Below are 49,896 nucleotides of genomic sequence, written 5' to 3' on the forward strand. Positions count from 1 at the left end.
ACGGCAGCAACGAGGGCGACGAGCAGGGGCCAGACGAGGAAGGCATCTGGGACGGCGAGGTCGTCGAGGAGGCACCCACCGAGCGCACGACAAGTTGGCCGGCGGCCGCTGCTCCCGGATCGGGGGCCCGCCGATGAGCGCCTTCGGAGAGATTCGCCGGGCCGCCTGGGATACGGAGACAACGGGCCCGGACCCGCTGAACGACCGGATCGTCACTGCCGCGTTCATCGTCCGCGGTGGCGGCCGCCCGGACCGCGACTTCAGTTGGATGATCAACCCGGGCGTGCCCATTCCCGCCACGGCGACCGCGGTACACCACATCGATGACACCCAGGCTCAGGCGGACGGCCAGGACCCGCGGGTCGCACTGGAAGAGATCGCCACAAACCTGACCCGCTGCATCGAGTGGGGCTGGCCGATCACAGCATTCAATCACAGCTTCGACTGGTCGATCTTGCACCACGACTTGCTACGCAACGGGCTACCGACGGTCGAGGAGCGTGTGGCTGGCCGGCCGCTGACGCTGGTGGATCCCCACGTGATCGACAAGCAAGTCGACCGGTACGTGAAGGGTTCGGGCCGGCGAAAGTTGAAGCCAACCGCCGAGCGGTACGGCGTCGTCCTGGAGGACTGGCACACGGCGGAGGCCGATGCGCTGGCCGCGCTGCGGATCGCCGAGGTCCAGTTCGAGCGGTATCCGCGCCTTAACGACTACGGGCCAGCTCAGCTGTTCGCCGCCCAGCAGGCGTGGCGGGCTGAGCAGGCCGCGGACCTGCAGTCCTACTTCCGCTCGGCGCCGCCGGAGCGCGGCGGAGACCCCAACAAGGTGATCGACGGCTCGTGGCCGCTGATCCCGGCCCCGCGTGGAGGCGAGCAGTCATGAGATTCCCGATCGTTTCCCGCCGCCGTTACGACGCCGAGCTCGCGGCCGTGAAAGCGGAGACGAACCGACAGCGTGAGCGCGCTGAGAAGGCCGAACAGGACGCCCGCACCGAGCTGGCTGCCCGGCGCACGATCACTCAGCAGCACGCCGACCTCGCCGCAGCGAACCGGCGCCTCGCGGGCCGCAACCGGGCGCTCGCCGAGCGTCTGGAGGCTGCTCAGGTCGGGGCTGGATTCGACGCCGTCCAGGCCAAGCGGACCGCCGAGCGGATCGCCCGGCTCCAGCGTGCTGTGGCCCGGGCCCGTGCGGATGCTGCTGCGGCACCGTTCGCCGACAGGGCTGCGCTGCTCGCCGAGTTGGAGCGCTCGCAGCGTGCCCACCAGTCGCTCGACGAGCAGTGCCGGACCCTGCAGAACGCGAACGAGGCTGCGGACCGTGAGCTGCTGGCTATGCGGCCGTCCGAGGGGAGCGCCTCGTGACCAGTCCCTTCCGTGTCCTGCGGCAGATCGTCGCTCCGACCGGCCGGCACCGCCCGGCCGCGGTGGCCTCGTGTGTGCGCGTGCCGCTGGAGGACCTCCTCGGCTCGTGGGAGCAGGCGGTTCCTGCGCCGGTGCACGGTGCGGTCGTGACCCAGGCGTGGAACGACTGCGTGCCGTGCGGCAAGGCGACGGCCGGGGTGGTGCACAAGGACGGCTGGACGTGCAGCGAGTGCCTGACGGTGACGGTCCCGGGAGGCGCGTCGTGATCGGGGTCGTCGTTGGTGGCCTGCTGGGGTTCGCGTTCGTGGCCGCGGTGTGGCAGGTGCGCCGGGCTCTGAGCCGCCCGGGGCCGGACGTTGCGTCGGAGTGGGATCTGGCTGAGGCCACAGCCGCCGAACGGCCGGGCCAGCCGCCAGTGATCAATTCCGAGCCCGGCATCAATCTCGCGCTCCAGGACGAGTGCGAACTCCTCTGGTCGATGCCCGCTTACGGCACCGCGGCCGATCCGACCACCACAACCACCGAGGGGGACTGACGCATGCTGGTGATGTTGTCCGGCGCGAACTCGCTGTCCTTGAACTCGGGCCAGGTGAGCGGCGGCTCGATGGCGAACTCGCCGCGGACGTGGGTGGTGTACCCGAGCTACAACCCGTCGCTCGTCCTCCGCGTCTCCGAGACATCCGTGGACACCGACAAGGGACCACTGCTTCGGCGCACGGCCACCGCGCTCGTCATGCGGGAGATCGACGAGTACCGCGAGCGCGGCCTCGTCGAGCAGGTCCAGCGCTGCATTGACCTCTTCCCCGGCCACGCCTTCACCGGCCGACTGGAGTGCGAGGGCGAGGAGAACACCGACATCTGGCGAGTCGTCGTCCGCGACGGCCGTGCCCTGCGAATCGAACCGCGCATCGTCTGGCCGGGCGAGGAGGGCACCGATGCCTGAACTCACTGACGCACAACTCGACCAACTCATCATTGCCCTGGGCCTCACCGAGCGTCCCCGCCGCCCGGGCCGAAGGCCCACCGCACCGTGCGGCACCCCCGCGGCCTACAAGAGGCACATCCGCAACCACGAGCCCATCGACGACGCCTGCCGCGCCGCGAACGCCAAGCACAGCAGCGAGTACTACGCAGCCGCACCGAAGGCGGACCTGCCGCCCATCGCGCACGGCACGCCGCAGGGCGCTCGGCAGCACTGGTACCGCAAGGTGCCGATCTGCGGGCCGTGCCGAGACGCGTACAACGCGCGCAGGAACGGTGGTGTCAAGTGACCACACCTGCCAAGCCCCGTTCGAACTACCACCGCGGCCGCGATCTCGAACACCGCGTCCGTACCCACCTCCGCGAAGAGGGCTACGAAGTACTCCGCACCGCGGGCTCGAAGTCGAAGGTCGACCTGGTGGCCATCAAGCCCGGACAGATCCTCCTCGTCCAGTGCAAGCGCTCCGGAGCCCTGCCCCCGGCAGAGTGGAACGCGCTCTGGGACCTCGCGCAGATGGTGGGCGCAGTGCCCGTACTCGCCGAGCAGTTGACGCGCGGCCGGAAGTACTGGCGGCTCACGGCCCGGAAGGACCAACCCGGCAGGCCGCAGCCCATGGCGGAAGTGCTCCTCGGCGAACTCGCCCGCGAGGCGGTGCTGTCGTGAGCCACTACATCGGATCCGTCCCCGAGGCCGAGCGTCCCGCCGACTGGCGGGCGGGAGCGGCCTGCCGAAAGGAAGACCCAGATCAATTCTTCCCGACCGGCAGCACCGGCCCCTTCGCGCTGATCATCGAGCAGGCCAAGGCGGTCTGCCGGCGCTGCCCGGTCGTCGACGAGTGCCTGCAGTGGGCACTGGAGACCGGGCAAGAGTCGGGCGTGTGGGGAGGACTGAGCGAGGAAGAACGCCGCTCCCTGAAGCGCCGTGGACGTCGCACGCGGGACCTGACGGCCGAGGCAACGCAGACGCCGCCGAAGAAGTCTGGGAAGGCTCGCACGTTCGCCTGTTGGGCGACGCTGAAAATGCCGACGATCAGGGCACTCACGATGCCGACCAGCGTTAGCCCGAATGGAGCGCGGTCGTCGGCAAGGTGTCGCACGCATCGGCAAGGTGTCGCGCCGATGGGCAGGCGTGCGACCGTCCGGGCGTTCCGGAAGCCGTCGAGCGGGGCGGTAGTCGTCAGCGGGCAAGGTGGAGCCGGAATCGGCGCGTGGCCATCAGCCGGCCGGAGCAGGCGCCAGGAGCTGGCCGTGCGTCAGGACGGTGATCTGGGACCACAGGTCGGCGGCTGGACTGCCGAGCAAGTTTTGGCCGGCGACCGTCGCGGCGACCAGGGCCTCGATGGCGTAGGCCAGGGTGTCCGGCCGTTCGCGCGTGGGCAGCGCGTCCGCGTCGAACGCCACGACGGCCTGGACACCGATGGTCCACAGGTGGTGCGCGGACTGGCGGCCCCGGCGCAGCCACGAGCGCACGGTGCCCTCCGACACGGCGAGTTCGGCGGCGATCGGCCGGTGTCCCCGGCCGCGTGCAGCGCCGAGGAGCGCGCGGCCGATGACGCGGGCGGTGTACGCACGCCGCGGCAGCAGAGCGGCATCGAGGACCACGTGCGTGGCTCGGCAGTCCGTGCACCGCGCGCGGTCCGGCCGGATCGCCAGCTCGACGCCGTCGGCGTCGCGGACCTTCCGCAGCCTGGCCCGGCCCCATGGCCGCAGCGGACCGCCGCACCCCGGACACCGCAGCAGACGCCGGGCAAGCGCCCGGCGGGCCACAACCACGTCGAAGACCTCGATCACGTCCCATCCCGTCAGACTCCGGCCTGGCCTGCCACTCGGAAAGGGGCAGCTCGTGTTGCACCCTGGCCCGCCAACAGCGCCAGCAGCAAGGAAGTCCGCTCGTTCGAGGGAACCGACACCGGGCCGACGAGCGGAGACACCGCACCAGCCGTCCACCAGGGGCTCAGTTCCCCGTATCCAACTCATCGGCGAGGTGCCGCCCCAAATACACCGCGAGATCACCGTGGACCGTCGGCATCCTCAACGCCGGTTCCTGCCCGCGATATCGGCATCTTCAAAGACGCCCAACAGTTCGCCTCCGTGTACGCCGACTACTCCACGGCCACGGACGACGGCCCCGTGCAGTGGCACGGCGGTGCCTCCCTCAGCGTGCAGGGCCGCTCGTATACCTACCGGCAGGTGGCCTTCGCAGCGACCCGCGGGCACCTTCCCGATGGCCGCGTCCTCACCGAGTGCGATGTCCCTCTGTGCGTGCACTTGGAGCACCTCAGCGACGAAGCCGAGCGGGACGAACGCGCGCTGGAGAACCTGGCCGCCGCTGAAGGGACGCAGGCTCCTTCGGAGCCGCTGGTAGCCAACCTGGAGCCTGCTCCGAGCGCTATCCCAGCGGTCGGCGGCTGCGGTACCCCGTCGGGGGCCCGAGAGCACGAGGCGTGCGACGAGGAACTGTGCGACGCCTGCTGGACGGCCATCGCCGCGGCGGTCGGACAGCTCAGCGGAACGGCGGCCGCATCATGACCTTCCCGATGAAGGACGCCTTCCCCGAGTGTGGGCAGTGGATCGGCGTTGAGCAGCGCTACTGCCACGCCACCGGCGGCGTCCGTGAGTACCTCAGTGGCCTGCGCTGCCCGGCTCACACACCGAACGCGCTGCGTGGCCTGCCAGAGGTTCCGCCCGGGCCGGGCATGCCGGCCGGGGCCTGGACGACTCCGAGCCCGCTCAACGAGTCCCGCGTCGCTGACGCTCGGGCGATCAGTAGCGGCAAGAGGCGGTCGAGTCCGCAGGCGTACCGGGCTGCGCAGGCCGCCGTCGGCCAGCGGCCCGCGGACCCGCAGCCGGGGATCCGGCTCGATCCGGGTCAGCGGGACGCGCACGGCCGGGCGTGGATCCGGATCCCGACCGCTGACTACCTGTGCCCGGCTTGCGGCGAGACCGAATCCGCGTCCGGCGACCAGGTCGCCCACTTCGCCACTCACATCGAGACCGAGCACGCCGCGCGCTGCACGGCCAACGCTTAAGGAGCACCGCGATATGAAGCCGACCCGCCGCCCCTTCACGCCGTTCAAAGGCGGCGAGCGTATCGCCGCCCGGGAGAAGGCGGTCGAACAGTACGGCGCTGGCCACACCATCCGCTGCGTCGCCGCGCTGATCGACCGCTCGTGGACCACCACCCGGGACCTCCTGGCGGAAGCCGACGTCACCTTCCGGCCCCGCGGCACCCAGTGCACGGCCAACCACTGACCACCCAGGCGCCCCGGCCGCGCGAATCGGCCGGGGCACCCACCACCCTCAACAGGAGAATCCCTTGAACCTCTTCCGTAAGACCACCACCGCCCCGGTGCCATCGGCCTCCGGCAAAGGCCCCGCGATCAGCTTCGACAAGGTGCCGTCCGGCCTCGTCAACCTGACGAAGACCGCCGCGGTCAGCCTGGAGAAGAAGGGCCTGACCGGGCAACGCTCGGCGGTGTACCTGGTCGTCGACCGCTCGTACTCCATGGCGCCGTTCTACCGCGATGGCAGCGTGCAACTGCTCGCCGAGCAGGCCCTGGGCCTGTCCGCCAACTTGGACGACGACGGCCGCGTCCCGCTGCTGATGTTCGACTCGAGGCCGTACGACTTCACCGAGGTCAGCCTTGACTCGTACGCCGGGATCGTCGGCCAGTGGCACGCCCTCAACGGTGGCGAGGACACCATGGCCGGCACCCGCTACGCGCCCGCGATCGACGCCGTGGTCCAGCACTACCAGCGGTCCCAGGCCAGGGACCCCGCCTTCGTGATCTTCCAGACCGACGGTGACCCGCAGGACCGGCCCATCGTCGAGCAGCGCCTGAAGGAGGTCTCGAACCTGCCGCTGTTCTGGTCGTTCGTGGGCTTCGGCCACAACATCAACTTCCTGAAACGGCTCGACAACCTCCGCGGCCGCACCGTCGACAACGCCAGCTTCTTCCACGCCGCCAACCCGCGCAGCCTGAGCGACACCGACCTGTACGACGGGCTCACCCACGAATACGGCAGCTGGCTCGCCGATGCCACGGCCGCAGGCGTGATCAGGTGAGGCGCGCGCTCGCCACGCTGGGCGTGGCCCTCACCTCCCTCGCGCTCGCGCTCACCGCCTGCAGCGGCGCCCACCCGACGCACGGCCACGTCGTCGGCAAGACATACGAGGCCGCGCGCACCGAATGGAGCACCGTCACCAAGACGAAGCTCGCCTGCAGCACCACCAGCCGCGGCAGCCGCAAGGCCACGCAGGCGAAGCGCGCGTGCAGCCGCGTTCCGGTCAGCACCCGCCGCGTCGCCCACCACGTCCCGGCCTGCTGGGCCCTGCATATCGACACCGGCGACTACGTGTGCGTGACCGCGACCAAGTGGCACCGCGCACGCATCGGCGCCCGCTACTGACCCACCGACCGGCCGCGCAACCTCCCCCAGCGCGGCCACCCCGGGCGCCGAGCTCGCGACTTCCCCGCACCCGCGGGCTCGGCGCCCTCTCTCAGCACAGGAGAACCACATGGGCACCACCAGAAACCCGGTCCTCGAAGGCGAAGACCGCCGCATCGTCGCCCGCGAATTTGCCCAGCTGTACCGCGCCGGATCCAGCATCCGCGGCATCGCCCGCCAAACCGGGCGCTCCTACGGCTGCGTTCACCAGCTCCTCGAGGAGGCCGGCGTCCAGTTCCGGCCCCGTGGCGCCACCCGCCCCTACTGATCGCTCCTTGGAGGAATCGGATGTCGAAACCGCCCGCCCCCTACCTGAAGGGCGCCAAGCGACGGAAGGCCGCCCAGAAGGCGCGCGCGCTGTACGAGACCGGCCTGACGATCCACGCCGTCGCCCTCAAGCTCGGCCGCTCGTACGGGTGCGCCCGGCAGCTTCTCATCGAGGCCGACGCGCCCCTGCACCCACCGGGCAACCGCCCGCACGCCACCAGCTGAGCAGAGCGCCTCATCCCTCGGAGCCGGCCAGGGCGGCAACAACCACTGCCGCGGCCGCTCCGGTCCACCGACCGCCAGGAGCAAATGTGAACGACGAGCGACTGACTCAACTCGTCCGCGATGCCTTCCACTTCGCCGTCGACGCTGACGCCGAAAGCGTCGCAACGATCCTCGGCGAGATCGGCACCAGCGGAGACCCCTTCGACATGTACAAAGCATGCTGCGGCTTCGCGGAAATCGGCCGCGCCGCCCTCACCAAGCTCTACGGCGACCGCGCACCCGACCGCAGCCGCGGCGACATGTTCTACATCGAAGAACTCCAGGGCTCCCTAACCGACGACCCGCCGAAGGCCTTCGCCGCCCGTTTCCTCATCGCCTACTGCAACGACGACAAGGACACCGCACCCGCCCTCTTCCGCGCCGCACTGGAGGCCGGCGGTGTGCAGTACGTCGACTCCGTATGCGCGCTGGTCGCCGACGTCGCAGGAATCGCCCGGCTCGCCCTGGACCAGGGGCAGAGTCAATGACCTGCAACCTGCCCCGCTCCAAGCACGAGCTGTACAGCACCTGGCGCACCATGATCCGCCGCTGCCACAACCCCGCCGCCCACAACTACCCCCGCTACGGCGGCCGCGGCATACACGTCTGCCCCGCCTGGCGCGACTCCTTCGACCAGTTCCTTGCCGAAATCCCGCCCCGCCCATCGCCCGAGTACTCCCTCGAACGCGTCGACAACAACCGCGGATACGAGCCCGGCAACGTCCGCTGGGCCACCCCACGCGAGCAGGCCCGCAACACCCGTACCAACCACTACCTCACCGCCCTCGGCCAAACGCGCCTCCTCGAAGAGTGGGTGGAGATCACCGGCATCCCGAAGTCCACCCTCTTCAACCGGATTCGCCGCGGATGGGACGACGAGGCCGTCATCACCACACCCGTGCGACCCAAGGCGCCGGACAACAGCGTCGTCCCGGCCGGCGCGAACCAGCTGGCCGCGGAGCACGGCCTCACCCCGGAGACCGTCGCCGCCCGCATCCGCCGCGGCTGGGACCTCACCCGAGCCATCACCCAACCCGCCGCCCGGAGGCAGCCATGACGCCCGCCACCGCCACTACGCATCGCGCGCCGGTGAGGTACTTCCACGGCGGCATCCCCGACCTCAAACCCGGCAACCTCGTCCTCCCGCCTGACATCACAGGCACCAGCCGCACGCTGGCCGAGTACTCCGAGCAGCTCGCCGACAGCGACCACGTTCGCCGTGACCGCGTGTACATCACCACCGGCCGTGACGTCGCCAAGGTGTACGCCGCCTTCTACCCGGACGGCGCCCTGTACGAGGTCGAACCGGACGGGGAGACCGTGCCGGACCCGGACTGCTCCGTGCCGGGCGTCTCGTTCGAGTGCCCGGCCGCGCGCGTCCTCCGCGTCATCGACCCCGTCGTCCTGCTCCGCGCCCGCCCGGTCAACGCCTGGGTGCGGCAGTTGAACCGGTCCACCGACGCCGCCGGCCAGCTGGACAAGGCCCGCACCTAACCGGGCCGATCTTGCCGAAACGGTCACGCAACAACACAAAACCCCACACCACGAAGGCGCGGGGCTCTAGGACCAGAGGAGGAGAAGTGTCAGGACTGGGGCGCCTCTGCCTGCCGCTTGGCCTCCAGCGCCTCGGCGTCCGGCACGGGCACGAGCGCGGCCACGCGCCGGCCGTGGTTCGTGACGTACATGACGCGGCCGCGCACGGACACGTCGTGGAGGACGTCCGGCAGCGTTTCTCGCAGCTTCCGGATACCGATCTCGTTGTTTGCGTTCTCTGGCACGCGCACAGAGTAGCTGAGGTACACCTGAGTACCTTTGTGTACACAAATCCGGTAGGGTTTGAGACGTCAGAGCACAACGACAAGCCGCCCTGAAACGGGCCTATTTCGCCATGCCCTGACCCGTACGACCGAAAGAAGCGCCGATGCCCTGGGCACGATTCGACGACCGGTTCCCCTCGAACCGGAAGGTCCGCCTCATCACCGACGGAGCGTTCCGTCTCTACGTCTCCGCGATCTGCTGGTCAGCGGAAAACCTCACTGACGGCGTCGTGAAGACGACAGAACTGCGACTCGTAGCGGACGTGAGGGCGTCACGAACGCGAGCGAAAGAGCTCGTCGAAGCTGGCCTTTTCGAAGTCATCGAAGGTGTCGGCTGGAAGATCCACGACTACCACGACTACAACCCCACCGCCGAGCAGGTACGCGAGGAGCGCAGGGCCAAAACCGCACGTCAGCAGAGGTGGCGGCAGAAGCAGAAGGGTGGCGCGCCGGAGCCCGAGCCGCCGAGGAACAAGCCCGATGTAGACGCATCTACAGACGCGTCTCAAGACGCGTCGCGAGACGGCAGTGGAGACGCTGCCCCCCGCGCGCGCGTCCCCGTCCCGACCCGACCCGTAGATAGGGCTGAGGTAGGTGGGAAAGGTGCGGGTAGTGAGGCGCCCGACCTCGACCACCTCGCACCCACGCCGATCGAGGTCGACGGCTTCACCGTCACGGACACGATGCGCCGCTGGGCCCACGCCACCTTCCCGGGCTTCGACATCGAGCACTCCACCGCCCAGTTCATCTCCCACTACCGCTCCACCGGCGCCCGCCGAAAGTCCTGGCCGGACGCCTGGCAGAAGTGGATCCGCGAGGACGTGAAGAAGGCCTCCGAACGCGGCAAGCCCACCCAGGGCGCCATCCTCCTGCCCCTCCCCGGCGGCAACACCGACCGTCAACAACAGGCCACCGACGCCATGTTCGACCGCGCCATGGCCCGCGCCCGCGCCCGCGCCCGCATGCAGAACCGGGAGACCTCATGACCCCCGAAGAGACCGTCATGCTCACCCGCTACGTCCGCGCCACCTGCCCCCAACAGCGCATGGACGAGTACACCGCCGACGCCTGGTACGACTTCCTCGCCCCGTACAGCCTCAGCGAGACCCAGGCCGCCGTAGCCGCGCACGTCAGGAAAGGCAACGCGTTCATCTCCATCGGCGAAATCGTCGCCGAGATCCGCCGAGCCCGAAACGACCGCCTCGCCCGGCACACCGAAGCCGAGCCGCCGTACGGCGACTTCGGCGACGTCTCCTACAAGGCCGCCCTCCTCGACGAACGCAAAGCCATCGCCGACGGCCGCGCCGACCCCATCGCCGTCCCAGCCCTGCCGCGGGGCCAAGAGCCCGCCATGTACGAGGGCCGCGGCCGGGCTCTTCTACGCTCGGTCGGGCGCGAGACGCTCAGCCGACGGCCGGAGTTCACCGCCGCCTGCCCGCACTGCCTCGCTACGCCTGGCCGGCCGTGCCTCGACGGCCGCGGCCAGCACCGCCGCGACGCCCACCCCAGCCGCATCGAGGCCTCCAGCGCCATGGCCGCCGGGGAACCGCCCATCGACCGGCACGCCATCGAGCAGGAGGCAGAACGGCGCCGCTCCGCCGCCCGCGCCCAGCTCGACCGGCTCACCGACGAAGACCGCGCCCGGCTCTCGGAGTTCCAGCGGCACCTCCGCACCAGCGACGCCGAGACCGATGAGCCGGAGGCCACCGCGTCATGACCGAGCCCATCACCGCCCGCGTGCTCCGCGAGCTCACGGCGATCCGCAGGCAGATGAAAGTCTCCGCTCAGGAGCTGGCCGACCGGATGACGGCCGCCGGGTATCCGATCAAGCGATCCGTGATCGCGAACCTGGAGACCGGCCGCCGAGAAGAGGTCTCCGTCGGCCACCTCGCCATCGCCGCCCAGGTCCTCGGCGTCGACGCCGCAACGATCCTCCGGCACGCCGCCCCGTGCCCTCGATGCCACAACGAGCCGCCCGCCGGCTTCGCGTGCCAGACCTGCGGGACTGCGAAGTGACCTACACCGACCGCCCCGAGTGGGCAATCCCGTGCCCCTGGTGCCACGCCCCCGCCGGCCAACGCTGCACCGGCCACCGCGGCCGCCGCCTCCAAATCCCCAGCCACGACGCACGCATCCAGGCCTGGACCACCGCACAGGCCGAACACGACCAGCAGACCGGAGAACCCGAATGACCTTCGCCGCCGCCACCGCCGCGTACACCGCCTGGCTCGTCAACACGCTCACCAACGCCGTCGCCCAGGAACACGCCGCCGCCTACCAGGCCCGGCTCGCAACCGCGGCAACCATGCCCGTCACCGTCGTCCGCCACCGCTGCCCCCACTGCGGCCGCAGCCGCGCCAAGGAAGCCGCGGCGAAAGCACACGTAGCCCGCTGCTGGCAGAACCCCGCCGTCCGCGCCTGCAAGACCTGCGGGCACTTCGAGCCCTACGTGCCCGCCCGTGGCTGCTGGGGTGACCCGTACTGCAACTGCCCCGAGGTCCCCGAAGGGTGCGCGGTCGGCGCATGGCCTGACGGCGTGCCGTTCCCGGTCATCGACTGCCCGAGCTGGGAGGCCACCTCGTGACCCCGCTGGAACGCCTCATGCAGGAGGCCATCCCCACGAGGCCCGACCCCGCCCCCAAGGCCGACCGGCAAACCCGCCTCCCCGGCTGGTGGACCCCGGAGGAGCAGGCCCGCCACTGGGCCGAACTCGGCGAAGCCATCGACGGCTGGGTCTGGGACGACGACCAACGAGCCGCAGAACGGCGGCACCTCCGCCTCATCGAGGAGGCAGACGACGAGACCAACGCGGCCTGAACGCGAACTGACTCCCGAGTAAGAAACCTCACCGAACCACCCCGCAACGGAGCAACCACATGGCACACCACACCGAAACGGACAACACGCAAAGCCCACCCGGCCCGCACCGCCACAACGGGCCCTCACAGCCCCCGAACCCCCACGGCAGCCCCGAGCCCCCAGCCACACCCGCAACGGCCGCCAGCGGGCCGCACAGCCCGCGCAGCTGGGCATCCACGGCCGCACCCTCTCCCGTCGCCGAACTGCGCGCGGCCGTAGGGAAGCTGCGGAAGCACGTCAAGCACGCCACCGACAGCCCCTGGGTCACCAGCACCGTCTGGTCCCCGCACGCCACCGCCACCAGCGCCGTCTACTCGCACGCCCACCCGGCCGACACCGTCGAATCCGAAGTCGTCGCCTCCGGCCGGATCCGCTCCGGCTACGGCGGGATCCGCGAGCCGTGGAACGCCGAGTACATCGCCCTCATGCAGCCCACCATCGGCGCCGCTCTGGCTAACTGGCTGCACTTGGAGGCCGATGTCATCGAGGCCCGCCAGATCGAAGACGGGACCAGCGACTTCGCCGTCGACCTCGGCGGTGACCACGCGCTGGCCATCGCCCGGCTGATCAACGGCGAGGAGGCGACGCGGTGAGCGCCCGCGATGACATCCACCGCCTCTTCGAGAGCGGCCGAACCTCGTACCGCCTCGACGAATACCTCGACGCCCACCGCGCCGAGCGCGACGCCGAGATCATGCGGTGGCTGGGCAAGAAGGCCCGCGAGTACCGCGCCACCGGCAGGAAGGCGGACCGGGAGCGGGCGGACCTCATCACCATGCTGGCGTCGAAGATCTCCCGCGGCGCAGTCCGCCCGGACAACACACGACTGCCCGCCGGGGTTGAGCCGGAGTTCTTCGAGCCCGGCCGCACCTACGCCAGCGGCACGATGAAGTTCCGCTGCGAAGCCATCAGCGCCAGCCCAGGCACCGGTGGCCGCCGCGCGCTCGGCTGGAAGTACGCCCAGGTCTATGCCGCACACCACTGGTACGCCACCGCGCTCGACCCGGATGACTGGGCTCACGGCGGCTGGACCGAGGACACCGAAGCCGGGCAGCCCCCCGCGTTGCAGCACTACGACAAGGTGCCGGACCCGGCGGACGGATGCCACTGGTGCGCGTGCGGCAACCGCTGGCCGTGCAAGGACGCCCCGGCGGTGACCTCGTGACCAGCACGATGGAGTGGATCCGCCGCACCTACGACGTCCCGGCCCGTCACGGCATGCGCATCGAGTACGACGGCCAGCCCGCCACCATCACCGGCGCTGGCGGCGGATACCTGCGCTTCCGCATCGACGGCGAGAAGCACCGCACCGTCGGCCACCCCTGCTACCGGATCGTCTACCCGCCGGTTCCGGAGCCTGCCCGGCCGCGCGGCTGGTGCAAGCACTGCGGCAAGGACCGGGCCATGAAGGATGGCGTCATGGGCCCGCACAAGTGGCGTGGCCGCACCTGGTCCGAGCCGTGCCCTGGGACGGGCGAGCCGCCGTGGAAGCCGGTCCGCAACCAGACCCACCCCGGCGAGCAGCGACCGGAGGCGTCCCGTGGCTGAGTTCACGTCCGAGACCGTCACCCGCACCGTGCACCGCTGGATCGTCCCCGCCGCAGAACCCTGGGGGGCAGCGTCCGCGGAGATCAACAAAGCCTGGGCTGTCGCAGCAGCCCAGTACCGGGCGGCCTACGGCATCGGCGACAGCGCGTCGATCGCGGGTGACGCGCTCCGGTTCCACGTCCGCGACGAGGCCATCGTCATCGAATTCACTACCGAGGAGCGCACCGCATGACCGAGCAGATCGAGGACGAGTTCTGGGCGCAGGAACGGGCCCGCGCGGTGGCCGAGCGTGGCCGGCAAGCCGACCCGTCCGCATGCGGCACCTGCAAGGCCCGCGTCGAGGCCGGCGGGCAGGTCGAGCATGACGAATGCGCGCAACGCGCCACCCTGCTGCCCGCGCCGGACGCCCCCAGCTGGGAGCTGATCACCGGCATGAGCGAGGAGGAAGTCTGGGCGCTCCCCGCCCGGTTCCACGTCCCGGTGTTCATGGAGTCGTCCACCCCGAAGGCGTGGGTGTGCGCGGTCTGTTGGGGCGACGGCTGGTCCACGATCTGGCCGTGCAAGACCGCACTCGACCAAGGTCTCCGGGTGTTCACGGCTGACGACTACGCCGAGACCGCGGCGAAGAGGCAGGCGGCTGAGCTGGCCGAGCTGCGATCGCGCGCAGTCAGGTACCGCACGGCGTGGCAACGGGCCCGGACACGGGCTCTGTCCGCCGGTGGTGCCGCCGATCGGTACGCGGCCCGAGCCCGCGAAGGCCAGGTCGCCCTTCAGGACATGCTCGCCGCGCTGCTGGGCGCGCAGATCGAGCGGAACGAAGTTCAGGCCCGCATCACCGAGCTGGAGACCGAGCTGGTGGCCGCGAAGAACCGCTACACAGCTGGCCTGCGCCGGGCCGACGAGCAGGTGAACGCCATGTCTGAGGAGCTGAAGCGGTACGCGGAGGGCAAGGAACGCCCGGTCCTCTGGTCTGTCTACAACGAGATGCACAAGCGCGCCGACACCGCCGAGTCCCGCGTCACCGAGTTGGAGGCTGAGCGGAAGAAGTACGTCGGCAAGGAGCCGACGGTCGCCGAGGAGGCTCTCGAAGCCCTCGCCGAGGACGACCCGGGCAAGCTGCGCGCCGAACTGGTCCAGGTGGCCGCGGTCGCGGTCGCGTGGATCGAGGCGATCGACCGCCGCACCGGCGTGGAGCAGCCGGCCGCAGAACCCGCCGACGACTTCACCGAGGCGCGCGCCGCGTTCTTCCACATCGGCCACACCCCGTCCCTGCAGGGCCTGCGCGCCGAGCTGCACATCGAGGGACAGCCGCCGCTCGTCGGCCGGTATGCCGGGGCCGAGATGGGCCGCCTGCCGAACCACGACGACGTGCTGTCCATTCGGCCGCAGCTGCTGTTCCGGTACGCCGCCGAGGACGGCCAGGAGGAGGCCAAGGCGCGCGGGGAGTGCCGCCGCCCCTTCGACCCGGCGGACACCCGCTTCGACGGCCACGCCCGCCACGCCGCGACCCCGTTCTGCCGGTGCTGCGTGGACGTCTGCCACGAGTCGACGGACGCGTTCCACGTGTGCGCCGTCTGCCGGTGAGCACGACGGCGGCCGCCCCGCAGTCGAGTTGCGGGGCGGCCGCCGGGCCCGATTCCACCACACCACCAGGAGCCACACCATGACCATCACCCAGCACGACCAGCCCGTCTACAAGCTCGTCTGCGGCAACACCGACTGTGTCCACGAGGACTGGACCGCTCTCGACCAGGACAACGACGTCAAGTACTTCGGCAGCCAGCAGGTAGCCCGCGAGTGGGGCCGCGCCAACGGCTGGCAGGTCGACGACACGGTTCTCTGCCCGGCCGACGCGGCTGAGGCCCGGGAAGCCCGTGAGCAGGCCGAGGACATCGCGGCTGCGGTCGCCGACGCCATCCTGGAGGGCTGAGCCATGGCCAAGTCGACCGGCCCCGCGTGCGGCAACAACCCGAACCACCCGCTGACCGACGGCGACCGCCAGGCCGTGGACGCGTTCCGGGCCTACCTTGCGGCTCGTGCCGAATTCGGCGTCGCCTCCCACCGCCTCAACCAGATCCAGGACGCCGCTCGGCTCCACCGTGAGCAGCTGATCGGCACGAGCGAGCTGTACGCGGTGATCGAGGCCGAACCCGCCGCCGTGGAGCCGCCCGTGGACCAGGCCGCCGTGTGGGTTGACGGCGACCCCCTCATGGAGGCCATCGCAGCAGCCGCCTACGCGCACTGCCGCACCGGGGACGGCGGCATCGTGCACGACGACCCGCGGAACATCGCCGCCGCGGTCGCCGGGGTGGCGCGCGCCGCCGTCCTCCGCGAAGCCGCCGACGCGCTGGGGGCACTGGACCCGGTGGAGGCCGCACTCGCCGGGGAGCACGCGTGGCACGACGCTGCTGCCCTGCTGCGCCGCCTGGCCAACAAGGAGCAGTCGGACTCGCCCGTCAGGTGCCAGTCCTGCGACCACGAGGCGCAGTACCACGACAGTGACGGCCGGTGCTGGTTCACGGTCGAGCGCGGCACGCCGGGCAGCAACCTGGTGTGCCCGTGTGCCGCCGCGCACACGCGAGACGCTGCCGACGAGGCGCAGCAGCAGCCAGCCACCGAGGCGCCCGAGACCGACCGGACCGCCGCGTACCTCTCCACCCAGTGCGACGCCTGCCGACACACCCTCAACTGGCACCGCAACGACGTCGGATGCACCGTCACGCACTGCGTCTGCGGACGCTTCCGGCCGTCCACCGAGGAGGCGCAGCACTGATGCACCACCTCACCACCACACCCGGACTCTTCGCCCTCGGCGGCCTGGCTGCCTGGTTCGCCGGCTGCCTGTTCTTCGCCGCTTCCGGCATCACCCACTACCGCGAATCCCGCCGCAAGATCCGCGCCGCCCGGAGGAACCCGTGATCATCCACGATGCTGCGACCGCGTTCGTCACCCTCATCGATGCCGCCCTGCTGTGGGCGGGACTGCTCGGCGGTGCGGCCGGGGTCGTCCTGTGCGTGATCGCGTTCGCTGTCGGCCCGCTCGTCGCGCCCCGCGTAAAGCAGGCGGCACGGCGCGCCACGGCCCCGTCGTGGGCGCGCGGCGGCCTCCGGGCCCGGATCTTCGCCCGCACCCGCGCCAGACGCCACGGCGGCCGCACAGCCCCGTGGGTGCACAGCCAGCCACTCGACTACGAGGAAGCCGCATGAACCTCGCCCTCGCTCTCCTCGGCTCGTTCGCAGCCGGCGCCACCATCGGCCGCGGCCTCCTCACCCGCCGACACGCCGCTCTACTCCGCAATCACTACGACTTCTACGGTGCCGACCTCATCGACTCCCGCCACCAGGACCAGCCGTGATCGCCTGCGCGGTCCTCAGTGTCGTCGCCAGCCCGTTCACCTCCGCGCTCCTGCTCGACCTCCGCCGGGCAGGGCGCGCCCTCCATCACCACACCCACCGGAGCACCCGATGACCACACCCGCCGACGAACTCCGCACCGCAGCGGCGAAGCTGCGCCGCCTTGCTGACGCCGCAACGCCCGGCCCGTGGCAGCAGACCGGGATCGGCGACTACGGATGGACCGTCAGCTTCAGCCGTCCTGGTGTCGGGGTCGAAGCCGAGGACAGCGACCAAGGCCGGGTGGACGCCAACTACATCGCCGCCATGCACCCCGGCGTCGGAGCGGAGATCGTCAAGTGGCTGGACATCGCAACCGAGTACGCCGAGCGCTGGCAGCCCGACGCCCAGACCAACAGCCCGTTCCGACTCGGAGCCCTCGCCGTCGCCCGCGCGATCAACGGCGGTGAGCAGCGATGACGTTCCACTACACCGACCCCGACGGCGACCACCTCCGTGTCGACCCCTTCCCCACCCCCGACGGCCCCCACATCACCATCCGCGCCGAGGACTGGAGCTACGGAACGGACGCCATCGGCCAAGCCACCGTCCTCATCCCCGTCGACCGCGTCGAGGAGCTGGTCGCTGGCATCCGCGACACCGCACGCCAGGCTGCCGGAGGCCAGCCGTGATCCGCGTCATCCGCTACACCGCCCGCCTCCTCCAACTCGCCACGCTGCTCTGGGCTGGCCTGGCCATCTGCCTCGCCGCAGCACACCAGTGGGACCACGCCCTCGCCGCCGCCGGCCTCGCCATCGCCCTCCACGCCAGCGCCCACCACCTCCAACGCCGCGCCCGACGCGAGGAACTCATCGAGGCCCGGCTCGCCCAACTCCCCGACGCCGAGCTCAGCCCGGCCGAGCGCGCCGCGTTCGACGAGATCACCAGCCGCTACAACCACGGGACCACCACATGACCGACCGCCCCACCGCCTCAACGATCACCGACCAACAACTCGACGACCTGTACGCCCAACTCGCCGCGTTCCGCCAGGTGGCCCGCGGCTACTGCCCGGCCTGCGGGCGAGGCGACGCCGCGCCCACCGTCACCGACTGGGAGAACGAGCGGGAGCGCGCCGACCAGGCCGAGGAGCTTCTCCGCATCGCGCACGACACGTCCAACAGGTCCGAGGCCGAACGCGCCCGTGCGGTACAACGCGTCGAGCGCGTGGAGAAGGAACGCGACGGCATCAACCGCATGTACCTCACCGCCATGGGCGATCTCGGCATCGCCTTCAACCGCCTCGACAACATCCGCGTCCTCGTCAGGCGAGTTGCCAGCACCACCGCGGCGGGCATCAGCGACTACGACATCGGTCGGCACGACCTCGCCCAAGCCGTCCTCGACACCCTCGCCCAGCAGCCCGCACCGGGCACGGCAGCGACCCGAGCGACCGACATCCACGTCTACCTGTCCACCAGCTGCCTCCACGGCGAGCACGACTACTGCCGGTCCCACACCGGGCTCAGCGGGGCGAAGAAACCGGCACAGTGCAAGTTCTGCGCCGCCCCCTGCACCTGCCCATGCCACCAGCAGCAGCCCGCCCACGACGCCGGACCGAGCGTGCGGGAAGCCGCCACCGACGACCTGACGCACTGGACCCAACGGCAGTGGGCCGGCGGAGAGGCGGGCGAGTGATGGGAACGAACTACTACGTCCACACCCCGGCGTGTGCGAACGCCTGCGAACACTGCTCCGCGTCCGAGGAACTGCACCTTGGGAAGTCCTCGATGGGCTGGCGTTTCTGCTTCCAGGCCGAGCCCGACTGGCCGCACGAACAGGCGTACAGCCTGTGGCTTCAGCGCGCGAAGTCCGGTGAGATCCGCGACGAGTACGGCGAGCCTGTCACCCTGGACGGACTCCTCGCCCTGATCGAAGCCAAGCAGGACGGCCGCAGCCATACCGACTACACCGGTGCGCCGCGCGGCTTCCTGTACGACAGCATGCGCAACGCCGACTTTGATTGCGACGGCTACGACTTCTGCGACCGGTACTTCACATGACCGGGCCACGGATCCTTTCGCCGCGTCTCCCGCTCCGCACCCGCACCCGCCTGGCCATCCAGCAGCGCATTGACCGCGTAGGCGGATGGCTCGCCCAGCACGGGCATCCCGGCGCGGCGGAACGACTGTGGCGCGCCTGCCGCATGCTGTAGCGCGTAGACTTGGAGGCCGCGGGGTGGAGCAGCGCGGTAGCTCGCTGGGCTCATAACCCAGAGGTCGTCAGTTCAAATCTGGCCCCCGCTACTAGCCCGGCGCCAACCGGGCAGGGATATCTCAAGGCCTGAGTGCTCCCACCAAGAACGCCCCTCCACCACGGAGGGGCGTTCTGGCATCCTGAACCCAGCGCGCCCGTCTGCCACCGGCGGCCGTGGCACCCGGGGAGTCCGGCACAGGCGGGCGGGCAGCGGGGCAGCATAATCAGGCGGACCTTCCGCCGACACCTGACGGTGACGGCGCCGCTCCACCCAGACAGCGGACGGCCCGCCTCAATCCCCGAGGCGGGCCGCCCTCACGCCGTCACGCTGTCACCGGTACCAGTACCTGACCCCGTGGTGACGCGAACAGGTACCCCGAAAGTGCGCCGAGTACGAGTAGGTGCCATCCCAGCACTTCGCTGTCGCGCCACGCGGATGCTTACTACCGGCCTTGCAGACGCCCGTCGTGTGGTGCGCGCATGATGCCGCAGCCGCCGGCGTGGCCGCCGCGACCGGCACGAGCAGCGCCCCGGCGACCGCGGCCGCCGCCAGCGCGGACCTGAATCTGGTGAGCACGAAAGGGCCCCCCTTCTGTCGGTGAGCGGGGATCGTTTCACGTGCGTGCCGTCGCATGGCCCGCGGCCAGGGCGGCGTCACACGAAAGGTGGGGAAGGCCGGCATCCCCGCACGGTTGCGGGACGGTCGGGGTAAAGCGGCCGCGTGTTACGGCAGAGGACGAGTAGGCCGACATTCGCACAGGCATGACGCTGCCCCCGCCTCCACGAGAGACGGGGGCATCGGCGCGCGGCTACGGCCGCCAGTCGTCGCGGTAGCCGGGCCGGTCCGCGTAGGGCAGGGCGAGCAGCTTTACAGCATCGTGCAGCGCGAGAAATGCGCCAGCGGACGCGAGGTCGTCCGGGTGGGCGCGCCGGTTCTCCCATGCACGCTCGTACCGCTCGACGAGCCGCCGCTTGGCGTCGGTCTCGCGCAGCACCCGAGCCGGATCATGCGCGGCAATGAAGGCAGCCTGCCGAGCGCCAAGCGGGTTATCGAGCAGCTCAGGCAACCCGGTGGCCGGGTCAGTGTTGTACGTCAGCACTTGATTGCCGCTGTCGTCGTAGATGGCGCCATCGCCGCGTTCGAATGCCAGCAGGTTCCAGCAGTCTCCGCCGTCCTTCTTGGCTTCGCGCACCCACAGCTCGTCTTCGTCGAGCTGCTCGCCGAGCCACCGCACCAACTCATCCATCCTGCGCCTCCGACTTCGCCCGGTCCTTCCACGAGCCGGTGTGCCCACGGATGATGTCCTGCACCACGCCGGCGGACATCTCCAGCCGGGCCGCGATCGTCCTGATCGGCACCGGCGGATCCTGGGCGCGCAGGGCGAGTACGAGATCCCGGCGCTCGGCGTGCCAGCCCTTCACCCGCCGCGCCTGAAGCGCCAGCACGCGGTTCCTCGCCCGCACCCGCTCCTCAAGATCCGCGATGCGGTCGACGTCTTCGAGGGCTTCCGACACCCGCTGTACCTCCTCGATCTCGTCGCTCACGCCCGCTCCTTCCCTGCCTGGCGGGAAGCGGCATGCCCCGACTGTCTTGCATGGGGACCATACATGCCTGTACGGTCCCCATACAACGGACGGGGAGCCACTTCCCTTCCGTAGATCAACAAAGCCCCGGCCCGGAGTTGCCGCTCCATATGGGCCGGGGCGGACCCACCCCGAAGCGATCGAAGGAGCAGGCCCTGATGCCTGAGCGTACCGACCAGCCCTTACCGCAGCCCAGCCCCGCCATCGAGCCGTGGCCCGACGCCGTCATCGCCCGCTACCTCACCGTCGCGGGCGCCACCGTCGACATCACGCGTGACAGGAACCCGCAATGGCGCTGTGCTGCCTGCCCCGGAACCAGCGTTGGCGCGTACACGGGCCCCTTCGGGACCCCGTTCACCCTGAACGCCATCCACGAGCAGGCGCAGGCCCACGCGGAGAAGTGCCGCGCTCTGCCCCGCCAGGCGGTGACCAACTGATGGCCCGCAAGATCAGCACGCAGCAGCCCAACCAGATCGCAGGCCAGCCAGCCACCGTACAGGCCTGCACCGCCGACCACGCCCGGCGCGACCAGACCGGCCAAGCCGCCACCCAACACGGCACCGTCTACGCGTCCGCCCAGGACGGCATCCCCCGCACCACCGGAGGCCGCTGATGGACGCCTTCGAGCGGCGCATGTACGAGGCCAGCGAGGACGTGCACGCCCGCATCGAACGAGGCGAAGTCACGGACGCCCACGCCGAGCTACTGCAGGCCCACGCCGACGCCAGCGACGGGGAGGACTGATGGGCCTCCTCGACCGACTCCTCGGCAACGACCACCAGCGCGCCGCCACCAAGTACGCCGGCCGCGAGTCCGCCACCGACCGGGCCGCCCGCCAACGCCGCGAGAACCACCGGCGCCGCGGCATCGCCAAGGCCGCCCGCCAGGCAGAGAAGTGGGAGCAGCAGGACCGCCGCCGCTTCCGCTGACCCCACCCGAGACCGGCCGCCCCCGCGAATCCCCCGGCGGGGGCGGCCTTCCCTTTCGCTCCCGGAGGAGCACCGTGAAGACGCGCACCGTCCAGCGCACCCGCCTCGTCCCCCACACCGTCAACGGCAAGACCGAGATGGTCCTCGACCGCTACACCGTCGACCTCCCCGTACCGCCCCGCGACTGGGACCGCACCGTCCTCAACACGGTCACTGCCACCGCCGGACTCCTCGTCGCCGTCACCGTCGTCTGGTCCACCGCATCCATCGGCGACCTCCTCGCCCGCGTCACCATCGCTCCCGCTGCCTACGCAGCCGCCGTCGCGTTCGACCTCGCGTGGATCCTGTGCATGGCCGTCGAGTGGCTCGCCCGCTACGACCCGGCGCGCGCCGCCCTGCCGCGGCGGATGGGCCACGGCGCGCTCGCCGTCGCCATGCTCGCCGTCGGCGCGCACGGCTGGCTCTTCGCGCAGATCACCATCGGCGTCATCGGCGCCGCCGTGTCCGGCATCGTCAAGACCCTGTGGACGATCGTCCTGCGCCACCACGCCAAGCCGCTCGACGACAAGACGCAGCAGTGGGTCGACAAGCAGCGCGCCGAGGCTGGCGGGGAGTTGGCCATGGTGGCGATCAACCGGGAGCTGACCCGGGCCCGCGGGCAGGTCGCGGCCGAGCGGCGCGCCCTGGAGATGGCCGCCGGCCCGGACCGTCCGGACGCGGATCCGGACCAGTCCGGACAGTCCGCGGACGATCCGGACCCGAATCCGCTGCCGACGCTGGCCGGGCCGATGACCGTGAAGGACGCGGTCCGGACCGCGAAGGACTCCGGGATCCGCGACGCGGACGCCGTGCTCCGCTACGTCCGCCAGGTCGCCGACGCGAACGCCAAGCCGGACACCGTGGCCCGTTATCTGAGGGGGGCGTCATGAGCGACACCCGGCCCGGCGCGGACGAGCTCCGCATCCGCAGCATCCTGAAGAAACGCGGCGTCGGCCCCGACGCACAACCGCCCGAACTCCCGCCCGGCCCGCCCCCGGCCGGCTTCGAACCAGCCAGCGAGTGGTGGGAGCACAAGCCCCCCACCACCGAGGAGACCGAGCCCGACAACGACGAACAGCCCGACAAACCACCGGTCTTCGCCCCACAACCCGGCTACTACCCGCGCCCCCACACGCCGGCCTTCATCGACCGATCCCACCACCGTGCCGAGGCCGCGCTCAGCCCCCGCACCCGCAGCCTGCTCTACAACGCATCCGCCGCCGGAACCGGCTGGCTCCTCGGCCTCTACCACCAGCTCGCCGCAGCGATCGCCGACTGCGGCCAGCACTACAGCGTCAACGGCGCCCTCGTCCTCGGCGCAGGCGGCAGCCTCCTCATCGCCCACTTCTGGGACCGCCGCACCCGCCACTGGTGGACCGGCCTCGCATGGGCTGCCCGCATCCCCCTCGCCACCGCCATCCTCGCGCTCGCCCTGTGGGCGCCCGCAGCCTGAACAGGAAGAACACCGTGATCACAGACATGCTCGCCGCGGCCCCCAGCATCAGCGTCCAGGGCGGGCGCATCCTCGGCAGCGTCGGCGCCGGAGGCATGGCCACCGCCCTCACCCTGTTCCTGTGGGCCGGGATCCGCGAGCCCAAGGGCGCCGCAGCCGCCAGCGGCCCGGGCGGTGCCGGCGGCGGCGGGAAGAAAGGCCGCATCCGTAAGCGCCTCACCTCCGACCAGGCCCAATGGGTTGGCGTCGCGGCAGGCACGTTCTACATGACCGCCAGGTCCTTCTGGACCGTGGGGCAGAACCTGTCCCACGCGTTCGCGTCGGTGTTCACCAACGGCGGGTTCGGCGCGGCCGGGCTGGGCGCCGTCAGCCTAATCCTGGCGGGGCTCATGTACTTCCGGCAGATGGCCCCGGGGTGGGCGGCGCTCACCGGGATCGTCGCCGCTGGGGTGTGGGCGCAGGCTGGCGGGATTTGGGGCCTGCCGCAGGCCCTGATCATCACTGGTGGACACGCGATCGGGGTCGTCTAGTGAAGATCGTTAAGGGGCTGGGGGAGCGGCCACGCCTCCCCCACTGGGCAGTCGCCGAAGTGCGCCCGATCCTGGCCTTCGCCGGGGCGGGCGCCGCCCTGTGGGCCGGGACGTGCGAGCTGGTGCGCCGCGGCTGGACAGGGCTCGGCGAGCGCCTCGACCTGCGGGAACGGCTCGGTGCCCTGGCCGTCGGCGGGTACGTCACCGTCTACAGCTGCGCGCACGCCCCACACGTCGCCCGCTTCGCCATCCCGGCCGCCGCCGTGGCGTGGTGCGTGGCTGCCTGGTGGGTCGCGCCGCCAGCCGTCGACGCACCCGAGCCGAAAGCCGAGGCCATGGCCGCCCGGGACGGCTTCGTCCTGTGGCTCCTGCAGCTGATGGGCGACCAGCCCGGCGTCCACCTCCGCGAGTTGTACCCGGCGATGCGTCAACTGCCCGGCCACGCCGACCGCGACGACGCCCAGCTGCGGGCAGCGCTGCGCACCCTCGGCATCCCCGTCCGGCGCAGCCTCCGCACCGGCGGGATCGCCGGCCGCTCAGGTGTCGCACGGGCCGACCTCACGCCCCTTCCCTCCCCTGGCGGAGAGCCGAGCGTGGAGAGCAGCGGAGACGCAGGTCAGAGCGCGGATTCTCCACCTGTCTCCGCGCTTGGAGAGCGAGTGGAGAGCGTCTGATGCCCTACGTGTACCGCTGCCGCACCTGCCGCGCGAGCAGCCCGCCCCGGCCTCACCGGGCCGACGCCGAAGCCTGCCGGCAGCAGCACCGCGACGACGAACACGGCGGCCTGGTCCCGGCCGGTGAGTCCATCGAGCGGGTGCCCGGAAGTAGCCGGGACCCGGACGCCCGGTACGTGGACACGCGCGTGCTGCTGGTTGGGCTGCTGCTCTTGGTGGTTGCGGAGGCGGTGGTTCGGCTCTTCGGGAGCTGATGTGCCTGCCACACTGAGACTGGGCCCCGCCGTGCCTCCCCCGTCGCGGCGGGGCCCTTCCATGTCACGGTTCGAGCACACTGCCTTCACGCCGCCCTCACGGGCGCGCATCATGCGGCGGACAGCGAACGACCGCAAGGGGTGGGGATGTCCAGCTACAGCGACGTGCAGCGCGCGGTGAGAGTGGAGAAGTTCCGGATCTGGTTCGCGTGGGTCTGCGCCGGCGTGATCGCGCTGATCGTCGGCCGGGCGGTCGCGGGCTTGGGTGTGGTGGGCACGGTCGTGCAGGTGCTGGCCGCCGCGGGGTGGCTGGCGTTGACGGTGGCCGCGTTCCGGATGACGGGGGCGCTGAACCGGCGGGCTGAAGCGGCGCGGCGTGAGGTGCTCGGCGGCGACTACCCGGGCTGACCTGGGACATGCTGCGGCCCCGCTCCGGATCCGTCCGGGCGGGGCCGTCGTCATGCGGTGGGCTGTGCCTTACGGCCGCACTTCGAAAACCTCGGCTGCGGCTCCGTCGTCGCGGGTCTCGAAGCGGCCGGTTGCAGTGGCGACCGCGTCCCCCCACTGGTACTGGCCGTACTGCTCGGGGAGCGTTGCCCGGTCGAACCACTTGCCATCCAGGCCGTGCGGCAGGAAGCCCGGCGGAAGGTCAGGAGCGGCGCGCACGACGATGTAGTCCGGCTCGCTCATGTGGTGGGCTCCTCGTCCAGTCGACGGCGCGCATACTCCTCGTAAGAGACCACGGACGCGAGCGGGGCGAGCCGGAGCCCAGCCCGGCGCAGGAACTCCTCCAGCTCGATCTCGCCGCGCCACGGGTCATCCGGGTCGCGGAACTCGGCGACGTACCCGCCTGGTGCTACATCCCATCCCTCCGGGCCGGGTGCCTCGTAGGCGTCAACGGTGCCGCGTCCGAAGCGGTAGCGCAGGTAGAGGTATTGGCCGTCGACTGTCCAGGCGTCCCATTGGGAGGGGACGGAGGGGCAGGTGCAGACGACGCGGGCGAGGGCTGTCACGTGGGCTCCTCGTCCGGGCGCACCGGGCCCGCGCTAGGAGCGGTGGCACGGCAGTGGTGCCAAGGGCCGGGAGTACTTGCCATTCGCGGCGTAACGTTCCCCACCGATCCGCATCGCGGGCACTGCCACTGGTGGCTTCCTGGGGCCCAGTCCAGTTCGTAGACCGTGAGGCCGCGCTGTTGCTCGGCCAGCTCGTGCGCGTGCGTGGCCAGCGCGGCAAGGACGAGCCGCTCATCCTCGGCCGCTGACTGACCAGGCCGCCGGGTGGCCAGCGCGGTCATCAGGTCCTGGTACGCGCTCATGCGGTCTTCTCCTCGCTGCTCGCCGACCACGGGCCGGACGGCGGTCGCTCGGGCAGTCTCGCGCCGGGCCGGCGCATGTACCAGCGGATGAACTCGCGGACGACTGCGGCGCGGGGGCTTCGGCCGGTGGGGTGCTGTCTCTTCGCGGCGTCCTCGAACGGGCCCCATTCGTCGTCGGGGATACGCATCTGGCGAGGCTTGTCGTAGTCGGTGGCGTCGGTCATGAGCCCAAGGTACCGCCGCAAGTTCGTAGCTACAACTAGTCGACTCAACCCCCTTGTTTTGTAGCTACGAGAGGCGTAGTTTTGTAGCTACAAGAAAACGCCGCACCGCACGGAGGTCGCAATGCAGAACACCACCCACACCCACTGCCTCCGCTGCGGCCGCACCCTCACCTCCGCCAAGTCCGTCACCGCCGGCTACGGCCCCACCTGCGCCCGCCACATCCGCCACGCCGAGCGCGCTGTCGACACCACCGACTACAAGCCCCACCAGATCGCCTCCGCCCACGAACTCATCGAAGACGGCGGCATCATCCTCATCCGCGGCCACGTCTTCGCCGCCGTCTCCACCGACGGCACCGAGACCCACCTCGCCCACCCCGCCGCCTGCAACTGCAAGGCCGGCCTCAAGGGCACCCGCTGCTACCACCAGCTCGCCGCGCGCATGCTCCTCGCCGCCTGAAACCGAAGGAACCCGCCATGACCTACACCCCCGCCACCGGAGACCGCATCATCGTTCGCCGAACCCCCGGCAACCACGGCCGGATCGGCGTCATGACCGGCCTCGTCCTCGACGTCCGCACCATCGGCGGCGTGCCCGGCATCCTGCACTTCCAGTGCGACCAGGGCGGGTGCGTCTACCTCGCCACCAACGAGCAGATGGCTGAGATCGGGGTGACGCAGACGATCCAGCGCGCACCCGACTGACCACCGCACGCCAGAGGGCCCGCCCCCACGCCAGAGGGACGGGCCCTTCGGCGTGTGCGAACTTCCGAACAGGCCGTCACAAATCCATCACACCGCCCCCATGTGGCGCTCGCAGCCCCCACGATCGCCCGCATGACCCGAACCCTCACCGCCACCGCCGCCGCTGTCCTCGCCGCCGCTGTCCTCGCCGGCTGTTCCAGCAGCGCCCCCAGCACCAAGCAGAAGGAGTACGCCGACGCGGTGGCTGCCGCGGACCCGGACGACTTCGGCGGCATCGCCACGAACGACCTCGCGAGCACTCTCGGGGACGAGGGCGAGAAGGTCTGCGATCAGTTGAAGATTTCTTTCGCGGACGCGGCGGCGTTCGCCAAGCTTGCCCGGTCGGAGAAGGAAGCCTCGGCACTCATCACAGCCGCGGTGCTCGTGGACTGCCCGGACCAGAAGAGCAAGATCCCGGCGGGCTGAGCCGCATACTTGCGGCATGGCGAACACGGATCGCATGGTGGTGTGGCTAAGGGAGGCCATGGACGCGGCCCAGCACGACGCGGAAGCGGCAGGCGGGGACGCGTGGTCCGTCGTGGAGGGCGCACGCCTCCTTGACGCCCGTGACGGCCAACTCGTCGAGGTCGGACGCGAGCCTGGGACGCGCATCATCGGTGGAGGCCGCCTGATCGCCACCGGTCCGGCGCTCGTCCTGCCGCACATCGCCCGCCAGGACCCGGCCGCAGTGCTGCGCCGGATCGCCGCCGACCGGCAGATACTCGACCTGCACGCCGACAACGGCTACGGCGAGTGCACGACCTGCTCGGCCCCCGACTGCACCGCGGAGGTCAACGGCGTGGAGTACGAGATGCTTGCGCACGCGCCCTCCCCATGCACCACCGTGCGCCTGCTCGCCGAAGGCTGGGGCTGGACCACCGGCGAGTGATCATCACCTAGGCACACTGGGCCTCAACACCCTCAGCACACCGGGAGGCCCGCCGTGCCCGCTCCCTGTCCTGGTCCCTGCAACAACGCCTGGCGGCGCGCCGAGCAGCAACTCGCCGCCGACGGCACCCCCCACGACATACCCGTCACCTGGGGCCAGCCCGTCCACTGCCCCCGCTGCGCCAGCCGCGCTCACGCCCAACTCGCCGAGCTCCCCGAACTCGTCGTCGCCATCAGCCTCGAAGCCCTCTGCGGCACCGCACCGAAGACCACCGGAACGATTGGCCGTGCCGGCGCCGTGGCGTGGCCGGGGCAGGCCGCTCGGCTCCTCACGGACCACATCGTCGGAGGGCTCCTGGAAGTGGAGGACGACCTCCGCGACCTCCGCCACCTGCCGCACCGACCTGGCCGGGGCACGGAAGGCAGGGACGTCACCGGCACCGTCCGCTTCCTGGCCGCACACCTCGACTGGGCCCTCACACAGCATCCGTGCGCCGAGGAGACTCACGACAGGAAATCCGGCAACCCGGCCGCCCAGATCGGCGGCTGGCACCGCGCGGCACTCCGCTTCACCCGCCGGGACGCTCGCCTGGAGCACTACCGGATCCCGTGTCCGCGCTGCGAGTTGCTGACCCTGTTCCGCGCTGACGGCGACGACTACATCGAATGCCGCAACATCAACTGCCAGCTCCTCCTCACCCCCGCCGAGTACTTCGAACACACCCGGCGGCTGGCCTCCGAATGCCAGGTAGCCCGAGCGGCTTGACGCTGATCGAAAAGTCGTGTCAGATTTGCGGCGGACAACTATGCCTCCGAAAGGGCCCCGGACACGCATCCGGGGCCCTTTCGCGTACCCGCCGGGAGGAGGCCCCGATGTTCCTCGACTGCGACCTCGAACAAGCCATCTGGACGACCACGGAGGCCGCCGAAGCCGCTGGAGTCACCCCTGACGTGATCTATCAGTGGAAGCGGCGCGGCAAACTCGTCCCGGTCAACCGGCGCGGCTGGCCCCGCTACCGGGCCATGGACGTCCTTCGCGCCGAACAGTCCACCCGCCAGCGCGCCGGTCGCACGCACGTTGCCGCGTAGCCGCACCCCTCGGAGTCCCTAATGCCCGATCGTCATCGTCTCGTTCTGCGTGGCTCCGGCGACCCGGCCACGTTCACGGTCGAGCTCGACGGCGAGCCGCTCACGTTCGTGTCCCGTGTCGAGCTGGTCGTCGACGCCCGCGGTGCGGCCGAGGTGCGACTGACCGTGCCCGGCGCGCTGGTCGAGACCGACGCTGATGTCGAGGCGTTCGTCGCCGCGCACACGCCCGCAGACGACAGCGGCTCCACTCACGAGCCGACCGTGCACGTCGCCCTCAGCGACATCGAACAGCACACCCTCGACGCCGCCGTACGCCGTGTCCTCCGGCACGTAGACGTCCGCCGCCGCCCGCGCTGAGGGTCGCGGCTGGCGGCGGACCCCAACCAGCCTGCGGAGGCGACGTCATGGACCCGATGGACCTCATCCGCCTCGTCCTCGCCGCGCACTACCGGTGGACATGGGAGCAGGTCGCGTCGATCCCGGACCATCTGCTGATCGCCGTCCTCGACGCCTGACCGCAGCACACCGACTCCTGCTACCCGGACCTCCACGCACCCGGGCAGCAGGCCACAACGGCCCTCACCGAAGGAGACCCTCGTGTCCGCTTTCACCGACCGCCTGCACGCCTTCTTCTCCCGCTTCGCCGAGGTCTCCCACGAGGACCTCGTCAAGGTCGAGGCCGCTGTCGAGGAGAAGATCCAGCCACTCGTCACCGAGGCCCGCGACGAGCTGAAGCAGGAACTGGCCACCGTCGAGCAGCAACTCAAGACGGACCTCGCCGCCCTCGAAGCGAAGGTCGAGCAGCTCCTCAACGCCGGACCCGCAGCGAGCTGATCGAGATGCTTGAGGTCTTCTGCTACACGATCGGCTTTGTCCTTCTGGCCCTCGCCGCGGTGCTCCCCGCGACGGTGCCGCACCGCGACCGCATGGCCTACGCGGGTCTCGCGCTCTGGCTGCTCCCGACCGTCGTGCACGCGCTGCAAGCCCACTGAGGTTTCAGGGAGGTGCCGTGACCGAGCCGCCTGCGAAGGCCAGCCATCGCGCCGTGGAGGCCGAGTTCGTTATCACCCGCGCCGACGGCTCCACCATCAACCTCGGCCGCGGCGCCTACTGGCACCGCAACCCCCTCCGCCGCGCCTGGTGGCGCATCTGGGGCCAGCCCCGCTTCAACCGCCGCGCCCGAGCGGCCAACCGCGCGGCCCGGGCCGCAGAGACGCAGGAGTAGAAGATGGCCACCACGGTCGCATTCACCAGCAAAGGCCGGGAGATCGTAGCCGGCCGCCTCATCGGCACCAGCCCGTCGCAGGCCGAGCCGAAGAACGTCGGCTGGGGCACCGGGGCCGGCACCGCCGCCTCGTCGGACGTGGCTCCGTTCGTAGAGGCCGCTGAGTCCCGGGTGGCGGGCACCAGCTCGCAGGTAACGACCACGTCAACGAACGACACCTACCAGGTCGTCGGGACGCTTACGAGCTCCAGCGGGCAGACGATCACCGAGACGTTCCTGTCCGACTCGGCGTCCAAGCCCGCGGCCACCACGCTCTCGGCCGCCATCTCCACGACCGGCGCAACCTCGATCTCCGTGACGTCGGCATCCGGATTCCCGGGGTCGGGGAACTACAACATCCAGATCGACTCTGAGGTCATGACCGTGACCGGCGGCCAGGGCACCACTACCTGGACTGTGACCCGCGGCGTCAACGGATCCACGGCGGCCACGCACTCCAACGGCGCGACGGTCACCGGCGGCAACGCGCCTGGTTCGACCGCGGTGACCAACGGCAGCCTGCTGATCCATGCGAGCTTCACGGGCCTGGCGTTGAATTCGGGTGACTCGTTGACCGCGACGACGAAATTGTCTTTCTCCTGAGCCGAACTGCCGGGCGGATAAAGGGCGATGCCGGTAAACTTAGCTTGTGACCAACAAGCGCGCTTCGACCGCAATCACAAAGGTTTGCTTGCACTGTTCCGGAGAATTCGTAGTCCCGTGATGCCGGGCGGAAGCGAAGTACTGTTCACACCCTTGCTCCTCACAGGGGCGTCGAGGACTGCCGCGAAACTTCTCACCCGAGAGCCTTGCTCGGCTCGGCCGCCCCAAGCGGTCGGAAGATGTTAAACGTAAGTGCCGCACCTGCGGCGTCTCGATGATCCTCCCCGAGTGGAACCCGCAGATCTACTGCTCCAGGCCCTGTTACGACGTGGCCAAGCGAGGCAGGAAGCATCCGCTGAATCAGCAGGTGGAAATCACCTGCACCGTATGCGGCCAGAAGTTTTCGCGGCCACCAAGCCTCGCGAAGAAGGCTCGGTGTTGCTCCCGCGCATGCAGCGCCAAGCTAGCGTCGCTCTCCGCCTACCAGGAGCCGCGCAACATGACGGACGCAGAGTGCGCTTGGCTCGCCGGTGTATTCGATGGCGAGGGGTCGATCGTCGCCCGGAAGCGCCAACAGGACGGCGATTGCCGCAACATAGCCATCAGCATCGTCAACACCTCCAAGCCGCTGATGGAGCAGGTACTCGCTTTCACCGAGACCGGATGGCTCCAAGGACGTCAGCCCAAAAACCCGAACCACCTCTACCAGTGGACGTGGACGGTCCATGGAGCAACTGCGATTGAGTTGATTCGCCGGATGCGCCCGTGGCTGACAGCCAAGGCCGAGCGCGCCGATGCGGCCCTCGAAGGGCGCTCGTTCCCACGTCTGCCGCGATGGGAGAAGGTGTACGGCGACCGTCCCGATCCGGTGGCGGAAGCGGTTCAGAGCGAGTAACTCAACAGGCGGCGGGCCTTTCCTGGAAGTTGGCGGGAGGGCCTCGTGTCGATCTCCGCTGTGGGCAGCCTGCAGGCCAACCGCGGGACCGGCGTCACCACGCTGACCGTATCCAGCCCCACCGTCGGGAACGCCTGGCTACTCGTCGTCCGCGTCGCCGACCAGACCATCACGGTGTCGGCGGTATCGGGCGGCGGCCCCTCGTCGTGGTCGAGGATCGCCAACGTCTCCGAATCCACGGTCAACGGCACCCTTGAGATCTGGCTGGGCACGATCGCGTCGACCGGGTCCACGACGATCAGCGTGACATTCAGCGCCTCTGTGGCGTCGACTCCGACGGAGTTGTGCGCCGAGCAATTCTCCTCCACCCTCGCCAACACGGTGTGGGCGGCCGACGGCACTGGCGGCAACACGGCTGCTTCCGCAACGACTTCGATCACGTTCCCGACGCTCACCCCCGCGGCCGGCGCTCGCCTCTACTACGGGTACGCGTACGTGTCGAACACAGCGGCGGCCGGCTCCACGAGCGGCTTCACCTACACGATCACCGCTGCAGGAAACGCTGTCATCTGGAATCCCGGCGTCACCGCGGCGAGCACTCCGACGTGCACGCAAAGCCCATCAGGGAACGTCGCCACCCTCGCGGTGCTCGTGCGGGCCTCCGGCACCGTGAGCCTGGCCAGTTCGTCAGCTGGAGCGAGCGCGCTCGTCCGACAGCCAAAGCTCGGCCAGTCCGCCGTCGGGTCGAGCACCGCAAGGCTGCTCCGCGGGGCGGCGGCCGTACAGGGCGCGGCGTCGAGTGCCGCAGCAAGCGTGCGACGCGGCGTCGGCCGCCCCGTAGCTGCGGCAGCCTCAGCCGCCAAGACACTGGCCGTAGCCACCGTGTGGGCGCTGCTCCTCGTGGCTGCCGTCACCGGAGCCGGCGCTCTCGCCCGGGCGGCAAACCGGCTCCTTGCGGGAACGGCCCTCGGCGCGGGCGGCCTCCGGCGGGGCACCGGCCAAACGGTCTCGGCGGCTGCGACGGGGGGCACCGTTGTGCGGCGGGGCATTGGGGCCACGACCACGACGGGCCGTACGGCCACACTGGCATTCGCCCGGGGCCAACAGATCGGGCTCGCGCAGGGCGCGCACGGCACGGGACTCCTCGCCCGTGCCGCCGCGCTCCGGCTGGCAGCTGGCGGAGCTGGGGCCGGGCAGGCACGCAATGGCGTGGCCCGCAGTTTGGTGACCTCGACAACCGGCGGCGCTGCGCTGGTGCGCCGCGTCGGCGCGATCACGGCCGCGATGGCCCTCGCCGCAACGAGTCTCCGCCGTGCAGCAGCGCGCGGGTACGCCGCGGCGGCCGGAGCGACGGCTGTGGCCACGCTGCAGGCAGTCCTCGGCCGCACGTACACGGCCGCAGCGGGCGCCACGCCCGTCACCACCGTCCGGGCCGGCCTTTCCCGCACCTACACCGCGACGGCTGGCGTCACCGGCACCATGACACGGGCCCTTGGCCGCAACCTCACGGCAGCCGCAACCGCCGCCGGTACGGCCCTTGTTGGAACCGTCCACGTCCTCACTCTCGCCGCGGCCACCGCAGCCGGCGGCGCGTCGATGATGGGCCGGGCCTCGTTCCTCACGGCTGCCGCTGCGGCCACCGGGACCGGGACACTTCAGCGCGCGCTCGCGCAGCGCTTCACTGGCACGGCCATAAGCTCGGGCAGTCTCGCCCGGGCGGCCGCCGTAGGGATGCCGGCCAATTCGTCGACCGCCAGCTCCCTACAGCGCGGCATTGCCCGGCCCCAGGCGGCTACCGCCACCGGTACGGCAACCACGGCCCTCCGGGCGGCGCTGTCGCTTGTGCTCGCTGCGGCAGCGGCCAGCGCCCGTACGGTCACCGTCGCGCGCGCCCACCTGCTGACCATGGCGACGTCCGCCCTCGGGAGCGGCGCCCTCAGCCGACACACGAGCACCCTGCTCGCCACCCCGGTCGCGGGCAGCAGCAGCCTCACCCGCCGCCCAGGCTTGGTCGCCACCAGCACCGCCGCCGTGACCGGCACGCTCGGCAGGGCCCTCACCCAGTCCATCAGCGTGGCCTCGGGCAGCATCCGCACCGTGACCCGCACCGTGACCCGACCATTCACGACACAGGCGTCCGCCAGCACGGCCGTCGACCTGATGCGGTCCACGCTCGTCCTCGTCCTTGAGACCACGGCCGGGGCGGCCGCCTCGCTCTTGCGAGGTGCAGCGCTGCTGCACGGTACCGGCGCAGCGACGACACGCAGCCTCACGCGCGCCGCGGCACTGACCAGCCGCGCCGACGCTCTGGCCGCAGCCGTCCTGCGCCGGGGCGTGGCCCAGTCCACGGCCGCTCAGTCCTCCGTCACAGCGTCCGGGGCTGTGGCCCGAGTCTTCGCCGCCGTTCTGGTGGCGGCCGCCGTCACGGCGACGAACGTCGCGACACAGGTCACCCGCGCGCTGCGGGACCTCACCATCGTGGTCACGGGACTCTTCACCCGCTGGTCAGCCCACAGCCCCTCAGCGCGCTGGAACGCCGAGCAGACAGGCCCACGCTGGGCCTCCTGGCGGCCTGGCGCGCGCTGGCTGTCGCGGCTCAACGGAACCCGCTGGGAAGCCGACGACGAGTAAGGGGCCGGCATGCAGACCGTGGACCGCGATTCACGCCAGTACGTGGTGGCGCAGGTCGAGGTGACCGTGGCCGGGCAGCCCTACAACCCCACCGGCGACGTCGTGGAGTTTTCGTTCAGCGCGGTCAGCGGCCGACCCGCCACCTGGTACACGGGCGGCTGGGACGGCACCGGCCCGATCCCCGGCACCACCGCCTACCGCGCCCAGGTCCTTATCGGCCCCGGGAGCAGCGGGCCCACGCTGGCCCCTGGCAAGTACACGGTGTGGATCCGTATCACCGACAACCCCGAGCAGCCCGTCATCTCTGTCGGGCAACTCGCCGTCACCTAAGGAGGTCGGCGTGGACGCCCTCACCCCGCCACCGATCACCGAACCACCGGACGACCAGCCGCCTGTCGCCACCGCGCCCACGCAGAGCGGGCCTCTATGCAAGGCGTGTGGGATCGCGGCCGTCGTGCACTGGCTGCGCCGTCCCACGGACTCCGAGGTCACCGAGGCCGCCGCAGTCGAGAAGGAGCGCCGCGCTCAGGTGCTGCTCCTCACCGATCCACAGCTGCCACGGCCGGAATTCGGTCCGCTCCCAACTGCCGCGGACATGACCCGGACCGTGTACGCCTGCGCGTCCCACGCCATCACGCTCGAGGCAGCGGCCCTCCTCCACCAGTCCCGCTGCACAGCCCCCAACGAAGCCGACCTGCCCGCCTGCGACTGCACCCCCGAGGCGCCGCCGCAGACGCCCCCGACGGAGCCGCCGCCTGCCCGCGCCCTGCCCGCCCACTGGGTGACCGGAGACGCGTGATGGCGAAACGCGGACACGGGCGGGAGCTGCCGGCCGGCTTTGAGGAGTTCCGCCCGGACGGGAACCGCCGGTGCTGGGCGCGATCGAAGAAGACCGACGGTCAGTGCGGAGCGGTCGCCATGGCCGGGCAGAACGTCTGCCGCTACCACGGCGGCGCCGCACGACAGAGCCTCAAGGCGGCCGAGCAGCGTGTGACCGAGGAGAAAGCGCGGGCGCTCGTGGAAACGTACGGCCGGAAGATCGAAACCACCGCCACGGAAGCCCTCCTCGAAGAGGTCCAGTGGACCGCCGGCCACGTTGCGTGGCTCCGCGAACGGGTGCAGGAGATCGAGTCCGATGCGGTCGTGGCCGGAACGGACCGTGAGCATCCGCTGGTCTGGGGTGTCACGAGGGAGAAGTCCGGCGGTGAGGACTACGGGACGACCGAGGAAGCCGTCCCCAACGTGTGGCTACGCCTGTACCAGCAGGAACGCGCCCACCTGGTCAAGGTCTGCTCCGAGGCCATCAAGGCCGGCATCGAGGAGCGGCGCATCAAACTCGCCGAGCAGCAGGGTGCGCTGGTGGCTCAGGCAATCCGCGCGATCCTCAACGACCTCGGCCTCACAGCCGAGCAGCAGGCCCGGGTGCCAGAGGTCGTCCCGCGGCACCTGCGCGCGCTCGCGTCCTGACGACGGGAGGCGGTGACGATGACCGCCACCCTCGACTGGGCCGAGTTCGCCGCCCGCGAGTTCGAACCGGCCAGCGCGCACCAGCGGTGGACGACGCCCGGCGCGCTGGCCCGACACATGGACCCCAACACGGTTCAGACCGCGGCGCTCGACCTGCTCGACGCAAACCTGGTCGACGTCGCCGAGGGCCGCTGCCGACGGCTGATGTGGTCGATGCCGCCGCAGGAGGGCAAATCGGAGCGCACCAGCCGTCGCTTCCCGCTGTGGCTGCTCATGCAGAACCCGGACCTGCGGATCGGCATCGTCTCGTACGAGAAGGGTGTGGCTCGCCGCTGGGGTCGTGCCATCCGGAACGACATCAGCAGCCACCCGGAACTCGGACTGACTGTCCGCAATGACACGGCAGCAGCTCACGAGTGGCAGTTGGAAGGCCATCTCGGCGGCGTGTACTCCGTGGGCATCGGGGGCGCGCTGACGAGTCGACCGGTCGATGTCCTGCTGATCGACGACCCGCTGAAGGGCCGAAAGGAAGCGGACAGCGAGGCGTACCGGAAGGCGTGCAAGGACTTCTACACCGACACGGCGAGGACCCGTCTCGGTCCGAACGCAATGCAGATCATCATCCAAACCCGCTGGCACGAGGACGACCTGACCGGATGGCTGCTGGCGGGACCGTCCGGACACGAGTGGCGGTACATCAACATCCCTGCTCAAGCCGACAGCGACGATGACCCGCTGGGCCGGGAGCCAGGGCAGTATCTGGTCTCCGCGCGTGGTCGTTCAGCCGAGGACTGGGAGGCCACCAAGCGGGACGTCGGTGCCCGGACTTGGGCTGCGCTGTACCAGGGGCGCCCGGCACCGGCGGAGGGCAGCCTGTTCAAGCGGTCGCACTGGCGCTGGTACACGGCTCCTCGGGCAGTGCGCCGTGAGGACGGCACGATGTGGGCGCACGGCGCCGACGAGGTGATCCAGTCCTGGGACATGGCATTCAAGGACACCAAAGTCTCGGACTTCGTGGTCGGGCAGGTATGGGCCCGGTACGGGGGCGAGGCGTATCTGCTGGACCAGATCCGCGAGCGGCTGGACTTCCCCGCCACTGCGCAGGCGGTGAAGGCGTTGACGGCGAAGTGGCCCCAGAGCCACGCGAAGCTGGTGGAAGACAAAGCCAACGGGCCAGCGATCATCGCCCAGTTGCGAGCCACAGTGCCTGGGCTGATCCCGATCACGCCGAAGGACTCCAAGTACGCCCGAGCCTCGGCGGTGGCACCCTTCGTCGAGTCCGGCAACGTCTACCTCCCGGACCCGACCCTCGCGCCGTGGATCGACGAGTACGTCGTCGAACACACCTCCTTCCCCAACTCCAGCCACGACGACCAGGTCGACACCACCAGCCAGGCCCTGCACCGCCTGCTGGCCGGCCAGTCGGGCGCCGAGCAGGCCATGGACTACCTGCGCGCCTACCAGAACGCGGCCCAGCCGCGAACCGCAGCCTGAACCAGGGGGTGACGCGTGGCCCGCTGGTTCCCTTCCCTGCGCCGGCAGAAGGCTGACGAGCCAGACGCGACGAAAAGCGCGGGCGTGCCCGCTGCGGCGACGTTCAGCCCGGCGCAGGTGGCCGCGCTCCTCGGTTCGGTGTCGGTCAACGGCCAAGTCACCGGTGTCATGAACCCCCTGCCGCGCACGGACCCCATGGTCGCGTTCGGGCCCGGCGTCCCCCTCGTCCCCGCCCCGCTGGACCCGGTCCGGCAGGACACCGGCCGGCCCGAGCCGCGCCTGACCGAGTACCAGGTCTCCACCAACGTCCCCGGCATCACCGACCGGCTGGTGCCGTGGAAGGTGCTCCGCGACGCCGCCGGCGTCGGCGGCCTGGCGCGTCGCTGCATCGAGATCCGGAAGAACGAGGTGGCCACCCTCGACTGGACAGTCACCATCGCGCAGGGCGCGGCCGAGAAAGCGCAGGCCGACAACCCGGGCATGTCCCGGGCGGAGGTCGAGGCTGAGCTCGGTCGCCGTCTGGGACCCGAGATCGCGCGGTGCACCGCGTTCTGGGAGGAGCCGAACCCGCGCGAGGGCGAGAACTTCTCGGAGTGGATCAGCAAGCTCCTCGAGGAGCACCTCGTCCTCGACGCGATCGCGATCTACCCGCGACGGACGTACGGCGAAGACCTGTACGCGCTGGAGATCATCGACGGCAGCACCATCAAGGTGCTCCGCGACAACACCGGCGGCCGCCCTCAGCCACCCCAGCCCGCCTACCAGCAGATCCTGTGGGGCTTCCCCCGGGGGGAGTTCGTCGCCGACACCGACGGAGACGGCAACGTCCTCAACGGCTACCGCGCCGACCACTTGATCTACAAGCGCAGGAACGTGCGCACGTTCACGCAGTACGGGTACAGCGCGGTCGAGCAGGCCCTCGAGGACATCGACGTGTGGCTGCGCCGCCGCAAGTGGATCCGCGACGAGTACACCGAAGGCACCGTCCCGACCGCGTTCATCCGCAACGACGGCATGACCGGCTGGACCGCCGAGCAGATCCTTGAATACGAGCGGTCCCTCAACGACGCCTACGCCGGACAGACCGCCGAGCGGCACCGCCTGCGTATCTTGCCGCCTGGCTTCACACCGGACGTCCTCGAGGGCATCGCGGAGAAGTACAAGCCCGAGTACGACCTCTACCTGATCAAGCAGATCGCGTCGCACTTCGACGTCACCATCGCCGAGCTCGGCTTCACCGAAGCCGGCGGACTCGGCTCGACGGGCTGGCACGAGGGCCAGGCCGACGTGCAGCACCGCAAGGCCACCCTGCCGACGCTGCGCTGGCTGCAGCAGCTGCTCACCACGATGAGCCGCAAGCACCTCGACATGCCGGCCGAGCTGGAGTTCCGGTTCCTCGGGTTGGAGGACGAGGACGAGGCGTCCGCGGACGAGGTGGCGCGGCAGCGGATCGTGTGGGGCCGGATGACTCTCAACGAGGACCGCGATCGGCTCGGCCTGCCGCGGTATCCGTTCCCCGAGGCGGACATGCCGATGGTCATGACCACGAGGGGCGTGGTCTTCCTTGAGGGCGCCGCCGACTTCGCAACCCCGGGTGTGCCTCTAGTACCGGGTGGCGAGGCCAGCAGCCAGCCGGTACCGGACGAACCTGCCTCCGTCACTGGCGACGGAGAGGAAGCCAGCACCGAGGAGGACGACAGCGACGAGTCCTCGGGCGGCGGCGAGCAGTCGGCAGCTGTGAAGACAGAGCTGGCCGCATTCCGCCGGTGGTCGAAGAGGAACCCAGCGCCGCGGCGGCCCTTCGAGTTCCAGGTGGTCACCAAGGCCGACGCCCCCGACCTCGCCTTCGACACCCGGGTGGTCTTCGCGGGCGGTGAGCCACACCCAAAAGTCGCTGACCTCGACTCGGCCCGCGACTGGCCGGGTTGGGGCCCCGACCAGAGGGCCGTCGCCTACTGGGTGCCACGCATCCGGAAGGCGATGAGGGACGCAGTCGATGTCCGCAGGCTGGCGGAGCAGTGGATCGCCGAACGCGCCGTCCTGGTCAAGACCGATGAGCCGGACCTTGACGATGTGGAGGATGGCGGCGACGACGAAGCCGAGATCACCGATGAACACGACCCAGTCGGATGGCTCACAGGACACGGCGTCGACCTCGGCGCGGCGCTCGCCTTCATCCGTGAACTGCACGCCGAGGGCTACACCATCGGCGAGCGCTCCGCGACCGCAGTCATCGGCGGCCACGCCACGGTCGACTGGTCCACCTGGAAACCCGGGCACGCGGACGCGGCCCGGCTCGTCAAACCGGGCGGCGGCACCAATGGCCTGCAGCGGCTGCTGAACGAGGCCGGGATCACGATCCGGTCGGTGGCCGCGCACCGCATGGACAAGCTCGCCAAGGCCCTCTCGGACGCGCTCGCGCGCGGGGACAGCGTGGACACGCTCGCCCAGGACCTGCGGGACGTCCTCGACGATTCCAGTTGGGCCGACATGGTCGCTGTCACGGAGATCTCCCGTGCTGTGTCCGCAGCCACCCTCGACATCTACCAGGCCAACGGCATCACTCTGGTGTCGTGGGTCACGGCGGCCGATGAGCGTACGTGCATGCCGTGCTCGGTCAACGAGGACACCAGCCCGATCCGGCTCGGCGCCTACTTTCCCGGCGGAGTCGTAACACCACCACAGCACCCGCTGTGCCGCTGCTGTCTCATCCCAGAGATCAGCGGCCCATAACCCCTGTAGATCGCGCGCTCACCGAAGGGAGCCGCCATGACTGTCGCCTACGCGTGGGCGCCGATCACGAAATCCGAGAAGGCCGAGGACGGCACACTGACCGTGTACGGGCCGGCCGCCTCGTCCGCGCTGGACCGGGACGAGCAGCGCCTCGACTCGGGCTGGCTCGACCAGGCCATGCCGCGCTGGCTCGCCGAAGGCGGGGGCGTGCGTGAACAGCACGATCCGAAGCGGGCGGTCGGTGTCGGTGTGGGCCTGTCGAAGGGCGACGACGGCGCGCACTACCTCACAGCGAAGATCATTGACCCGGTCGCGGTGAAGAAGATCGAGCACGGCGTCCTGCGCGGCTTCTCCGTCGGTATCAAGAACCCCAAGGTCGAGCTGGGCAAGGCCGACGCCCCGAAGGGCCTCGTCGTCGACGGTGACGTGATCGAGGTATCCGTCGTTGACCGGCCCGCCAACCCCGGCTGCATGTTCGCCCTGGCCAAGGCCGACTCAGGAGGCTCCCTCGCCCTCGTCGGCGACGCCGAAGTCGTAGAGAAGGCAGACACCTTCGGACTGCCGGCCGAGCTATACGAGCGGCTCGCCACCCCAGTGAAAGAAGCTCTCGCGGGGCTCGCGGCGAGCGGCGCGACGGTCACCGCTGAGGCCACGAAGACCGACACCGCAGGCGAGACGCCCGTCGTGGTCAACGTGTCCGTCCAGGCCCCGGAAGCGGTGAAGGCGGACCTGTCGGCGGCCGGGCGGCGTAAGGCGGCCGCGTCCGGTGCGGCGATGGAAGACGGCTCCTACCCGATCCAGACCAAGAGCGACCTCCGGAAGGCCATCAAAACGGTAGGCCGCGGCGGCGCCGACCACGACAAGATCCGCAAGCATGTGATCACCAGGGCCAAGGCCCTCGGACTGGAGGCCATGGTGCCCGAGAACTGGAACGCAGACGGATCTCTGAAGAAGGCTGATGGCGACGAGGACCTCGTCGCGAAGGCCGAGGAGATCCTCCGCGACGTGCGCGCGCTCGCCCCGACGCTGGTCAAGGCCGACGACGGCGAGGAAGGCGGCGACAGTGGCGAGGACGAGTCGTCCGACATCGCGAGCGCCGAGCAGGCCATCGCCGTGATCGCACAGCTCATCATCAGTGAGGCCGAGTCCCTGGCCCAGGGCAACATGAACGAGGCCTGCGACATCGACCTCCTCCTCTCCGCGGTCCGGTCCCTGAAGTGGTTCAAGCAGCGCGAAGAGGCCGAGCAGGCAGGCGTTGGCGACGCCGATATGGAACTCGCCGACAAGCCCGCCTCGAAGACCCCCGTCCCCGCCGCCACCGACGGCGAGGACGACGAAGACGAGGATGAGGAGGACGACGCCAAGGCGTCGAAGTCCGAGGCCCCCACGCTCACCAAGGCAGACGTCACCGAGCTGGTGAAGTCCGCTGTCGCAGAGGCCACGAAGCCCGTAGAGGAGCGCGCCAACGCGCTCGCGGCCGACCTGGTGAAGGCGCAGCAGACCATCAACGAGCTGAAGGCCCTGCCGCAGCCGGGCGGACCGGTGCTCACCCGCACCACCCAGCAGGAGGACGCGGCCCGCAAGAGCGACGCCGCGCAGCTCCGCGCGCAGGCGAACGGGTTCCTCGCCAAGGCCGACGCGTGCTCCGACCGCTACCTGGCGGACGGCTACCGCGAGAAGGCCAAGGAGCTCCTGGCCAAGGCCGACGCCTGACCGCATCCACCCGACCGACTCCCGACCCCGCAAGCGGGGTCTTTTTCATGAAGGGAGCAGGGCTGTGGCTCTGCCCAATGCAGAAGTGCTGTTCGGCGACTCGCCGGACGCCCCCAAGCTGTCCAAGGCGGAAGTGGCCACGCGTTTCGACGGGCTGATGCAGGCCGTCGACAACGCCCCGACCCGGGTCCTTGGCCCGCAGGACGTCGCCTCCGCATTCTCAGCCGGACACGGTATCGACTTCACCGGCCAGCCGAAGTCGGCATACGGTGCGCTCGCCAAGGCGCTTGAGGCGCCCGAGCTGGTCAAGGGCATCAGCGCGGAGGCCCTGGCCTCCGTGACCGACGCTCTGGAGCAGCTCAAGGGGCAGCAGCCGGACCTGGTCAAGGACATCACCACCGGCTCGCCGATCTCGACCGGCCTGGTGGCGTTCGACCTCGAGGCCCCGGCCAAGATGCTCACCCCGCGGCCCACGCCTCTGCGCAACCGGATCCCGCGCAAGAAGGGCATCGGCACCAGCCACCGCTTCAAGCGGATCACCGGCTTCACCGGCACCGGCACCGGCGGTGTCGGCAACATCCACCCCGGTATCGCCGACACCACGCAGACGAACTTCGCCCCGTCCGGCGCGTCCCAGTCGCTGTACTACGCGCGCGGCCCGAAGATCTCGTACGCCGGTGACGACCAGGTCGTCCCCTACAGCCAGTTCAGCGTCTCCGACGAGGTGACCTGGTCCGCGCAGTACGCCGGCCAGGGCTTCCAGGACATCCGCCAGCTGTCCCGCACCAGCCTGCTCTACTCGAGCATGCTGCTGGAGGAGCGCATGCTCCTCATGGGCCGCGGCACCGCCTCCGCGTTCCTCGGCGCCGTCGCCGCCCCGACCGGGCTCACCCTGACCGCGCGCTCGGCGGCCGCCGGCGAGACCGCGCTGTCCGGCGTCTCGACGAACATCTACATCAAGGTCACCTCGGACGCGGGCGACTTCGGCCAGTCCGTGCTGACCTCCGCGGCCAACGTCGCCCCGTCCGGCGGGCAGGTCGTCGACGTCACCGTCACCCTTCCGGCCGGCGCGACCGGTCTGCGCGTGTACGTCTCCACCGGCGCCTCGGACCCCGGCGACGCCTCCCGCTGGTACGCCGGCCGCTCCGGGTACGCCACGTTCACGCTGCAGGGCGCGCTGCCCACCTCCGGTACCGCGGCCTCCACGGTGACCGCGGACAGCACCGCGTACGCGAACGGCTACGACGGCATCCTGCCGATCTGCACCGGCGCGAACTCGGGCTACGTCAACCGGCTCAACGCGGCCCTGTCGACGTCGAACCCGGGCTCTGAGTGGCAGGCCGCGTTCGCCAGCCTGTACCAGGCGGTGAAGGCGGACCCGGACCGGACGCTGCTGAACGGCTCGGACCGCAAGCAGCTCTCCGACGCCCTCAAGACCAGCTCGTCGTCCAACTACCGGATGACGATCACGCAGGACGAGGTGTCCGGCGTGACCCTCGGCGACGTGGTCAACACCATCGTCAACGAGGTCACCGGCAAGGGCGTGAGCGTCGAGGTCCACCCGTGGATGCCGCAGGGCAACAGCGTGATCCTCTCCGACACGCTGCCCGTTCCGGACTCCCAGGTGTCCGAGGTCTGGGCGGCCTGGAACGTCCAGGACCTCATGGGCATCGACTGGCCGGTCACGCAGTTCGCGTACGAGTCCTCGTCCTACTGGTACGGGACTTTCCTCTGCTACGCCCCGGCGTGGAACGGCGCGATCACCGGCATCAAGCTCGTCTGAGCCCACGAACCGCTGGGGCCCGCGTCCCCGCTCCGAGGCGCGGGCCTCAGCACCCCCGAAAGGAGACCGGCATGGCGCGCATGTGCCTGCCCGACGGCGCCGTGCGCGGCGTCGACTTCGAAGGCGCCCGCACCGGCGCCCGCCTGGGCTCCTACACGCCCGGCAGAGACGGCACGGTCACCGTCGACAACCCGCGCCACATCAACGCGCTGCGCGAGATGGGCGCCTTCGCCGCGAACCTGGGCGGACGCACGGTTGGCGGCTACCGCTGTACGGACTGCTCGTTCGGATCATTCTTCAAGACCTGCTCCCGCTGCGGTGGGACCTGCGAGAGGGAGAGCTGATGCCCCCGAGGAAGCGCGCAGCCAGCGCGCCGAAGGCCAAGCCCGACGAGCCCATCGAGCCGCTCACGGCAAACGAAGACGCAGGACTGGCAGCCGATGAGCCGGCCTCCGAACTGCCGGACTCTGGCCCCGCCGACGACGGATCGTCCGACGCTGGCGACCCAGTTCCCCCGGACGACCCCGATGACGAGCCGGAAGGCAGCGACGACCCGCAGACCGCCGACGCCCCGTGCATCGAATGCTTCCCCGGCGGCTGGCCCGCACAGTCGAACGCGGTCGGCTGCACCCACGGCACCTGGCAGCGTGACTGACCGCACCAGCGACGGAGGGGTGAGCTGATGCCGTCGATCCCGTACGTATCCGCAGCCGCCTTCAAGGCCCACCCCACCTACCTGGATCTGGACGACCTCCGCTCAGGGTCCACCTCCGACGCCGACCAGACTGCGGAGCTGGTCAACCTCCTGCTCATGGCCAGCGACTGGGCCGACAACAGGGCCGGGCAGAACCTCGGCGCCCACACCGTCGTGCAGAACACCCGGGCACGCTTCGACCGGTGCGGCAACCTGCGCCTGCACCCGAACAACACGCCCGTGCTGGCAGTGTCCTCAATCGCCTACGGCTGGTCGCCGGCCTCCCTCACGACGGTCACTTCACCGTCAACATGGGTGGAGGACGGACGCGTCGTCATCGCAGCGCTCGCAGGGGGCGGCGCCTGGTCCGGCTCGCTGCAGTTCGGCTCCCCCGCGTCTGGCGGCGAAGTATTCGTGCAGCTCACCTACCAGGCCGGATGGGTCGCAACCCAGCTGACCGCTGGAGCAACCGCGGGGGCGCCAACGCTGACTGTCGCGGACCCCGCTGGCATTCTGCCCGGGCAGACCTACCGGATCTGGGAGCCCGGTTACGAGGAGGACGTGACGGTGTCCCCATCATGGGTGCCTCCGGCCGTAGCAGTGCCAACCGTGCCAGTCTCGGTGACGCTCGCAGCGCCCACAGCCTTCGCGCACGCGTCGGGGCACGATTTCTCCGGGATGCCGTCAGACATGCGGCTCGCGGTCACCAACTACGCCGTCAGCGCGCTGATGCGGCCGGATACCGCGCGCGAGGACTCCTACCCGGATACGTCCCTGTCGTCGGGCACCCGGCAGACCGATCCGCGACAGGACGGGTCCGGTCTCGTGGCGGAGGCCGAACGGATCTTGTCCCGGTATCAACGAGTTCGCTGACCGCGCACGCCCAGAGTGAGGAGGTGCCCCCACTTTGAGCGTTCAGACCACCCTCGACGGGATCTGCAGGTATTTCGGCGGCCCCTACGACCCACAGACCCGCACCTACCGGTCCTCGCCGCTGTCGCAATACGGCGTCGGTGTCGTCCGGCGGGCGTGGGCGAAGCGGGATGATCACCAGGACTATTTTTGGGGCCAGCCACCCGGCGCCCGGACCGGCTGCCAACTCATCGTGTTCATCCCCCGGCACAGTGAGCGGCGCATCGCGCTCGGCGGCGAGCACAGCGGCATGAAGCAGGTCACCTACGAGGTGACGCTGAACGCCTTCATCCGTTCCCGCACCGAGTACGCCGAGGACGCCCAGGACGACGTCTACGCCCTGCGTGACGGGCTCGTCGAGCACATGCGCCTCGACCGCACGCTTGGCGGGGCTGTGTTCCAGGCCGGTGAGCATGTCGACGGCGGCCTGGACGGCATCGACTTCCGGTACGGCCAGCCGGAGACCAAAGCCGAGCTGACCAAGTCGTTCCTCGAAATGACCTTCGCGGCAATCGAGTTCGTCACGGCGTGACGGGCGCCGCGCCCCTTTCCCCTTCGTTCCTCTCTGCCTGCGGAGTTCGCATGCCCACTAAGCCCCTGAAGGACGAGCCGACGCCGCAGGAGACGGCCGCGCCGGCCGCCGAGCGCCCCACCACCGCGACCGAGCCTGGCAACGCGGCCGCCGAGCCGTCCGGTCCGGAGCCGGGCGTGTACGAGTACACGCACTTCGCCGACTGCGTGTACCCCCACGTGCCGCTCACCTGCCGCGCGGCCACCGCCGATGCGCCGGCGACCGTCTTCGACTGGCCGTTCGGGCCGCCCGACGATGGCCGCTGGACGCGCACCCGTAAGAAGCCCACGCAGGCCGCGGACAACGCCGGGCCTCTCACAAGCGAGGAGTGACCGGTGCCGACTCCCACTACGTACGCACCCGCCAAGCAGTTTGTCGGCATCGCCACCGAGGCGGTGCAGGGCACGGCGGTTGCGATGACCAGCACGGTCCTCGTCGACCAGATGAAGCCGAAGGACAACCCCCAGTTTCTCGACGACAAGTCGTGGCGAGGGTCCATGGCGACGGACTCCTTCGCGAAGATCGCCGGGGTCAAGACGGCCGAGGTCGAACTCGGCGGCCCCGCCTACGGCGACGGGCTCGGATACTTCCTGCGGAACATCCTCGGCGACCTCACCTACACCGGCACCTCCACCGGAACCGGCAGCACCACGCTCGCAGCGGCCGCCTCGGCCGGGGCAACGTCGATCTCCTGCGTGGGCACGATCCCGAATGGCACGATCGTGCAGATCGGCACCGGGGCGACGGCCGAGGTGTTCACGACCGGCACACCCACCGGGTCCGGCCCTTACACGATTCCGCTCACCACCCCGACGAGTGGTCTGGTGTACGCGCACGCGTCGGCTCAGGCAGTGCAGCCAGTCACCGGCCCGTACACGCAGGCCCATGCCCTCCTCAACTCGGGTTCTGGCCAGCCGGTTACGCACACCATCACGCACTTCCTCGGCCCGACCGCGACCAGCGGTGCGCGCCAGTACCCAGGCGCGTGCTTCTCCGAGTTGAGCATGAAGTGGAACGCCGAGAGCGAGCTGCTCACGTGGAGCGGGAAGGCCACGACATGGCCGTCGGTCGCCCTCGGCTCGGCGCCGGTCGCCGCGCCTTCCACGGTGCTGCCGGTCGCGTCGTGGCGGATGCTCCTGGGCATCGGCGGCCCCGCCACTGGCGCCACGCTGATCAACACGGTCACCGACGGTGAGCTGACCATCAAACGCGAGGTCAACCCGTACTTCACGGTCACCGGCACGCAGAACCCGTACATCATCCAGCGCGGCGGCCTGTCCGTGGAGGGCAAGCTCAACTTCGTCGCCGCCGACGAATCGCCACTGCTGTACATGCTGAACAACACCCAGCCGCAGCTGCAGATCGTGCTGGACAACGGCCTCACGTCCACCAACAAGATCACGTTTCAGATCGACTGCCAGACCGCCGCCTTCACCTCCATGGACCCCGAGGGCACCAAGTCCGCAGTCGAGTACGGCGGCTCCTTCACCGCCATCCTCAACACCACCAATTCCGGCGGTAGCGGCGGCTACTCCCCGATCAAGGTCAGCGTGACCAACAACGTCCCCCCCGGCACCTACTGAGCCGTCCCCTTCGGAGCATCGGAGCACTCATGTCCACCACTGAACGCATCACCCTGCCATCCGGCAACTGGATCCAGTTGCGCGACGCGAAGACTCTCAGGCGTGGCGACAAGAAGCGTGCGATCTCGAGCGTCACCGACACCGATCGCGTCGTAAAGATGGCCTATGAGATGACTGACGGCCTGCTCGCCGTCCTCGTCATCGACTGGTCCTACGAGCTGCCCCTGCCCAGCAAGTCGCTGGAGTCCCTCGATCTCCTGCCGGTCGAGGATGACGACGCTCTGATGAAGGCCATCGAACCCGCCCGCCTGCTGATCTTCCCCGAGCAGCCGAACCCGGCCGACCCGAAGCAGCGTGAGGACCCGGCGTCCCCTACCGAGCCCTCCGCCGCCTAAGGGCGCGGTTGGAGGGACGCCCCGTGCCGGCCGGGCACCTGACCACCCCGTTCGACGACGCCTACGACTATCTGTGGTACGCCGAGCGCTACCGGTGGACCCCGGCCCAAGTCGACGAGATCCCCGCATGGGTGGACGCACGCCTCCCACTCATGGCCATGGAGGTCGACGCCGCGCGGGAAGCCGCGCACGAGAAAGCCATGCGGGACGCCGAACGGGGGTGACCTCCATGGCGGGCGGGGTTGAAGTCTTCGGCATCGCGGAACTCGGCGCAGCGCTGGAGAGGATCGCGCTGTCGCTGAACACGGCCACACGGACGGCAACAGCGCAGGCGTCACATCTGCTTGAGGCGGAGATCAAGAAGACGCTGACGACCACCAGCCACCAACGCGGCACCCCAACCCCGTCCGCCCCAGGGGAGCCGCCGTCACTGGTAACCGGCACGCTGCGGCGCTCCATCACCGTGGACGGACCGCACCCGCTCGGCCTCGGCCGCTGGGACGCCCAGATCGGCCCGACTGCCGTGTACGGGCGCATCCAAGAGGTGGGCGGCGTCACCGGCCGCGGGGACGCCACCGTTCTGCCACCACGTCCGTACTTGCAGCCCTCGTTCGAGCGGCTCGCCACATCGGGCGCTCTGAGCCAGATCTACCACTCGGCGTGGCGCGCGGCGATCGCCCGCTGAACCTCCTCCAGTCCACCGCGCTGCAGGCGCCCCAGATCGTGAACAAGGGGGTGCCGTGGCTGAGGGAGCACTCCTGCCTCCGGTGCTGGTTCGCCTGATCGGCGACATGACCCAGCTGCGCGCCACCCTGCGTGAGGCGCGCGCGCAGGTTGACGGCACGGCCTCGGGCATGAAGGCCGCTGGTGCGACCGCGTTTGAGGGGATGGCCCGCCTGGGCCGTTCCGTGTCGATCGTCGGCGTGGGTGCAGCGGTCGCCTCCGTGAAGATGGCGTCGGCGTTCCAGACCGCCACAGTCCAGCTGGTCACGAGCGCGGGTGAGACGAACGACAAACTCCAGATGGTTCGCAAGGGCCTGCTGGACATGGCTGGGCAGGTCGGCGTCAAGGCGACGGACCTCGCTCACGCCATGTACTACGTCGAGGCCGCGGGCTACCACGCAGGTGGTGGCCTGACGGTCCTCAAGGCGGCCGCTCAGGGCGCGGCGGCGGAGGGCGCGGACACGACCACTGTCGCAAAGGCGCTGACGGATGTCCTGAAGGACTATCACCTGAAGGCGTCGGCCGCAGGTGACATCACCTCGAAAATGATCACTGCGGTGGCGCACGGCAAGGTCAACCTGCAGGACTTCTCCGCTGCTTTCGCCAACATCATCCCCGCCGCATCCGCCGCAGGCATCAGCTTCAACGATGCCGCCGCCGCGTTGGCCACCATGACCAACCACGGCTTCACCGCACAGCGAGCCAGCCAGAACCTGGCGCAAGCTCTCCGGAGCCTGCTCAACCCAACGAAGCCCATGCAGAAGGCATTCACCGAGTTCGGGGTGTCGTCGAGCACTCTGAAGGACAAGCTCCACGGCCCTAACGGGCTCACGGACGCGATGGAGTACCTGTCGCAGGCTGCGTCGAAGGCAGGCAAGGAAGGCACGCCCGAGTTCGCCGCGGCGCTCAAGCGGCTGATGGGCACCGCCCCGGGAGCGAACGCGGCGCTCACGACGGTCGGCGCCAACTTCAAGGACACCAACGACACGATCAAAGCCATGTCCGGGTCCACGGTCGACGCCCAGGGCAAGGTCAAAGGCTTCGCGGAAGTACAGCAGACCCTCGGCCAGAAGGTGAAGCAGCTCAAGGCCTCCTTCGACAGTCTGATGATCCAGCTCGGGACGAAACTGATTCCGGTCGTCACGGCCGTGATCACGTACTTCGCCCAGCACAAGTCGGCAGCCACCGCCCTCGCGGCGGTCATCGGTGGCGTCCTTGCCCTCTCTGTCGTCGCTTACGCCGCCAAGCTCACCATGAGCGCGGGGAGGACCGTCGTGTCCTTCGCGAAGATGGGCGTCTCCGCAGCCCAGGCCGGCGCCCGTGTCGTCCAAGGATTCCGGGACGCGCAGGTCGCCGGGTCGGCGTTCTCTGGGAAAGCGGGCTCGTTCGGCGGCGCGCTGCGTAAAGGCTTCGACGCTGCGGTGTCCGGAGCGAAGACCGCTGGATCCGCGGTCGCCGGGTTCGCCAAGAACGTGGCGTCGGCAGCGGCTACGGCTGGCAAGGCCACCTGGTCCGGCATGGTGACCGGTCTGAAGGCCGTGGGTGGTGCGCTGAAGACCGCCGGTCTCGCCGCGCTG

88 protein-coding genes, 1 tRNA gene and 1 pseudogene (2 of these 90 running past the window's edge) are annotated in these 49,896 nt (G+C 70.2%); 80 read left to right on the forward strand and 10 right to left on the reverse strand.

Annotated elements, in window-relative coordinates:
* The 9 genes and pseudogenes from ACH4UM_RS18640 to ACH4UM_RS18680 all read left to right on the forward strand — a co-directional run.
* A protein-coding gene (locus ACH4UM_RS18640) for a hypothetical protein (protein ID WP_398180009.1) crosses the window boundary here: on the forward strand, positions 1-137 show its 3' portion. The gene continues 937 nt to the left of window position 1, outside the view; 137 of the gene's 1,074 nt are visible here — the last part of the coding sequence; its start codon lies off the left edge, out of view; its stop codon occupies positions 135-137.
* Positions 134-883: an exonuclease domain-containing protein gene (locus tag ACH4UM_RS18645; RefSeq protein ID WP_398180012.1), complete on the forward strand. Its 750-nt coding sequence runs from the start codon at positions 134-136 to the stop codon at positions 881-883. Before ACH4UM_RS18640 ends, ACH4UM_RS18645 begins: the two co-directional genes overlap by 4 nt.
* On the forward strand, positions 880-1,362 hold the full coding sequence (locus ACH4UM_RS18650; RefSeq protein WP_398180015.1) for a hypothetical protein: 483 nt from the start codon (positions 880-882) through the stop codon (positions 1,360-1,362). Before ACH4UM_RS18645 ends, ACH4UM_RS18650 begins: the two co-directional genes overlap by 4 nt.
* Complete coding sequence (locus ACH4UM_RS18655) at positions 1,359-1,628, forward strand: hypothetical protein (RefSeq protein WP_398180018.1); 270 nt, start codon at positions 1,359-1,361, stop codon at positions 1,626-1,628. The genes ACH4UM_RS18650 and ACH4UM_RS18655 overlap by 4 nt, the downstream gene beginning before the upstream one ends.
* Positions 1,625-1,897, forward strand: a complete 273-nt coding sequence (locus ACH4UM_RS18660) for a hypothetical protein (RefSeq protein WP_398180021.1) — start codon at positions 1,625-1,627, stop codon at positions 1,895-1,897. The genes ACH4UM_RS18655 and ACH4UM_RS18660 overlap by 4 nt, the downstream gene beginning before the upstream one ends.
* Before the next feature lie 3 nt (positions 1,898-1,900).
* Complete coding sequence (locus ACH4UM_RS18665) at positions 1,901-2,305, forward strand: DUF6205 family protein (protein WP_398180024.1); 405 nt, start codon at positions 1,901-1,903, stop codon at positions 2,303-2,305.
* Positions 2,298-2,633, forward strand: coding sequence for a hypothetical protein (locus ACH4UM_RS18670; protein WP_398180027.1), 336 nt, complete (start codon positions 2,298-2,300; stop codon positions 2,631-2,633). The genes ACH4UM_RS18665 and ACH4UM_RS18670 overlap by 8 nt, the downstream gene beginning before the upstream one ends.
* Entirely contained in the window at positions 2,630-3,007 is a 378-nt protein-coding gene (locus ACH4UM_RS18675) for a restriction endonuclease (RefSeq protein WP_398180030.1), read from the forward strand. Before ACH4UM_RS18670 ends, ACH4UM_RS18675 begins: the two co-directional genes overlap by 4 nt.
* A gap of 8 nt (positions 3,008-3,015) precedes the next feature.
* A pseudogene (locus tag ACH4UM_RS18680) lies at positions 3,016-3,300 on the forward strand (WhiB family transcriptional regulator); the annotation flags it as partial.
* Positions 3,301-3,558: 258 nt separating this feature from the next.
* On the opposite strand, the gene ACH4UM_RS18685 reads toward ACH4UM_RS18680, so the two are convergent.
* Positions 3,559-4,134, reverse strand: a complete 576-nt coding sequence (locus ACH4UM_RS18685; protein ID WP_398180033.1) for a DUF6431 domain-containing protein — start codon at positions 4,132-4,134, stop codon at positions 3,559-3,561.
* A 300-nt stretch (positions 4,135-4,434) separates the two neighbouring features.
* Here ACH4UM_RS18685 and ACH4UM_RS18690 point away from each other — a divergent pair, with 300 nt between their 5' ends.
* The 10 genes from ACH4UM_RS18690 (at position 4,435) to ACH4UM_RS18735 (ending at position 8,817) form a co-directional block, all read left to right on the forward strand.
* A complete protein-coding gene (locus ACH4UM_RS18690) occupies positions 4,435-4,872 on the forward strand; it encodes a hypothetical protein (RefSeq protein WP_398180622.1) in 438 nt (145 codons plus the stop codon).
* Complete coding sequence (locus ACH4UM_RS18695; protein WP_398180036.1) at positions 4,869-5,372, forward strand: hypothetical protein; 504 nt, start codon at positions 4,869-4,871, stop codon at positions 5,370-5,372. The genes ACH4UM_RS18690 and ACH4UM_RS18695 overlap by 4 nt, the downstream gene beginning before the upstream one ends.
* 13 nt (positions 5,373-5,385) lie before the next feature.
* A complete protein-coding gene (locus ACH4UM_RS18700; protein WP_398180039.1) occupies positions 5,386-5,595 on the forward strand; it encodes a helix-turn-helix domain-containing protein in 210 nt (69 codons plus the stop codon).
* 64 nt (positions 5,596-5,659) lie between these two features.
* Entirely contained in the window at positions 5,660-6,409 is a 750-nt protein-coding gene (locus tag ACH4UM_RS18705) for a VWA domain-containing protein (RefSeq protein WP_398180042.1), read from the forward strand.
* Positions 6,406-6,753 carry a hypothetical protein gene (locus ACH4UM_RS18710; protein ID WP_398180045.1) on the forward strand — a complete coding sequence of 116 codons (348 nt, stop codon included), beginning with the start codon at positions 6,406-6,408 and terminating at the stop codon, positions 6,751-6,753. Before ACH4UM_RS18705 ends, ACH4UM_RS18710 begins: the two co-directional genes overlap by 4 nt.
* A gap of 109 nt (positions 6,754-6,862) precedes the next feature.
* Positions 6,863-7,060 carry a helix-turn-helix domain-containing protein gene (locus ACH4UM_RS18715; RefSeq protein WP_398180048.1) on the forward strand — a complete coding sequence of 66 codons (198 nt, stop codon included), beginning with the start codon at positions 6,863-6,865 and terminating at the stop codon, positions 7,058-7,060.
* 20 nt (positions 7,061-7,080) lie between these two features.
* On the forward strand, positions 7,081-7,284 hold the full coding sequence (locus ACH4UM_RS18720) for a helix-turn-helix domain-containing protein (RefSeq protein ID WP_398180051.1): 204 nt from the start codon (positions 7,081-7,083) through the stop codon (positions 7,282-7,284).
* 86 nt (positions 7,285-7,370) lie between these two features.
* Positions 7,371-7,811 (forward strand): hypothetical protein, encoded by a 441-nt coding sequence (locus ACH4UM_RS18725; RefSeq protein ID WP_398180054.1) that lies wholly within the window; start codon positions 7,371-7,373, stop codon positions 7,809-7,811.
* Positions 7,808-8,380, forward strand: a complete 573-nt coding sequence (locus ACH4UM_RS18730) for a hypothetical protein (protein ID WP_398180057.1) — start codon at positions 7,808-7,810, stop codon at positions 8,378-8,380. The genes ACH4UM_RS18725 and ACH4UM_RS18730 overlap by 4 nt, the downstream gene beginning before the upstream one ends.
* Positions 8,377-8,817, forward strand: a complete 441-nt coding sequence (locus tag ACH4UM_RS18735; protein ID WP_398180059.1) for a hypothetical protein — start codon at positions 8,377-8,379, stop codon at positions 8,815-8,817. The genes ACH4UM_RS18730 and ACH4UM_RS18735 overlap by 4 nt, the downstream gene beginning before the upstream one ends.
* Before the next feature lie 89 nt (positions 8,818-8,906).
* On the opposite strand, the gene ACH4UM_RS18740 is transcribed toward ACH4UM_RS18735, so the two are convergent.
* Complete coding sequence (locus ACH4UM_RS18740; RefSeq protein WP_398180062.1) at positions 8,907-9,101, reverse strand: type II toxin-antitoxin system prevent-host-death family antitoxin; 195 nt, start codon at positions 9,099-9,101, stop codon at positions 8,907-8,909.
* Positions 9,102-9,244: 143 nt separating this feature from the next.
* Between ACH4UM_RS18740 and ACH4UM_RS18745 the strand changes: the two genes are divergently transcribed.
* The 21 genes from ACH4UM_RS18745 (at position 9,245) to ACH4UM_RS18845 (ending at position 19,185) form a co-directional block, all read left to right on the forward strand.
* Positions 9,245-10,126 carry a hypothetical protein gene (locus ACH4UM_RS18745; protein ID WP_398180064.1) on the forward strand — a complete coding sequence of 294 codons (882 nt, stop codon included), beginning with the start codon at positions 9,245-9,247 and terminating at the stop codon, positions 10,124-10,126.
* Positions 10,123-10,857 (forward strand): hypothetical protein, encoded by a 735-nt coding sequence (locus ACH4UM_RS18750; RefSeq protein ID WP_398180067.1) that lies wholly within the window; start codon positions 10,123-10,125, stop codon positions 10,855-10,857. Before ACH4UM_RS18745 ends, ACH4UM_RS18750 begins: the two co-directional genes overlap by 4 nt.
* Complete coding sequence (locus tag ACH4UM_RS18755) at positions 10,854-11,156, forward strand: helix-turn-helix domain-containing protein (protein ID WP_398180069.1); 303 nt, start codon at positions 10,854-10,856, stop codon at positions 11,154-11,156. The genes ACH4UM_RS18750 and ACH4UM_RS18755 overlap by 4 nt, the downstream gene beginning before the upstream one ends.
* Positions 11,157-11,328: 172 nt before the next feature.
* Complete coding sequence (locus tag ACH4UM_RS18760; RefSeq protein WP_398180072.1) at positions 11,329-11,724, forward strand: hypothetical protein; 396 nt, start codon at positions 11,329-11,331, stop codon at positions 11,722-11,724.
* Positions 11,721-11,957 carry a hypothetical protein gene (locus tag ACH4UM_RS18765; protein WP_398180075.1) on the forward strand — a complete coding sequence of 79 codons (237 nt, stop codon included), beginning with the start codon at positions 11,721-11,723 and terminating at the stop codon, positions 11,955-11,957. The genes ACH4UM_RS18760 and ACH4UM_RS18765 overlap by 4 nt, the downstream gene beginning before the upstream one ends.
* Before the next feature lie 59 nt (positions 11,958-12,016).
* A complete protein-coding gene (locus tag ACH4UM_RS18770) occupies positions 12,017-12,592 on the forward strand; it encodes a hypothetical protein (RefSeq protein WP_398180078.1) in 576 nt (191 codons plus the stop codon).
* Positions 12,589-13,164 (forward strand): hypothetical protein, encoded by a 576-nt coding sequence (locus ACH4UM_RS18775; RefSeq protein WP_398180080.1) that lies wholly within the window; start codon positions 12,589-12,591, stop codon positions 13,162-13,164. The genes ACH4UM_RS18770 and ACH4UM_RS18775 overlap by 4 nt, the downstream gene beginning before the upstream one ends.
* Complete coding sequence (locus ACH4UM_RS18780) at positions 13,161-13,547, forward strand: hypothetical protein (protein ID WP_398180083.1); 387 nt, start codon at positions 13,161-13,163, stop codon at positions 13,545-13,547. The genes ACH4UM_RS18775 and ACH4UM_RS18780 overlap by 4 nt, the downstream gene beginning before the upstream one ends.
* Complete coding sequence (locus tag ACH4UM_RS18785) at positions 13,540-13,779, forward strand: hypothetical protein (protein WP_398180086.1); 240 nt, start codon at positions 13,540-13,542, stop codon at positions 13,777-13,779. The genes ACH4UM_RS18780 and ACH4UM_RS18785 overlap by 8 nt, the downstream gene beginning before the upstream one ends.
* Positions 13,776-15,131 (forward strand): hypothetical protein, encoded by a 1,356-nt coding sequence (locus tag ACH4UM_RS18790; RefSeq protein ID WP_398180089.1) that lies wholly within the window; start codon positions 13,776-13,778, stop codon positions 15,129-15,131. The genes ACH4UM_RS18785 and ACH4UM_RS18790 overlap by 4 nt, the downstream gene beginning before the upstream one ends.
* A 79-nt stretch (positions 15,132-15,210) precedes the next feature.
* Positions 15,211-15,477 (forward strand): hypothetical protein, encoded by a 267-nt coding sequence (locus ACH4UM_RS18795; protein WP_398180092.1) that lies wholly within the window; start codon positions 15,211-15,213, stop codon positions 15,475-15,477.
* A 3-nt stretch (positions 15,478-15,480) separates the two neighbouring features.
* A complete protein-coding gene (locus ACH4UM_RS18800; RefSeq protein WP_398180095.1) occupies positions 15,481-16,320 on the forward strand; it encodes a hypothetical protein in 840 nt (279 codons plus the stop codon).
* Entirely contained in the window at positions 16,320-16,466 is a 147-nt protein-coding gene (locus tag ACH4UM_RS18805; RefSeq protein ID WP_398180098.1) for a hypothetical protein, read from the forward strand. Before ACH4UM_RS18800 ends, ACH4UM_RS18805 begins: the two co-directional genes overlap by 1 nt.
* Entirely contained in the window at positions 16,463-16,753 is a 291-nt protein-coding gene (locus tag ACH4UM_RS18810; protein ID WP_398180101.1) for a hypothetical protein, read from the forward strand. The genes ACH4UM_RS18805 and ACH4UM_RS18810 overlap by 4 nt, the downstream gene beginning before the upstream one ends.
* The gene (locus tag ACH4UM_RS18815; RefSeq protein WP_398180104.1) at positions 16,750-16,902 is read left to right on the forward strand and encodes a hypothetical protein; all 153 of its coding nucleotides are present in this window, start codon (positions 16,750-16,752) and stop codon (positions 16,900-16,902) included. The genes ACH4UM_RS18810 and ACH4UM_RS18815 overlap by 4 nt, the downstream gene beginning before the upstream one ends.
* A 109-nt stretch (positions 16,903-17,011) precedes the next feature.
* Positions 17,012-17,359, forward strand: a complete 348-nt coding sequence (locus ACH4UM_RS18820) for a hypothetical protein (protein WP_398180107.1) — start codon at positions 17,012-17,014, stop codon at positions 17,357-17,359.
* Positions 17,356-17,571: a hypothetical protein gene (locus tag ACH4UM_RS18825; RefSeq protein WP_398180110.1), complete on the forward strand. Its 216-nt coding sequence runs from the start codon at positions 17,356-17,358 to the stop codon at positions 17,569-17,571. The genes ACH4UM_RS18820 and ACH4UM_RS18825 overlap by 4 nt, the downstream gene beginning before the upstream one ends.
* The gene (locus ACH4UM_RS18830; protein WP_398180113.1) at positions 17,568-17,855 is read left to right on the forward strand and encodes a hypothetical protein; all 288 of its coding nucleotides are present in this window, start codon (positions 17,568-17,570) and stop codon (positions 17,853-17,855) included. Before ACH4UM_RS18825 ends, ACH4UM_RS18830 begins: the two co-directional genes overlap by 4 nt.
* A complete protein-coding gene (locus tag ACH4UM_RS18835) occupies positions 17,852-18,577 on the forward strand; it encodes a hypothetical protein (protein ID WP_398180116.1) in 726 nt (241 codons plus the stop codon). Before ACH4UM_RS18830 ends, ACH4UM_RS18835 begins: the two co-directional genes overlap by 4 nt.
* A complete protein-coding gene (locus ACH4UM_RS18840) occupies positions 18,577-18,942 on the forward strand; it encodes a hypothetical protein (RefSeq protein ID WP_398180119.1) in 366 nt (121 codons plus the stop codon). Before ACH4UM_RS18835 ends, ACH4UM_RS18840 begins: the two co-directional genes overlap by 1 nt.
* A gap of 169 nt (positions 18,943-19,111) precedes the next feature.
* Positions 19,112-19,185 (forward strand) — tRNA-Met (locus ACH4UM_RS18845).
* Positions 19,186-19,466: 281 nt separating this feature from the next.
* Here ACH4UM_RS18845 and ACH4UM_RS18850 read toward each other — a convergent pair.
* The 3 genes from ACH4UM_RS18850 to ACH4UM_RS18860 form a co-directional block, all read right to left on the reverse strand.
* Positions 19,467-19,817, reverse strand: coding sequence for a DUF3761 domain-containing protein (locus tag ACH4UM_RS18850; RefSeq protein WP_398180121.1), 351 nt, complete (start codon positions 19,815-19,817; stop codon positions 19,467-19,469).
* Between the two features lie 127 nt (positions 19,818-19,944).
* The gene (locus tag ACH4UM_RS18855; RefSeq protein WP_398180124.1) at positions 19,945-20,382 is read right to left on the reverse strand and encodes a DUF6221 family protein; all 438 of its coding nucleotides are present in this window, start codon (positions 20,380-20,382) and stop codon (positions 19,945-19,947) included.
* The gene (locus ACH4UM_RS18860) at positions 20,375-20,680 is read right to left on the reverse strand and encodes a hypothetical protein (RefSeq protein WP_398180127.1); all 306 of its coding nucleotides are present in this window, start codon (positions 20,678-20,680) and stop codon (positions 20,375-20,377) included. Before ACH4UM_RS18860 ends, ACH4UM_RS18855 begins: the two co-directional genes overlap by 8 nt.
* Before the next feature lie 197 nt (positions 20,681-20,877).
* On the opposite strand from ACH4UM_RS18860, the gene ACH4UM_RS18865 reads away from it, so the two are divergent.
* From ACH4UM_RS18865 to ACH4UM_RS18910, 10 genes are all read left to right on the forward strand, one after another.
* Positions 20,878-21,156, forward strand: a complete 279-nt coding sequence (locus tag ACH4UM_RS18865; RefSeq protein WP_398180130.1) for a hypothetical protein — start codon at positions 20,878-20,880, stop codon at positions 21,154-21,156.
* The gene (locus tag ACH4UM_RS18870) at positions 21,156-21,332 is read left to right on the forward strand and encodes a hypothetical protein (RefSeq protein ID WP_398180133.1); all 177 of its coding nucleotides are present in this window, start codon (positions 21,156-21,158) and stop codon (positions 21,330-21,332) included. The genes ACH4UM_RS18865 and ACH4UM_RS18870 overlap by 1 nt, the downstream gene beginning before the upstream one ends.
* On the forward strand, positions 21,332-21,463 hold the full coding sequence (locus ACH4UM_RS18875) for a hypothetical protein (protein ID WP_398180136.1): 132 nt from the start codon (positions 21,332-21,334) through the stop codon (positions 21,461-21,463). Before ACH4UM_RS18870 ends, ACH4UM_RS18875 begins: the two co-directional genes overlap by 1 nt.
* On the forward strand, positions 21,463-21,648 hold the full coding sequence (locus tag ACH4UM_RS18880) for a hypothetical protein (RefSeq protein WP_398180139.1): 186 nt from the start codon (positions 21,463-21,465) through the stop codon (positions 21,646-21,648). Before ACH4UM_RS18875 ends, ACH4UM_RS18880 begins: the two co-directional genes overlap by 1 nt.
* A 74-nt stretch (positions 21,649-21,722) precedes the next feature.
* Positions 21,723-22,577, forward strand: coding sequence for a protein transporter Sec31 (locus tag ACH4UM_RS18885; RefSeq protein ID WP_398180142.1), 855 nt, complete (start codon positions 21,723-21,725; stop codon positions 22,575-22,577).
* Positions 22,574-23,140 carry a hypothetical protein gene (locus ACH4UM_RS18890; protein WP_398180145.1) on the forward strand — a complete coding sequence of 189 codons (567 nt, stop codon included), beginning with the start codon at positions 22,574-22,576 and terminating at the stop codon, positions 23,138-23,140. Before ACH4UM_RS18885 ends, ACH4UM_RS18890 begins: the two co-directional genes overlap by 4 nt.
* Before the next feature lie 14 nt (positions 23,141-23,154).
* Positions 23,155-23,670 carry a hypothetical protein gene (locus ACH4UM_RS18895; RefSeq protein ID WP_398180148.1) on the forward strand — a complete coding sequence of 172 codons (516 nt, stop codon included), beginning with the start codon at positions 23,155-23,157 and terminating at the stop codon, positions 23,668-23,670.
* Positions 23,670-24,344, forward strand: a complete 675-nt coding sequence (locus tag ACH4UM_RS18900; protein ID WP_398180150.1) for a hypothetical protein — start codon at positions 23,670-23,672, stop codon at positions 24,342-24,344. The genes ACH4UM_RS18895 and ACH4UM_RS18900 overlap by 1 nt, the downstream gene beginning before the upstream one ends.
* A complete protein-coding gene (locus ACH4UM_RS18905) occupies positions 24,344-24,598 on the forward strand; it encodes a hypothetical protein (RefSeq protein ID WP_398180153.1) in 255 nt (84 codons plus the stop codon). The genes ACH4UM_RS18900 and ACH4UM_RS18905 overlap by 1 nt, the downstream gene beginning before the upstream one ends.
* A gap of 147 nt (positions 24,599-24,745) precedes the next feature.
* Positions 24,746-25,006 (forward strand): hypothetical protein, encoded by a 261-nt coding sequence (locus tag ACH4UM_RS18910; protein WP_398180156.1) that lies wholly within the window; start codon positions 24,746-24,748, stop codon positions 25,004-25,006.
* A 69-nt stretch (positions 25,007-25,075) separates the two neighbouring features.
* Here the strand turns inward: ACH4UM_RS18910 and ACH4UM_RS18915 are convergent, their stop codons facing one another.
* From ACH4UM_RS18915 to ACH4UM_RS18930, 4 genes are read right to left on the reverse strand one after another with little or no spacing between them, the layout of a single operon-like run.
* Positions 25,076-25,288 (reverse strand): hypothetical protein, encoded by a 213-nt coding sequence (locus ACH4UM_RS18915; protein ID WP_398180159.1) that lies wholly within the window; start codon positions 25,286-25,288, stop codon positions 25,076-25,078.
* On the reverse strand, positions 25,285-25,611 hold the full coding sequence (locus ACH4UM_RS18920; RefSeq protein WP_398180162.1) for a hypothetical protein: 327 nt from the start codon (positions 25,609-25,611) through the stop codon (positions 25,285-25,287). The genes ACH4UM_RS18915 and ACH4UM_RS18920 overlap by 4 nt, the downstream gene beginning before the upstream one ends.
* Complete coding sequence (locus ACH4UM_RS18925) at positions 25,608-25,913, reverse strand: hypothetical protein (protein ID WP_398180165.1); 306 nt, start codon at positions 25,911-25,913, stop codon at positions 25,608-25,610. Before ACH4UM_RS18925 ends, ACH4UM_RS18920 begins: the two co-directional genes overlap by 4 nt.
* A complete protein-coding gene (locus ACH4UM_RS18930; protein WP_398180167.1) occupies positions 25,910-26,137 on the reverse strand; it encodes a hypothetical protein in 228 nt (75 codons plus the stop codon). Before ACH4UM_RS18930 ends, ACH4UM_RS18925 begins: the two co-directional genes overlap by 4 nt.
* 121 nt (positions 26,138-26,258) lie before the next feature.
* Here ACH4UM_RS18930 and ACH4UM_RS18935 point away from each other — a divergent pair, with 121 nt between their 5' ends.
* From ACH4UM_RS18935 to ACH4UM_RS18990, 12 genes are all read left to right on the forward strand, one after another.
* A complete protein-coding gene (locus ACH4UM_RS18935; RefSeq protein ID WP_398180169.1) occupies positions 26,259-26,597 on the forward strand; it encodes a DUF6011 domain-containing protein in 339 nt (112 codons plus the stop codon).
* Positions 26,598-26,614: 17 nt separating this feature from the next.
* On the forward strand, positions 26,615-26,842 hold the full coding sequence (locus tag ACH4UM_RS18940) for a hypothetical protein (protein WP_398180172.1): 228 nt from the start codon (positions 26,615-26,617) through the stop codon (positions 26,840-26,842).
* 132 nt (positions 26,843-26,974) lie between these two features.
* Positions 26,975-27,307, forward strand: a complete 333-nt coding sequence (locus tag ACH4UM_RS18945; protein ID WP_398180175.1) for a hypothetical protein — start codon at positions 26,975-26,977, stop codon at positions 27,305-27,307.
* Between the two features lie 16 nt (positions 27,308-27,323).
* A complete protein-coding gene (locus tag ACH4UM_RS18950) occupies positions 27,324-27,770 on the forward strand; it encodes a DUF6221 family protein (protein ID WP_398180177.1) in 447 nt (148 codons plus the stop codon).
* Between the two features lie 54 nt (positions 27,771-27,824).
* A complete protein-coding gene (locus ACH4UM_RS18955; RefSeq protein ID WP_398180180.1) occupies positions 27,825-28,535 on the forward strand; it encodes a hypothetical protein in 711 nt (236 codons plus the stop codon).
* A 107-nt stretch (positions 28,536-28,642) separates the two neighbouring features.
* Positions 28,643-28,858 carry a MerR family transcriptional regulator gene (locus tag ACH4UM_RS18960; protein ID WP_398180183.1) on the forward strand — a complete coding sequence of 72 codons (216 nt, stop codon included), beginning with the start codon at positions 28,643-28,645 and terminating at the stop codon, positions 28,856-28,858.
* Positions 28,859-28,879: 21 nt separating this feature from the next.
* Positions 28,880-29,215: a hypothetical protein gene (locus tag ACH4UM_RS18965; protein ID WP_398180186.1), complete on the forward strand. Its 336-nt coding sequence runs from the start codon at positions 28,880-28,882 to the stop codon at positions 29,213-29,215.
* A gap of 240 nt (positions 29,216-29,455) precedes the next feature.
* Positions 29,456-29,692 (forward strand): hypothetical protein, encoded by a 237-nt coding sequence (locus ACH4UM_RS18970; protein ID WP_398180189.1) that lies wholly within the window; start codon positions 29,456-29,458, stop codon positions 29,690-29,692.
* A gap of 5 nt (positions 29,693-29,697) precedes the next feature.
* A complete protein-coding gene (locus tag ACH4UM_RS18975) occupies positions 29,698-29,850 on the forward strand; it encodes a hypothetical protein (RefSeq protein WP_398180192.1) in 153 nt (50 codons plus the stop codon).
* Between the two features lie 17 nt (positions 29,851-29,867).
* Positions 29,868-30,083, forward strand: coding sequence for a hypothetical protein (locus ACH4UM_RS18980; RefSeq protein WP_398180195.1), 216 nt, complete (start codon positions 29,868-29,870; stop codon positions 30,081-30,083).
* A 3-nt stretch (positions 30,084-30,086) separates the two neighbouring features.
* Entirely contained in the window at positions 30,087-30,725 is a 639-nt protein-coding gene (locus tag ACH4UM_RS18985; protein ID WP_398180198.1) for a hypothetical protein, read from the forward strand.
* Between the two features lie 499 nt (positions 30,726-31,224).
* Positions 31,225-31,620 carry an LAGLIDADG family homing endonuclease gene (locus ACH4UM_RS18990; RefSeq protein ID WP_398180201.1) on the forward strand — a complete coding sequence of 132 codons (396 nt, stop codon included), beginning with the start codon at positions 31,225-31,227 and terminating at the stop codon, positions 31,618-31,620.
* On the opposite strand, the gene ACH4UM_RS18995 is transcribed toward ACH4UM_RS18990, so the two are convergent.
* A complete protein-coding gene (locus ACH4UM_RS18995; RefSeq protein WP_398180204.1) occupies positions 31,608-32,060 on the reverse strand; it encodes a hypothetical protein in 453 nt (150 codons plus the stop codon). The genes ACH4UM_RS18990 and ACH4UM_RS18995 overlap by 13 nt on opposite strands.
* A 784-nt stretch (positions 32,061-32,844) precedes the next feature.
* Between ACH4UM_RS18995 and ACH4UM_RS19000 the strand changes: the two genes are divergently transcribed.
* From ACH4UM_RS19000 to ACH4UM_RS19085, 18 genes are all read left to right on the forward strand, one after another.
* Entirely contained in the window at positions 32,845-34,251 is a 1,407-nt protein-coding gene (locus ACH4UM_RS19000) for a hypothetical protein (protein ID WP_398180207.1), read from the forward strand.
* Positions 34,252-34,260: 9 nt separating this feature from the next.
* Entirely contained in the window at positions 34,261-34,581 is a 321-nt protein-coding gene (locus ACH4UM_RS19005) for a hypothetical protein (protein ID WP_398180210.1), read from the forward strand.
* 10 nt (positions 34,582-34,591) lie between these two features.
* Positions 34,592-35,050 carry a hypothetical protein gene (locus ACH4UM_RS19010; RefSeq protein ID WP_398180213.1) on the forward strand — a complete coding sequence of 153 codons (459 nt, stop codon included), beginning with the start codon at positions 34,592-34,594 and terminating at the stop codon, positions 35,048-35,050.
* Positions 35,050-35,718: a hypothetical protein gene (locus tag ACH4UM_RS19015; protein ID WP_398180216.1), complete on the forward strand. Its 669-nt coding sequence runs from the start codon at positions 35,050-35,052 to the stop codon at positions 35,716-35,718. The genes ACH4UM_RS19010 and ACH4UM_RS19015 overlap by 1 nt, the downstream gene beginning before the upstream one ends.
* An 18-nt stretch (positions 35,719-35,736) precedes the next feature.
* The gene (gene terL / locus ACH4UM_RS19020; protein ID WP_398180219.1) at positions 35,737-37,212 is read left to right on the forward strand and encodes a phage terminase large subunit; all 1,476 of its coding nucleotides are present in this window, start codon (positions 35,737-35,739) and stop codon (positions 37,210-37,212) included.
* 84 nt (positions 37,213-37,296) lie between these two features.
* On the forward strand, positions 37,297-39,945 hold the full coding sequence (locus ACH4UM_RS19025; protein ID WP_398180222.1) for a phage portal protein: 2,649 nt from the start codon (positions 37,297-37,299) through the stop codon (positions 39,943-39,945).
* A gap of 36 nt (positions 39,946-39,981) precedes the next feature.
* The gene (locus ACH4UM_RS19030) at positions 39,982-41,658 is read left to right on the forward strand and encodes a hypothetical protein (protein ID WP_398180225.1); all 1,677 of its coding nucleotides are present in this window, start codon (positions 39,982-39,984) and stop codon (positions 41,656-41,658) included.
* Positions 41,659-41,722: 64 nt separating this feature from the next.
* The gene (locus ACH4UM_RS19035) at positions 41,723-43,441 is read left to right on the forward strand and encodes a hypothetical protein (protein ID WP_398180228.1); all 1,719 of its coding nucleotides are present in this window, start codon (positions 41,723-41,725) and stop codon (positions 43,439-43,441) included.
* 71 nt (positions 43,442-43,512) lie between these two features.
* Positions 43,513-43,785, forward strand: a complete 273-nt coding sequence (locus ACH4UM_RS19040) for a hypothetical protein (protein WP_398180230.1) — start codon at positions 43,513-43,515, stop codon at positions 43,783-43,785.
* Positions 43,785-44,096: a hypothetical protein gene (locus ACH4UM_RS19045; protein ID WP_398180233.1), complete on the forward strand. Its 312-nt coding sequence runs from the start codon at positions 43,785-43,787 to the stop codon at positions 44,094-44,096. The genes ACH4UM_RS19040 and ACH4UM_RS19045 overlap by 1 nt, the downstream gene beginning before the upstream one ends.
* A gap of 27 nt (positions 44,097-44,123) precedes the next feature.
* Positions 44,124-45,008: a hypothetical protein gene (locus ACH4UM_RS19050; protein WP_398180236.1), complete on the forward strand. Its 885-nt coding sequence runs from the start codon at positions 44,124-44,126 to the stop codon at positions 45,006-45,008.
* A gap of 34 nt (positions 45,009-45,042) precedes the next feature.
* Entirely contained in the window at positions 45,043-45,579 is a 537-nt protein-coding gene (locus ACH4UM_RS19055; protein ID WP_398180239.1) for a hypothetical protein, read from the forward strand.
* Positions 45,580-45,629: 50 nt separating this feature from the next.
* Positions 45,630-45,950: a hypothetical protein gene (locus tag ACH4UM_RS19060; RefSeq protein ID WP_398180242.1), complete on the forward strand. Its 321-nt coding sequence runs from the start codon at positions 45,630-45,632 to the stop codon at positions 45,948-45,950.
* Positions 45,951-45,953: 3 nt separating this feature from the next.
* A complete protein-coding gene (locus ACH4UM_RS19065; protein WP_398180245.1) occupies positions 45,954-47,201 on the forward strand; it encodes a phage tail tube protein in 1,248 nt (415 codons plus the stop codon).
* 29 nt (positions 47,202-47,230) lie between these two features.
* Positions 47,231-47,596 (forward strand): hypothetical protein, encoded by a 366-nt coding sequence (locus ACH4UM_RS19070; RefSeq protein WP_398180247.1) that lies wholly within the window; start codon positions 47,231-47,233, stop codon positions 47,594-47,596.
* A 23-nt stretch (positions 47,597-47,619) separates the two neighbouring features.
* Positions 47,620-47,820, forward strand: a complete 201-nt coding sequence (locus ACH4UM_RS19075; protein WP_398180249.1) for a hypothetical protein — start codon at positions 47,620-47,622, stop codon at positions 47,818-47,820.
* A 5-nt stretch (positions 47,821-47,825) separates the two neighbouring features.
* Positions 47,826-48,281, forward strand: coding sequence for a hypothetical protein (locus tag ACH4UM_RS19080; protein WP_398180252.1), 456 nt, complete (start codon positions 47,826-47,828; stop codon positions 48,279-48,281).
* Positions 48,282-48,336: 55 nt separating this feature from the next.
* Positions 48,337-49,896, forward strand: partial view of a phage tail tape measure protein gene (locus ACH4UM_RS19085; RefSeq protein WP_398180255.1) — the start only. It continues 2,046 nt past the right edge of the window; 1,560 of the gene's 3,606 nt are visible here — the first part of the coding sequence; its start codon is at positions 48,337-48,339; its stop codon lies beyond the right edge, outside the window.

Source organism: Streptomyces sp. NPDC020801 (genome assembly GCF_044334385.1).
In the GTDB taxonomy this organism is placed as follows: Bacteria; Actinomycetota; Actinomycetes; order Streptomycetales; family Streptomycetaceae; genus Streptomyces.

Excerpts from the sequence above, each read along its gene's own strand:
- ACH4UM_RS18870 (WP_398180133.1), top strand. The coding sequence starts at position 21,156 with ATGGCCCGCAAGATCAGCACGCAGCAGCCCAACCAGATCGCAGGCCAG.
- ACH4UM_RS19015 (WP_398180216.1), top strand. The coding sequence starts at position 35,050 with ATGGCGAAACGCGGACACGGGCGGGAGCTGCCGGCCGGCTTTGAGGAG.
- ACH4UM_RS19050 (WP_398180236.1), top strand. The coding sequence starts at position 44,124 with ATGCCGTCGATCCCGTACGTATCCGCAGCCGCCTTCAAGGCCCACCCC.
- ACH4UM_RS19030 (WP_398180225.1), top strand. The coding sequence starts at position 39,982 with ATGACTGTCGCCTACGCGTGGGCGCCGATCACGAAATCCGAGAAGGCC.
- ACH4UM_RS18695 (WP_398180036.1), top strand. The coding sequence starts at position 4,869 with ATGACCTTCCCGATGAAGGACGCCTTCCCCGAGTGTGGGCAGTGGATC.
- ACH4UM_RS18745 (WP_398180064.1), top strand. The coding sequence starts at position 9,245 with ATGCCCTGGGCACGATTCGACGACCGGTTCCCCTCGAACCGGAAGGTC.
- ACH4UM_RS18945 (WP_398180175.1), top strand. The coding sequence starts at position 26,975 with ATGACCCGAACCCTCACCGCCACCGCCGCCGCTGTCCTCGCCGCCGCT.
- ACH4UM_RS18905 (WP_398180153.1), top strand. The coding sequence starts at position 24,344 with ATGCCCTACGTGTACCGCTGCCGCACCTGCCGCGCGAGCAGCCCGCCC.
- ACH4UM_RS18665 (WP_398180024.1), top strand. The coding sequence starts at position 1,901 with ATGCTGGTGATGTTGTCCGGCGCGAACTCGCTGTCCTTGAACTCGGGC.
- ACH4UM_RS18890 (WP_398180145.1), top strand. The coding sequence starts at position 22,574 with ATGAGCGACACCCGGCCCGGCGCGGACGAGCTCCGCATCCGCAGCATC.
- ACH4UM_RS18985 (WP_398180198.1), top strand. The coding sequence starts at position 30,087 with ATGGCCACCACGGTCGCATTCACCAGCAAAGGCCGGGAGATCGTAGCC.
- ACH4UM_RS19060 (WP_398180242.1), top strand. The coding sequence starts at position 45,630 with ATGCCCACTAAGCCCCTGAAGGACGAGCCGACGCCGCAGGAGACGGCC.
- ACH4UM_RS18770 (WP_398180078.1), top strand. The coding sequence starts at position 12,017 with ATGGCACACCACACCGAAACGGACAACACGCAAAGCCCACCCGGCCCG.
- ACH4UM_RS18855 (WP_398180124.1), bottom strand. The coding sequence starts at position 20,382 with ATGGATGAGTTGGTGCGGTGGCTCGGCGAGCAGCTCGACGAAGACGAG.
- ACH4UM_RS18720 (WP_398180051.1), top strand. The coding sequence starts at position 7,081 with ATGTCGAAACCGCCCGCCCCCTACCTGAAGGGCGCCAAGCGACGGAAG.
- ACH4UM_RS18940 (WP_398180172.1), top strand. The coding sequence starts at position 26,615 with ATGACCTACACCCCCGCCACCGGAGACCGCATCATCGTTCGCCGAACC.
- ACH4UM_RS18850 (WP_398180121.1), bottom strand. The coding sequence starts at position 19,817 with ATGCCGGCCTTCCCCACCTTTCGTGTGACGCCGCCCTGGCCGCGGGCC.
- ACH4UM_RS18950 (WP_398180177.1), top strand. The coding sequence starts at position 27,324 with ATGGCGAACACGGATCGCATGGTGGTGTGGCTAAGGGAGGCCATGGAC.
- ACH4UM_RS18840 (WP_398180119.1), top strand. The coding sequence starts at position 18,577 with ATGGGAACGAACTACTACGTCCACACCCCGGCGTGTGCGAACGCCTGC.
- ACH4UM_RS18760 (WP_398180072.1), top strand. The coding sequence starts at position 11,329 with ATGACCTTCGCCGCCGCCACCGCCGCGTACACCGCCTGGCTCGTCAAC.
- ACH4UM_RS18865 (WP_398180130.1), top strand. The coding sequence starts at position 20,878 with ATGCCTGAGCGTACCGACCAGCCCTTACCGCAGCCCAGCCCCGCCATC.
- ACH4UM_RS18915 (WP_398180159.1), bottom strand. The coding sequence starts at position 25,288 with ATGAGCGAGCCGGACTACATCGTCGTGCGCGCCGCTCCTGACCTTCCG.
- ACH4UM_RS18755 (WP_398180069.1), top strand. The coding sequence starts at position 10,854 with ATGACCGAGCCCATCACCGCCCGCGTGCTCCGCGAGCTCACGGCGATC.
- ACH4UM_RS18910 (WP_398180156.1), top strand. The coding sequence starts at position 24,746 with ATGTCCAGCTACAGCGACGTGCAGCGCGCGGTGAGAGTGGAGAAGTTC.
- ACH4UM_RS18935 (WP_398180169.1), top strand. The coding sequence starts at position 26,259 with ATGCAGAACACCACCCACACCCACTGCCTCCGCTGCGGCCGCACCCTC.
- ACH4UM_RS18730 (WP_398180057.1), top strand. The coding sequence starts at position 7,808 with ATGACCTGCAACCTGCCCCGCTCCAAGCACGAGCTGTACAGCACCTGG.
- ACH4UM_RS18990 (WP_398180201.1), top strand. The coding sequence starts at position 31,225 with ATGACGGACGCAGAGTGCGCTTGGCTCGCCGGTGTATTCGATGGCGAG.
- ACH4UM_RS18880 (WP_398180139.1), top strand. The coding sequence starts at position 21,463 with ATGGGCCTCCTCGACCGACTCCTCGGCAACGACCACCAGCGCGCCGCC.
- ACH4UM_RS19040 (WP_398180230.1), top strand. The coding sequence starts at position 43,513 with ATGGCGCGCATGTGCCTGCCCGACGGCGCCGTGCGCGGCGTCGACTTC.
- ACH4UM_RS18815 (WP_398180104.1), top strand. The coding sequence starts at position 16,750 with ATGAACCTCGCCCTCGCTCTCCTCGGCTCGTTCGCAGCCGGCGCCACC.
- terL (WP_398180219.1), top strand. The coding sequence starts at position 35,737 with ATGACCGCCACCCTCGACTGGGCCGAGTTCGCCGCCCGCGAGTTCGAA.
- ACH4UM_RS18650 (WP_398180015.1), top strand. The coding sequence starts at position 880 with ATGAGATTCCCGATCGTTTCCCGCCGCCGTTACGACGCCGAGCTCGCG.
- ACH4UM_RS18800 (WP_398180095.1), top strand. The coding sequence starts at position 15,481 with ATGGCCAAGTCGACCGGCCCCGCGTGCGGCAACAACCCGAACCACCCG.
- ACH4UM_RS18790 (WP_398180089.1), top strand. The coding sequence starts at position 13,776 with ATGACCGAGCAGATCGAGGACGAGTTCTGGGCGCAGGAACGGGCCCGC.
- ACH4UM_RS19005 (WP_398180210.1), top strand. The coding sequence starts at position 34,261 with ATGCAGACCGTGGACCGCGATTCACGCCAGTACGTGGTGGCGCAGGTC.
- ACH4UM_RS18750 (WP_398180067.1), top strand. The coding sequence starts at position 10,123 with ATGACCCCCGAAGAGACCGTCATGCTCACCCGCTACGTCCGCGCCACC.
- ACH4UM_RS19070 (WP_398180247.1), top strand. The coding sequence starts at position 47,231 with ATGTCCACCACTGAACGCATCACCCTGCCATCCGGCAACTGGATCCAG.
- ACH4UM_RS19045 (WP_398180233.1), top strand. The coding sequence starts at position 43,785 with ATGCCCCCGAGGAAGCGCGCAGCCAGCGCGCCGAAGGCCAAGCCCGAC.
- ACH4UM_RS18825 (WP_398180110.1), top strand. The coding sequence starts at position 17,356 with ATGACGTTCCACTACACCGACCCCGACGGCGACCACCTCCGTGTCGAC.
- ACH4UM_RS18925 (WP_398180165.1), bottom strand. The coding sequence starts at position 25,913 with ATGAGCGCGTACCAGGACCTGATGACCGCGCTGGCCACCCGGCGGCCT.
- ACH4UM_RS18875 (WP_398180136.1), top strand. The coding sequence starts at position 21,332 with ATGGACGCCTTCGAGCGGCGCATGTACGAGGCCAGCGAGGACGTGCAC.
- ACH4UM_RS18715 (WP_398180048.1), top strand. The coding sequence starts at position 6,863 with ATGGGCACCACCAGAAACCCGGTCCTCGAAGGCGAAGACCGCCGCATC.
- ACH4UM_RS18805 (WP_398180098.1), top strand. The coding sequence starts at position 16,320 with ATGCACCACCTCACCACCACACCCGGACTCTTCGCCCTCGGCGGCCTG.
- ACH4UM_RS18735 (WP_398180059.1), top strand. The coding sequence starts at position 8,377 with ATGACGCCCGCCACCGCCACTACGCATCGCGCGCCGGTGAGGTACTTC.
- ACH4UM_RS18835 (WP_398180116.1), top strand. The coding sequence starts at position 17,852 with ATGACCGACCGCCCCACCGCCTCAACGATCACCGACCAACAACTCGAC.
- ACH4UM_RS18965 (WP_398180186.1), top strand. The coding sequence starts at position 28,880 with ATGCCCGATCGTCATCGTCTCGTTCTGCGTGGCTCCGGCGACCCGGCC.
- ACH4UM_RS18820 (WP_398180107.1), top strand. The coding sequence starts at position 17,012 with ATGACCACACCCGCCGACGAACTCCGCACCGCAGCGGCGAAGCTGCGC.
- ACH4UM_RS19080 (WP_398180252.1), top strand. The coding sequence starts at position 47,826 with ATGGCGGGCGGGGTTGAAGTCTTCGGCATCGCGGAACTCGGCGCAGCG.
- ACH4UM_RS18670 (WP_398180027.1), top strand. The coding sequence starts at position 2,298 with ATGCCTGAACTCACTGACGCACAACTCGACCAACTCATCATTGCCCTG.
- ACH4UM_RS18930 (WP_398180167.1), bottom strand. The coding sequence starts at position 26,137 with ATGACCGACGCCACCGACTACGACAAGCCTCGCCAGATGCGTATCCCC.
- ACH4UM_RS18645 (WP_398180012.1), top strand. The coding sequence starts at position 134 with ATGAGCGCCTTCGGAGAGATTCGCCGGGCCGCCTGGGATACGGAGACA.
- ACH4UM_RS18960 (WP_398180183.1), top strand. The coding sequence starts at position 28,643 with ATGTTCCTCGACTGCGACCTCGAACAAGCCATCTGGACGACCACGGAG.
- ACH4UM_RS18795 (WP_398180092.1), top strand. The coding sequence starts at position 15,211 with ATGACCATCACCCAGCACGACCAGCCCGTCTACAAGCTCGTCTGCGGC.
- ACH4UM_RS18700 (WP_398180039.1), top strand. The coding sequence starts at position 5,386 with ATGAAGCCGACCCGCCGCCCCTTCACGCCGTTCAAAGGCGGCGAGCGT.
- ACH4UM_RS18975 (WP_398180192.1), top strand. The coding sequence starts at position 29,698 with ATGCTTGAGGTCTTCTGCTACACGATCGGCTTTGTCCTTCTGGCCCTC.